Here is a 57,671-nt window from a genome sequence, read left to right as displayed (position 1 = left end):
TCCGCCGACAGCATTCAGGAGCCGCGCAGTGACCACCTTGGAAGGAACTATCCCCGAGCAGCCCAAGGACCAGGGCCCCAGCTCAGCCGAACCAGCCGACGACGGCAAGCGCTCCTCGCGGTCCCTGATCTGGCGGCGCTTTAAGCGCCACAAGCTGGCCGTGGTCTCACTGTGGATCATTATCGCCGTCTATCTCATTGCGATTTTCGCCGATGTTCTAGCACCGCGTCCGGCGGCCGATTACAACCCTGACTATCCCTATGCTCCGCCGCAGTCCATCACTGTCACCGATCCCGGAGACGGACGCGGGCTCGGCCTCTACGTCCACGGATACACCCAGGAGTTCGACGAGGTCTCTTGGAATCGGTACTACACCGAGAATCCTGATGAACTGCATAAACTCGGGTTCTTCGTCCCCTCCGGTCACGAATACCGGTTCTTGGGCCTTTTCGAGACTGACCGCAAAGTCTTTGCACCTCTTGAGCCCGATGCTCCGTTCTACCTCTTCGGGGCCGATGCCAATGGCCGGGATATCTTCTCCCGGGCCATCTACGGCACCCAGATCTCCATGTCCATCGGACTCATCGGTGTAGTCCTCTCCCTGATCATCGGCATCACTCTGGGTGCCCTGGCCGGATTCTTCAGGGGGCCCATTGATGCGGTGATCCAGCGGATCACCGAAGTCTTCATGTCCCTGCCCACTCTTCCGCTGTGGATGGCATTGGCGGCAGCCCTGCCCCGTGATTGGGGGCCGCTGACCATCTACTTCGCCATTACCGTGCTGCTGTCGCTGATCGGTTGGACCTCACTGTCCAGGGAGGTCCGAGGCAGAGTCCTCACCCTGCGCAGCGAGGACTATGTGGTGGCCGCCCGACTGGATGGAGCCAGCAGAGCCAGGGTCATCCGGCGGCATATCCTGCCCAGCCTGACCAGCCACATCATCGCCTCGGTCACCTTGGCTGTTCCTGCCATGATCCTTGCCGAGACCTCCCTGAGCTTCCTCGGGCTTGGGCTCCAACCGCCAATCGTCTCCTGGGGCGTGCTGCTCCAGGAAGCACAGAATATTCGCAGCGTCATCACGGCACCCTGGCTGCTGATCGTTCCCTCAGCAGCTGTGGTGATCTCCACCCTCGCCCTGAATTTCCTCGGCGATGGCCTTCGCGACGCTGCAGACCCGTATGAGGGAGCCAAGTGAGCACCCCGCACCATGAGAGCACCAGCCCAGGAGTCGATCCGATGACCGAACCGCTGCAGGGACACCCCGCAACGACGGCGACCACCGCCTTAGCCGAACCGGCACTGCTTCAGGTCAACGGACTCACCGTGGAGTTCCCTACTGATGAAGGACTGGTCACCGCGGTCCGCGGCGCCAACTTGAACATTGCCGCCGGGGAGATACACGCCCTTGTGGGCGAGTCGGGTTCTGGCAAATCGCAGACGGCACGGGCGGCGTTGGGACTGCTGGACCCGCCGGGGCGCATCACCTCCGGACAGGTGCTCTTCAGCCAGTCCGACGGGCAGATCCTGGATCTTGCCGACCTCAAGGCACGCGGGCGGCGCATGCGGCATATCCGCGGTGGTGAGATCGGGATGATCTTCCAGGAGCCCGCCCGCAGCCTTTCACCCATGCACACAGTTGGCGCCCAGATTGCCGAAGCCATGCGGCTTCACCGCGGGTTGGATAAGAAACCGGCCTGGGAAGCCGCGGTGGAGGCGCTGCGCGATGTGCGCATTCCGCGGCCTGAACTACGCGCCAAGGCCTACCCCTTTGAACTCTCCGGCGGCATGCGGCAGCGGGCGATGATCGCTATCGCCCTCGCCGGCGAGCCCCGACTGCTGATTGCTGATGAGCCGACCACGGCCCTGGACGTCACCACGCAGGCGCAGATCCTCGGGCTGCTCAGGGATATCCAAGCCGAGCGTGAAATGGCCATTCTGTTCATCACCCATGACCTCGGAGTCGTTGCGGAGATGGCGGATCAGGTCTCGGTGATGCGCCGCGGGGAAGTGGTGGAATCTCAGCCGGTCTTCGACCTCTTCGCACAGCCGCAGCACGCCTATACCCGGATGCTGCTCGAGGCCACGCCAGCGCTGCGCTCCACAACTGCCCGGACCCCCATCCCAGAGGTCGGCTCCACGCCGTCGTCGACCCTTGCCCACTCCTCCGGCGGAGACCAGGAAGGTCCCGCTGCGCCGGAGCCGCTGATCCAGGTCCGGGATCTGACGCGCAGCTTTACCCTGAAGTCCGGACTGTTGGGCATGAAGCGCAATCAGCTCCACGCCGTAGACGGCGTGAGCCTCGATATCTTCCCGGGCGAGACCTTGGGCCTGGTGGGCGAGTCTGGATGCGGGAAGTCCACGCTGGCGAAAAGTCTGTTGCGCGTGGAGAAGCCGAATTCAGGTCAGATCCTGGAGAATCTCACCGATGCGGGGGAGAAGGCTGATGTGGCCACGGCGCCGGAGCGGATGCTGGGGGACTACCGGCAGCAGATGCGCATGGTGTTCCAGGATCCCTTCGCCTCGCTGAATCCCCGGATGACCGTGCATGACATCCTCAGCGAACCGCTGCGGTATCAGCGCGGAGCGGTGTCACAGAAGGTTGATCGCCGTCAGCTGGTGGAACTGCTGGAGTTGGTGGGTCTGGAGCCTGAGCATCTGGAGCGCTACCCGCATGCCTTCTCCGGAGGTCAGCGCCAGCGCATCGGCATTGCCCGCGCCATCGCTACCGATCCGCAGGTCCTTGTTGCTGATGAAGCAGTCTCAGCGCTGGATGTCTCGGTCCGGGCCCAGATCCTCGACCTGCTTGCCAGGCTGCAGGAACAGCGGGGACTGAGCTACCTGTTCATCTCCCATGATCTCTCCACCGTTGAGCATCTGGCAGACCGGGTGGCGGTGATGTACTTGGGACGTCTGGTGGAAACCGCACCGACAGCAGCACTGTTCTCCCGCCCGCGGCACCCCTACACCGAAACTCTCCTCTCCGCGGTTCCGATCCCTGATCCGGTGCGGCAGCGGGCTCGCGCCAAGGTGGAGATCTCCGGGGAACTGCCCGATCCGGCCCAGCGGCCCAGCGGCTGTCCCTTCCGGAACCGCTGCCGATTCGCCCAGGACATCTGTGCCGAAAAGACACCTGAGCTTCGCTCCCTGGATGGTGGCCGGCAAGCGGCGTGTCACTTTGCCGAGGAGCTTGAACTTGCCGGCGTGGCGCGGTGAGCAACGTCGTCGTGCTTAGTGCTAATGTGTGGTGCGCGCCCGTTCTTTAGGGCCCATTTGCCGTGCACTTGCGCGTGCCCTCTTCTTTCCTATATCCTGTAACTTCGCGTCGTCTCCATTTGTCATGCCTTCATATAGCGGTGGGCATCTCTCTGTGACGCTAAGACACGGAATACGACAGGTCTGTGGAAGGATCCCTCTTGGTCGCCTCGAGCACCTCAAATCAAACCGCTGCCTCGGCCCGTACCGCTGGATACGCTGGCCGACTCTCATTCGCAAAGATCCACGAACCCCTCGATGTCCCGGAGCTCCTGGCTCTGCAGATCGAGTCCTTTGACCGGCTGGTCGGCAATGAGCGCTGGGCCGCTCGTGTCGAAGACGCCCGTCAGAAGGGCATCAAGGGAGTCTCCGACACCTCGGGTCTGGCTGACATCTTCGAGGAGATGTCCCCGATCGAAGACTTCCAGGGCACCATGTCCCTGAGCTTCTCCGATCCGGAGTTCGCTGACCCCAAGATGACGGTGGAGGAGTGCAAAGACCACGACACCACCTACTCGGCCCCGCTGTACGTCAAGGCCGAGTTCATGAACCACAACACCGGTGAGATCAAGCAGCAGACCGTGTTCATGGGCGACTTCCCGCTCATGACCGATCGCGGCACGTTCATCATCAACGGCACCGAGCGTGTGGTCGTCTCCCAGCTGGTCCGCTCCCCGGGCGCTTACTTTGAGCGCTCTCAGGACAAGACCAGCGACAAGGACATCTACACCGCCAAAGTCATCCCCTCCCGCGGCGCGTGGTTTGAGCTGGAGATCGACAAGCGCGATCAGGTCGGTGTGCGTCTGGACCGTAAGCGCAAGCAGCCGGTCACCGCACTGCTGAAGGCGCTGGGCTGGACTGAGTCCCGCATTGTGGAGGAGTTCGGTGATTACGACTCCATCCGCGCCACCCTGGAGAAGGACACCTTCGAAGGCCAGGAAGACGCCCTGCTGGACATCTACCGCAAGCTGCGTCCGGGCGAGCCGCCGACTGTCGAGGCTGGCCGCTCCCTGCTGGAGTCCCTCTACTTCACCCCCAAGCGCTACGACCTGGCAAAGGTGGGCCGTTACAAGCTCAACCGCAAGCTGGGCGTGGACAAGGACTTCAGCGACGCTGACGCCTCGGTGCTCACTGAAGATGACATCGTGGCGATGATCCACTACCTGTGCGCTCTGCACGCTGGTGCCCCCACTATCAAGGGCATCCGCGACAGCGAAGAGGTGGAGCTGCCGGTCACCGTTGATGACATCGACCACTTCGGCAACCGTCGCATCCGCGCCGTCGGCGAGCTCATCGAGAACCAGGTCCGCACCGGCCTGTCCCGCATGGAGCGCGTTGTCCGCGAGCGGATGACCACCCAGGACGTTGAAGCGATCACCCCGCAGACGCTGATCAACATCCGCCCCGTGGTGGCCTCCATCAAGGAGTTCTTCGGCACCTCCCAGCTGTCCCAGTTCATGGACCAGAACAACCCGCTGGCGGGCCTGACCCACAAGCGTCGTCTGTCCGCACTGGGCCCCGGCGGTCTCTCCCGTGACCGCGCCGGCATGGAGGTCCGTGACGTTCACCCGTCGCACTACGGCCGTATGTGCCCCATCGAAACTCCTGAAGGCCCGAACATCGGTCTGATCGGCTCGCTGGCGACTTACGGACGCATCAACAACTTCGGCTTCATCGAGACCCCCTACCGCAAGGTGGTCCACGGCAAGGTCACCGACCAGATCGAGTACCTGACCGCTGATGATGAGCTGGTGGCCCAGATCGCCCAGGCCAACGCGCCGCTGAATGAGGACGGCTCCTTCGCTGAAGAAGCTGTGCTCTGCCGTGGCCGCGCTGACGCCTCCGGCGGTGAGCAGGGTGAGCCGGTTCTGGTGGCTCCTGCTGACATCGACTACATGGACGTCTCCCCGCGCCAGATGGTGTCTGTGGCAACCGCCCTGATTCCGTTCCTGGAGCACGACGACGCCAACCGCGCGCTCATGGGCGCCAACATGCAGCGCCAGGCTGTGCCGCTGCTGGAGTCCGAGTCCCCGCTGGTCGGTACCGGTATGGAGAAGTTCGTGGCGGTTGACGCCGGCGACTCCGTCACCGCTCAGAAGGCCGGTGTGGTCACCAGCGTCGCTGCTGATCTGGTCACCGTCCTCAACGACGACGGCACCCAGACGCACTACCCGATCATGAAGTTCCAGCGCTCCAACCAGGGCAACGCCTACAACCAGCGTGTGCGCGTGACCGAAGGCGACCGGGTCGAGTACCAGTCCATCATCGCCGACGGTCCCTCCACCGAGGCCGGCGAGCTGGCACTGGGCAAGAACCTGCTGGTGGCCTTCATGTCCTGGGAGGGTCACAACTTCGAGGACGCCATCATCCTGTCCCAGCGCCTGGTGCAGGACGATGTCCTGACCTCGATCCACATCGAGGAGCACGAGGTCGATGCCCGCGACACCAAGCTGGGCGCCGAGGAGATCACCCGGGACATCCCGAACGTCTCCGAGGAGATGCTTGCTCAGCTTGATGAGCGCGGCATCATCCACGTCGGTGCTGAGGTCGAGGCAGGAGACATCCTGGTCGGCCGCGTCACCCCCAAGGGCGAGACCGAGCTGACCCCCGAGGAGCGCCTGCTGCGCGCCATCTTCGGCGAGAAGTCCCGCGAAGTCCGTGACACCTCCCTGAAGGTGCCCCACGGCGAGTCCGGCACTGTCATCGGCGTGCGCGTGCTCGACGCTGAGGAAGGCCACGACCTTCCCCCGGGCGTCAACCAGGTGGTGCGTGTCTACGTGGCACAGAAGCGCAAGATCACCGACGGCGATAAGCTCGCCGGCCGTCACGGCAACAAGGGCGTCATCTCCAAGATCCTTCCGGTCGAGGACATGCCCTTCCTGCCCGACGGTACCCCGGTCGACGTCGTGCTCAACCCGATGGGCGTTCCCGGCCGTATGAACATCGGTCAGGTCATGGAGATCCACCTGGGCTGGGCCGCGAAGCAGGGCTGGAAGATCGAGGGTGAGCCGGAGTGGGTCAAGAACCTGCCGAACCTCCCGCGTGAGACCGGCCCCACCAAGGTCGCCACCCCGGTGTTCGACGGTGCCGAGCCTCGTGAGCTCACCGGCATTCTGGAGTCCATCAACCCCAACCGCGACGGCGACAAGATGGTTCAGCCCTCCGGTAAGGCGCAGCTCTTCGACGGTCGCTCCGGCGAGCCGTTCCCAGAGCCGGTGTCAGTGGGCTACATGTACATCCTGAAGCTGCACCACCTGGTGGATGACAAGATCCACGCCCGCTCCACCGGCCCGTACTCCATGATCACCCAGCAGCCGCTGGGCGGTAAGGCGCAGTTCGGCGGCCAGCGCTTCGGTGAGATGGAAGTGTGGGCCCTGGAGGCCTACGGCTCCGCCTACACCCTGCAGGAGCTGTTGACCATCAAGTCCGATGACATTCACGGTCGTGTGAAGGTCTACGAGGCGATCGTCAAGGGCGAGGACATCCCCGAGCCGGGTGTGCCCGAGTCGTTCAAGGTTCTGATCAAGGAGATGCAGTCCCTCTGCCTGAACGTCGAGGTCCTCAACGATCAGGGTCACGCATTCGAGATGCGCGACGCTGACAGTGATGACTCCGGCTTCAGTGCGGCAGAGGAGCTCGGCATCGACCTTTCCCGCGCGGAGCCCAGCTCAGTCGAAGAGGTCTGATCCTCTCACCGTCCGGTCGTTTACGGGTCCGCGCTTGGAGCAGCAGCTCAAAGCGCGGACCCGGACCCGGACACTGACGCTCTAAAACGCTTACGAATCTTTGCAAGAGAAAAGAGAGATACGGACTATGTCCACTGAATCCTCATTCGACACGATGCGCATCGGGCTGGCCTCCACCGACGACATCCTGCGGTGGTCCCACGGCGAGGTGAAGAAGCCCGAGACCATCAACTACCGCACACTGAAGCCTGAGAAGGACGGCCTCTTCTGCGAGAAGATCTTCGGCCCCTCCCGGGACTGGGAATGCTACTGCGGTAAGTACAAGCGCGTGCGCTTCAAGGGCATCACCTGTGAGCGCTGCGGCGTTGAGGTGACCCGCTCCAAGGTGCGTCGCGAGCGTATGGGCCACATCGAGCTGGCCGCTCCTGTGACTCATATCTGGTACTTCAAGGGTGTGCCCTCCCGTCTGGGCTACCTGCTGGACCTGGCGCCGAAGGACCTGGAGAAGGTCATCTACTTCGCTGCCTACATGATCACCAATGTGGATGATGATCGCCGCCACCAGGACCTGCCGAACCTGCAGGCCGAGGTGGATCAGGAGATCCGTCACCTGCAGGATCAGCGCGACTCTGATATCGCTGCTGTGGCCAAGGAACTCGAGGACGGCCTGGCCGAGCTCGAGTCCGAGGGCGCCAAGGCTGCGGAGAAGAAGAAGTTCCGCGAAGGCAAAGAGAAGCAGATGGCGCAGCTGCGCAAGCGCTCCGATGCCGAGATCGAACAGATCCAGAAGGTCTGGGACCGGTTCAAGAACCTGAAGGTCGCAGACCTCGAAGGCGACGAGACCCTGTTCCGTGAGATGCGCGCCAAGTACGGCGAGTACTTCGAGGGCTACATGGGTGCTGAGGCTATCCGCCGCCGCCTGGAGACCTTCGATATGGAGGCTGAGGCTGAGCGCCTGCGCGAGACCATTGCCACCGGCAAGGGTCAGCGCAAGACTCGTGCCCTGAAGCGCCTGAAGGTGCTCAACGCGTTCCTGGTCAACGGCCAGTCGCCCACCGGCATGGTGCTCGAGGCTGTTCCGGTGATCCCGCCGGAGATCCGCCCCATGGTGCAGCTCGACGGCGGACGCTTTGCGACCTCGGATCTCAACGACCTCTACCGTCGTGTGATCAACCGCAACAATCGTCTCAAGCGCCTGCTGGATCTTGGTGCACCCGAGATCATCATCAACAACGAGAAGCGCATGCTGCAGGAGTCGGTTGACTCCCTGTTCGACAACGGTCGCCGCGGCCGTCCGGTCACCGGACCGGGCAACCGTCCGCTGAAGTCGCTGTCTGACATGCTCAAGGGCAAGCAGGGCCGCTTCCGTCAGAACCTGCTGGGTAAGCGCGTGGACTACTCGGGCCGTTCGGTCATCGTGGTGGGCCCGCAGCTGAAGCTGCACGAGTGCGGTCTGCCCAAGCAGATGGCGCTGGAGCTCTTCAAGCCCTTCGTGATGAAGCGCCTGGTGGACCTCAACCACGCCCAGAACATCAAGTCCGCCAAGCGGATGGTGGAGCGCCAGCGCTCCCAGGTGTGGGACGTGCTCGAAGAGGTCATCACCGAGCACCCGGTGCTGCTCAACCGTGCACCTACCCTGCACCGTCTGGGCATTCAGGCCTTCGAGCCGCAGCTGGTTGAGGGCAAGGCCCTGCAGCTGCACCCGCTGGTTTGTGCCGCGTTCAACGCTGACTTCGACGGCGACCAGATGGCAGTTCACCTGCCGCTGGGCCCCGAGGCTCAGGCTGAGGCACGCGTGCTGATGCTCTCCTCCAACAACATCCTCAAGCCCTCTGACGGTCGCCCTGTGGCACTGCCGACTCAGGACATGATCATCGGTCTGCACCACCTCACCACCGTTCGCGAGGACGCTGAGGGCGCCGGCCGCGTGTTCTCCACTGTCGGTGAGGCGCAGATGGCCTTCGATCTGAAGGCGCTGCACATCAACGCCCCGGTGAAGATCGCCGTCGAAGGCTTCGTGCCAGGTGATGAGGTTGCTGCACCGGAGGGCTGGGAGCCCGGTCAGACTGCACTGATCGAGACCACCCTGGGCAAGGTGCTCTTCAACGAGCTGCTTCCTGCTGACTACCCGTGGCAGGACAAGCAGGCGGATAAGAAGCAGCTGGGCCAGATGATCAATGATCTCTCCGAGCGCTACTCCACCGTGGTGGTTGCCCAGACCCTGGATAACCTCAAGGACGCCGGCTTCTACTGGTCCACCCGTTCGGGCGTGACCGTGGCCATCTCCGATATCACCTCTGACTTCGACAAGGCAGAGATGATGGAGGGCTACGAGGCCCAGGTGGCCAAGGTCGAAGCCGACTACGGTATGGGCCTGATGGATCGCGATGAGCGCACCACTGAGCTGCAGGAGATCTGGAACAAGGCAACTGCCGAGATCCAGGAAGCCATGATCAACGGTCTGGACTCCCTGAACACCATTAACCGCATGGTCTCCTCCGGAGCTCGTGGTAACTGGCACCAGGTACGTCAGATCGCTGGTATCCGTGGACTGGTGACGAACCCGAAGGGTGAGATCATCCCTCGCCCGATCAAGTCCTCCTACCGTGAGGGCCTGTCGGTTCTTGAGTACTTCATCGCGACCCACGGTGCCCGTAAGGGTCTGGCGGATACCGCGCTGAAGACTGCGAACTCCGGTTACCTGACCCGTCGTCTGGTGGATGTCTCCCAGGACGTGATCGTGCGCGACGAGGACTGCGGCACCACCCGCGGTCTCACTGTGCCGATCGCTCAGCCTGCGGGCCACAGCCACGACGCTGAGGGACAGCAGGACGTGCTGGTCAAGTCCGGCCGCAAGTACGTCACCGACCTGCTGGACGGCAGCACTGAGACTGAGCTGCACAAGATGGTGGAGACTTCCGCCTACTCGCGCACTCTGGCTGAAGACGTGGCCGACGCCGAGGGTAACGTGCTGGCTGAGGCCGGCTCCGAGGTGGGCGATGTGCTCATCCAGAAGCTGTACTCCGCCGGTGTGAAGACCATCAAGGTCCGTTCCGTGCTGACCTGTGAGTCCGCCGTCGGCACCTGTGCTGCCTGCTACGGCCGCTCGATGGCTGCTGGCCACCGGGTGGACGTGGGCGAGGCCGTGGGCATCATCGCTGCACAGTCCATCGGTGAGCCCGGTACTCAGCTGACCATGCGTACCTTCCACTCCGGTGGTGTGGCTTCGGCTGATGACATCACCCAGGGTCTGCCGCGTATCCAGGAGCTCTTCGAGGCTCGCACTCCTAAGGGTGTGGCTCCGATCGCTGAGTCCTCCGGACGGCTGCGCTACGAGGAGGATGACAAGCAGGCTCGCCTGGTGCTGACTCCCGATGACGGCTCGGAGGAGCAGGTCTACCCGATCCTGCGCCGCGCCAAGCTGCTGGTGGACCTGGGCCAGAACCAGGACCAGACCGCTCATGTGGAGGTCGGCACCCAGCTGATCCACGGTTCGGTTGATCCCAAGCAGGTGCTGCGTGTGCTCGGTCCCCGGGCTGCTCAGAAGTTCCTGGTGGCAGAGGTTCAGGAGGTGTACCAGTCGCAGGGCGTGGACATCCACGACAAGCACGTGGAGGTCATTGTCCGGCAGATGCTGCGTCGCATCACCGTCATCGAGTCCGGTGAGACCGACCTGCTGCCCGGTGAGCTGGCTGATCGCTTCCGATTCCAGCAGGCCAACAAGAAGGCCTTCGAGCAGGGTCATCGTCCGGCTTCCGGTCGTGATGAGCTCATGGGCATCACCAAGGCTTCGCTGGCCACCGACTCCTGGCTCTCGGCGGCCTCCTTCCAGGAGACCACCCGCGTGCTCACCCAGGCGGCAATGGAAGGTAAGTCCGATCCGCTGCTGGGCCTGAAGGAGAACGTGATCATCGGTAAGCTCATCCCGGCCGGTACCGGCCTGGATCGGTATACCCAGACCGACGTGGAGCCCACCGAAGAAGCTAAGGCCAATCTGTTCACCGGCCCGAGCCTCTACGGTTCCAGCTTCGACTACGCAGGCGCTGAAGGCGAGAGCGAGTTCCATGCGATTCCGCTCGAGGACTACAGCACTGATGTAGATTTCCGCTGACGCTGACGAGCTGATCGAAAACGCCGGGTTCCCTTCAGGGAGCCCGGCGTTTTCGCATGTGACGACACGACCTGGTATCGTTGACTTGATTGTTTCTGTGTGGCAAAGGACTCTGTCCGGGTTGCGGGGAAGTTGCGCAACGAATGCCACATTTTTGCACGCCTGGGGACTGAGTCATCTCGGCCGCTTCGGCGGCTGCGGCCTCGGACCTGAAGAGTTTCGCATCAGCAGAGACACACCGGCCGCAGGCGGCCCCAGACAACTATTGATGGAGAACGCATAGTGCCTACTATTCAGCAGCTGGTGCGCAAGGGTCGCACCCCCAAAGTTGCCAAGAACAAGACCCCTGCCCTGCAGGGATCCCCAATGCGTCGTGGCGTATGCACCCGTGTGTACACCACCACGCCCAAGAAGCCGAACTCCGCACTGCGCAAGGTGGCCCGTGTCCGCCTCGGCGGCGGCGTTGAGGTCACTGCCTACATCCCGGGTGAGGGCCACAACCTGCAGGAGCACTCCATCGTGCTCGTGCGTGGCGGTCGTGTGAAGGACCTCCCCGGCGTCCGCTACAAGATCGTCCGCGGCGCTCTTGACACCCAGGGTGTCAAGGGTCGCGGCCAGGCTCGCTCCCGCTATGGCGCGAAGAAGGAGAAGAAGTAATGCCTCGTAAGGGTCCCGCTCCTAAGCGCCCTCTCGTCCAGGACCCCGTCCACGGCTCCCCGCTGGTCACCCAGCTGATCAACAAGGTGCTGGTCGACGGCAAGAAGTCCACTGCTGAGCGCATCGTCTACGGTGCCCTCGAAGGTGTGGCCAAGAAGTCCGGCGAGGACTCCGTGGCTGTGCTAAAGAAGGCCATGGACAACATCCGCCCCGCTCTCGAGGTCCGCTCCCGCCGCGTCGGCGGTGCCACCTACCAGGTGCCCGTCGAAGTGAAGCCCGGTCGTGCTACCGCCCTGGCTCTGCGCTGGCTAGTGGGCTACGCCAAGGACCGTCGTGAGAAGACCATGATCGACCGTCTGATGAACGAGATCCTGGATGCATCCAACGGTCTCGGCGCCGCTGTGAAGCGCCGCGAGGACACCCACAAGATGGCCGAGGCCAACAAGGCCTTCGCCCACTACCGCTGGTAAGCCCAAGCAGAACCGAGTTAAAGGGGATTCACCGTGGCACAAGACGTGCTCACTGACCTGAAGAAGGTCCGCAACATCGGCATCATGGCTCACATCGATGCCGGTAAGACCACCACCACCGAACGCATCCTGTTCTACACGGGCATCAACCACAAGATCGGTGAGACCCACGACGGTGCGTCGACGACGGACTGGATGGAGCAGGAAAAGGAGCGCGGCATCACCATCACCTCCGCCGCGGTGACCTGCTTCTGGGACAATAACCAGATCAACATCATTGACACCCCCGGTCACGTGGACTTCACCGTTGAGGTAGAGCGCGCGCTTCGCGTGCTCGACGGCGCGGTGGCTGTCTTCGACGGCAAGGAAGGCGTGGAGCCCCAGTCCGAGACCGTGTGGCGCCAGGCTGATAAGTACAACGTGCCCCGCATCTGCTTCGTCAACAAGATGGACAAGCTGGGCGCAGACTTCTACTTCACCGTTGACACCATCAAGTCCCGTCTGGGCGCCAAGCCGCTGGTGATGCAGCTGCCTATCGGTGCTGAGAATGACTTCGTGGGCGTTGTTGACCTCCTGAAGATGAAGGCCCTGGTGTGGCCCGGCGATGCCAAGGGTGACGTGACCATGGGCGCTGAGTACGAGACCCGCGAGATCCCTGAGGATCTGGTGGAGCGTGCTGAGGAGTACCGCAACGAGCTCATCGAGCAGGTTGCCGAGGCCGACGAGGCTCTCATGGAGAAGTACCTCGAGGGCGAAGAGCTGACCATGGACGAGCTGAAGGATGGCATCCGCAAGCTCACCGTGGCTGGCGAGGCCTACCCGGTCTTCTGTGGTTCTGCCTTCAAGAACCGCGGTGTGCAGCCCATGCTTGACGCCGTGATCGACTACCTGCCCTCCCCGGCAGACGTCGAGTCCATGGTGGGTCACAAGCCCAATGATGAAGAGGTCGAGCTGACCCGTAAGCCGTCCAAGGACGAGCCTTTCTCCGCTCTGGCGTTCAAGATTGCTGCTCACCCGTTCTTCGGACAGCTGACCTTCATCCGCGTGTACTCCGGCAAGCTCAGCTCCGGTGCCCAGGTGATCAACTCCACTAAGGGCAAGAAGGAGCGCATCGGCAAGCTCTTCCAGATGCACGCCAACAAGGAGAACCCGGTGGAGGAGATCCAGGCCGGCCACATCTATGCGGTCATCGGTCTGAAGGACACCACTACCGGTGACACCCTGTGCGATCCGGACAACCAGATCGTTCTTGAGTCGATGACCTTCCCGGAGCCGGTGATCTCCGTGGCCATCGAGCCCAAGACCAAGGGCGACCAGGAGAAGCTCTCCACCGCTATTCAGAAGCTGGCCGCTGAGGATCCGACCTTCACGGTCAACCTCAACGAAGAAACCGGCCAGACCGAGATCGGCGGCATGGGCGAGCTCCACCTGGACATCCTGGTGGACCGCATGAAGCGCGAATTCAAGGTCGAAGCAAACGTGGGCAAGCCGCAGGTTGCCTACCGCGAGACCATCAAGAAGCGCGTGGAGAAGGTCGAATACACCCACAAGAAGCAGACTGGTGGATCCGGCCAGTTCGCGAAGGTGCAGATGAACTTCGAGCCCCTGGACACCACCGAGGGCGAGCTCTACGAGTTTGCCAACTTGGTGACCGGTGGTCGCATCCCGCGTGAGTACATCCCTTCGGTGGATGCTGGTATTCAGGACGCCATGCAGGTCGGCGTGCTGGCCGGCTACCCGATGGTGGGCGTGAAGGCCGAGCTGACCGACGGCGCTTACCACGACGTCGACTCCTCGGAGATGGCGTTCAAGCTCGCTGGCTCCCAGGTGTTCAAGGAGGGCGCACGCCGCGCCAACCCTGTGCTGCTGGAGCCCATGATGTCCGTTGAGGTCCGTACTCCTGAGGAGTACATGGGCGACGTCATCGGTGACCTGAACTCCCGTCGCGGTCAGATCCAGTCCATGGACGACGCTGCTGGTGTGAAGGTCGTCAAGGCACTGGTGCCGCTGAGCGAGATGTTCGGCTACATCGGTGAGCTGCGCTCCCGTACTCAGGGTCGCGCAGTGTTCACCATGACCTTCGACTCCTACGCTGAGGTGCCGAAGGCTGTGGCCGACGAGATCATCGAGAAGAGCCGCGGCGAGTAACTCGTCCTGGCATCGAGCAAAATTTCCCCAATAACCCTGTAATTAGTAGACTTGCGAGAGTTTCAGCCAACTACCCTGTGCGGCTGAAGTAAGTCTTACTGACCTGAACACGTTTCTATAGGAGGAACCTGTGGCCAAGGCAAAGTTCGAGCGGACTAAGCCGCACCTCAACATCGGCACCATCGGTCACGTCGACCACGGCAAGACCACGTTGACTGCCGCTATCTCCAAGGTGCTGGCTGACAAGTACCCGGACCTCAACGAGGGCCGTGACTTCGCATCCATCGATAACGCTCCTGAGGAGCGCGAGCGCGGTATCACTATCAACGTCTCTCACGTGGAGTACCAGACGGAGAAGCGTCACTACGCTCACGTCGATGCTCCCGGCCACGCCGACTACGTGAAGAACATGATCACCGGTGCTGCTCAGATGGACGGCGCGATCCTCGTGGTCGCAGCCACCGACGGTCCGATGGCTCAGACCCGCGAGCACGTGCTGCTGGCCCGCCAGGTTGGCGTGCCGAAGCTGCTGGTGGCTCTGAACAAGTCCGATATGGTTGATGACGAGGAGCTGCTGGACCTCGTCGAGATGGAGGTTCGCGAACTTCTGTCCGACCAGGGCTTCGACGGCGACGACGCTCCTGTGATCCGCACCTCCGGCCTGAAGGCTCTCGAGGGCGACGCAGAGTGGGTCAAGTCCGTTGAGGACCTGATGGACGCCGTGGATGAGTTCATCCCGGAGCCGGAGCGTGACCGTGACAAGCCGTTCCTGATGCCGATCGAGGACGTCTTCACCATCACCGGTCGCGGCACCGTGGTGACCGGTCGCGCCGAGCGTGGCACCCTGGCTATCAACTCTGAGGTTGAGATCCTGGGTATCCGCGAGAAGCAGAAGACCGTTGTGACCGGTATCGAGATGTTCCACAAGCAGCTCGACGAGGCATGGGCAGGCGAGAACTGTGGTCTGCTGCTTCGCGGTCTGAAGCGCGAGGACGTCGAGCGCGGCCAGGTTGTGGCTGCTCCCGGCTCCATCACCCCGCACACCAAGTTCGAGGCAAACGTCTACATCCTGTCCAAGGATGAGGGCGGTCGCCACAACCCCTTCTACACCAACTACCGTCCGCAGTTCTACTTCCGTACCACTGACGTGACCGGTGTGATCGATCTGCCTGAGGGCACCGAGATGGTGATGCCCGGTGACAACACCGAGATGACCGTCGAGCTCATCCAGCCGATCGCTATGGAAGAGGGCCTCGGCTTCGCTATCCGCGAGGGTGGCCGCACCGTTGGCTCCGGCAAGGTCACCAAGATCATCGAGTAATACTCTTACTCACTGATCAGCTGATCTGATTCACAGGACCCCCAGCATCTTCGGATGCTGGGGGTCCTGTGCGTTATACGCTGTCAGGGTTGCCGCGGTAGCCCGTGGTTCCCCGCGGTGGTCAACGAAGTAGATAAGGCGGTAACCAGTCATGGAGTGGCTGACGGTGATTCTGCTGGTGCTGGCCGTGCCCTTTGGCATTGGACTGGCTCTGGGCTACCACTGGGGGCGGTCAAAGACACCGCCGCACCCATCGCCCTACGATGTGACCACACCCACCAAGCCCGCAGGCCACGTTCCCCCGGCGGCTCCTCCCACTGACTGGGCAGTACCTTCGGGCTATCTGACGCCGACCGACCGGCGTCGTGCGACTGGTCAGCTGCCGGTGACTGGCCCGCTCCCTCCGGCTGGTTATGTCCCTCCCACTGTCCAGCTCAGTACAGTGCCTGGGCAGCCTGGCGACTCTGAGTATCCGCAGCAGGCAAGTGCAAGTGCGCTGCCAACGGTTTACCGCACGTCAGCGACTGAGCCGAGCACTCGCAGTGAGTTTCGAGCTATCAATATCGCGCTCTACATCGGGGGACTGCTGCTGTCCGCGGCTGCTTTGGCGTATGTCTCAGTGATGCAGTCACCTGTATTCACCGCGGTGTCCCTGTTGGTGGCCTATGTGGTCTTCGCCGTCGTGGGCTTTGTTCTGGCTGAACGTGTCAGTGTGCTCAAACCGGCGGGGATGGCCTTATTCGGCACGTCCTTGGCCATCCTCTCTGTGGCTGCAGTGCCGGTAAATGATGCCTTCATCGGTGACGGACGACTCACCTGGTTGCTGACCTCCCTGCTGGGCCTGGGTGTCTACAGTGCTGCAGCGCTGCGCCTGGATTCGCGGGTACTGGGATATCTGGCCGTACCGTTCTTCTACTCCGCACTGTTCTCTTCCACCGCAGTGCTGCAGCAGGGACTGCTGTGGTCGCTGGTGCTGATCATGTTGCTGGCCGCCGTGAGCCAGTTCGCGCTGAGTCTGCTGGGGGAGAGGCTCCCCACCATCCTGACGCGCCCCTTTGGGCGGCTGCATTGGCTCGTTGTCCCAGGGGCGGTGGCGGCCGGGCTGCTGACACCGGCGCATATGCGCAGCACGGACTATGTGTTCCTCTTCGCTGCCGCGGGCATCTACTATCTCGTCTGTGCGGTGTGGCCGCCCGTGAAGAGGTTCCGGCTGGGCTACTCTGTGGCCGCCCGGATACTGTTCACTGCTGCCTTTATCAGCTGGTTGCTCACCTTGGGTCTGGGGTATGCCATCACGCTGGCGCTGATCACCCTATGGGCGGCTGCGGTCTACTTCTCTATGGTCTACCTGCCGAGTCGGGTCACCGATCAACCAAGCCCCGAGCAACGCAGCCCCGAGCAACGCAGGCCCGCCCAGCGTGAAGCAGCCTCGGCAGCGCTAGTAGCCGCTCTGGCGACAGCCCTGCTGTCCCAGATGCTTATGGTGTCTGCAGCAGCTGACGAGACACCATGGCTGTGGCTGAGCGTCATCGTCGCAACAGCATCAGCCATGGGTGCCCACGAGATTCTGCTGCGTCGGCCTGGCAGAATCCGCCGGAACGTGCTGCGTGCCTTCCTCATCCTGGCTGTCATCACCTCACTGCCCGGACTACCAGTTCTGGGAATGGTGTGGTTGAGCATCTGGATCCTGGCCGAACGCCGACTCAGCGGCGAAGGGCTGCGCTCAGCAGTTCAGCGTGGTCTTCTCGCACTATGGTGCGCCGGCCTGGGCTGGACTGTGGGGGAGTTCGGAGCTGATATCTGGCTCGGTATCCGGCTCGGGCTGCTGGCGCTCTTCCTGGCAGCAGCCGGTGCGGTCCTGCACTGGGTGCGCCGACCCGATGCCAGGTACCTCGTGGGCGAACCCCTGGCATGGCTCATCCTGATTCCCGCCGTGACACTGCTTCACCGTGCTCAAACCTCGAGCTGGTGGTGGGCTGATCTTGCCACCGCGTTTGTTCTGCTGGGTCTGGCACTCTTGTTGGCTTTGCGCACGCTGAAGGAACCCGTCACCGCGGTGACGGTACCGGTATACGCAGCCCTGGGCGCGTATCTGACCGTAGTTGAGACACTGCAGAACCTCTTTGACGGTCGTATGGGGGCCACGAGTTCGGTCACCGGGTACCTGGGGTCCAGTGTGGCCTTCACAGTCGTGGTGACGCTGGCGCTTTGGATGCGCGACCGGTACCCCAGAGAAGCTAGCGCACTGCGTATGCAGCTGGCCCGAAGTGCCGCAGTGGTGGCGCTGGTCGCTTCTACCGCACCTATGGTGACAGCAGAGCCGGGCCGGGTTCCGGTGCTGGCCTGGGTGGTACCGCTGATGCAGGGCACACTACTGGTCTTGGCCGTTCGCTGGGTACCCCAGCGACTGCGTGTCCACGTGGGCCTAGCCGGCAGTCTCCTGCTTCCGCTGTCTGGACTTTTCGCGCTGTACCAGGCCGAGCTTGATACTGAAACGCTCGTGGCGGGAACTGGACTGCTGATGCTGCTGGCCATTCTGCTCAACGAAGCGTTGATCTTCGGTCGCACCGAAGGGCCTGGCCAGCCTGCACCACGCGGTCCTGACGTGGATCGTGACTGGGCGATGATCCACTACGTCGCTGCCGGCGTGCTGGCCACAGTTCTGGCGCTGGTAGGCCTCGGCGCAGATAGCCCGTTGGTACAGATCACACCCCTTGTGGCGGCGGCAGCACTGCTGACCGCTGGTCTACTGAGAGCGCGACGACTGGGCCTCTACTGGGGTGCCGGTCTCATCGTCCTCGCTGTTCTGTGGTCACTGCGTCAGGCGGTCTTTGGGCTGCTGATTGCCCTGGGTGTGCTCATCATTGCTGCGGCTGTGTGGAGGCTGCTGGCTGTACAGAAGAAGCAGCCGCCAGGGCACAGGCCAGCTGCAGCTGACCCCGGCCAGTATGCCTCTGAGAGCACCGACAGCCGTTGAGACCGGCTTCACCAGGCTTCCGAGCTTGCGAGTCCGGAGAGAACATGACACTATAGACAAGTTGTTCACGATCCGTGTGCCCTGGCGTGCCTGCGGTCCGGATTCGATGAACGGGCAAGCATAACTTTCAATCCGGCTCACTGCGGGTGTTCTGCTGTGCGCAGCAATCGCTGCTCATCTAAGCGACACGCCCGACCGCGGGGGCCGGGGTTCCGGTCAGTCGAGGAACCCATTGCAGCCGCTGATAGCAGCGGCGCACCGTCAACGGTGGTGATGGATTCGGCAGGCAGAGGGACCGCAGATCACGTGTCACACGTGATAGGCAGCCACAACATCAGACGGTTTTCCGGCACCGGATATGGCTCTTTTGAAGAGCTGATCCCCCACGCCGCGCAGAGCTTTTCGATGAGGTCACGTCGCTTCGACGACGTCGCCGCCACATGGCTGCCACGAAGAACGAACGAAGCAGGACTGACCAGAAAGAGGCTCAACGCCATGGCGGGACAGAAAATCCGCATCCGGCTGAAGTCGTATGACCATGAGGTCATCGACACCTCGGCTCGGAAGATCGTCGACACGGTCACACGTGCAGGTGCAACGGTTGTCGGCCCCGTGCCGCTGCCCACCGAGAAGAACGTGTACGCCGTTATTCGTTCTCCCCATAAGTACAAGGACTCTCGCGAGCACTTCGAGATGCGCACTCATAAGCGCCTGATCGACATCGTGGACCCGACGCCTAAGGCTGTCGATTCCCTGATGCGTCTCGACCTGCCTGCAGACGTCAACATCGAGATCAAGCTCTAGTCAGGGAGGTGCTGAGAGAACTATGACCAACATTTCCCGCGTCGAAACCAACGTCAAGGGACTGCTGGGCACGAAGCTCGGCATGACCCAGGTCTGGGACGAGAACAACAACCTCGTCCCCGTCACTGTCGTCCAGGCCGACTCCAACGTCGTCACCCAGATCCGCTCCGAGGAAGTCGACGGCTACAACGCCGTCCAGATCGGCTTCGGCCAGATCGATCCTCGCAAAGTGACCAAGCCGATGGCTGGCCACTTCGAGAAGGCAGGCGTGACCCCACGCCGCCACATCGTGGAAATCCGCACCGCAGAGGCCGGCTCCTATGAGCTGGGCCAGGAGCTCAAGGCTGAGACCTTTGAAGCCGGCCAGAAGGTCGACGTCATCGGCAAGACCAAGGGCAAGGGCTTCGCTGGCGTTATGAAGCGCCACGGCTTCTCCGGTGTCGGTGCTTCCCACGGTCAGCACAAGAACCACCGCAAGCCCGGCTCCATCGGTGGCGCAGCCACCCCCGGACGCGTCTTCAAGGGCCTGCGCATGGCTGGCCGGATGGGCAACGTCCGCCACACCACGCACAACCTCACCGTCCACGCAGTGGACGCCGAGAAGAACCTGCTGCTCATCAAGGGCGCCGTTCCTGGCCCCAAGGGTGCGGTCATCCTGGTCCGCACGGCAGTGAAGGGAGCATGATCAAAATGGCAACCAAGGTTTCCGTCGACTTCCCCGCAGAGGTTTTCGACGTCGCCACCAACAACGCGCTGATCCACCAGGTCGTCGTGGCGCAGCAGGCTGCTGCTCGTCAGGGCACCCACAAGGTGAAGACCCGCGCTGAGGTCTCCGGCACCGGCGCTAAGCCGTTCCGCCAGAAGGGAACCGGCCGGGCTCGTCAGGGCTCAATGCGCGGTCCCCACATGATCGGCGGCGGCATCGTTCACGGTCCGACCCCGCGTGACTACGCCCAGCGCACCCCCAAGAAGATGAAGGCTGCTGCACTGCGCGGCGCTCTGTCTGACCGGGCACGCAACGGCCGTATCCACGTGATTGACGCACTGGTGACCGAGAAGGCCTCCACCAAGGCAGCCAAGGAAGCTCTGGCTTCCCTCGGCGGCCAGGATCGCAACTGGCTGGTGGTCATTGACCGCAGCGACGACGTCGCCGCGCTGTCCACCCGCAACCTGCCCCATGTCCACACTCTCTATGCCGACCAGCTGAACACCTACGATGTGCTCGTCTCCGACGACATCGTGTTCACCCAGGCCGGATACGACGCCTTCCTGGCTCACGCACAGGGCGGCAACAAGGAGGAGGCCAAGTGAGCGTCCTGACCCAGAAAGACCCCCGCGACGTCATCATCGCGCCGGTCGTCTCCGAGAAGTCCTACGCACTGATCGACGAAGGCAAGTACACCTTCCTGGTCGATACTCGCTCCACCAAGAGCGAGATCAAGTACGCAGTGGAGAAGATCTTCGGCGTCAAGGTCGACAAGGTCAACACCATCAACCGTCCGGGCAAGCGCAAGCGGACCCGTTTCGGCTGGGGCTCCCGCAATGACACCAAGCGGGCGGTCATCACCCTCAAAGAGGGCTTTGCAATTGACATCTTCGGAGGATCCGCAGCATAAGGCTGCCGGAACCACTTGATCGAGGAAGAGAATCATGGCTATTCGTAACCTGAAGCCGACCACCCCGGGCCAGCGCGGCTCATCGGTGGCCGACTTCGCAGAGATCACCCGGTCTACGCCGGAAAAGTCCCTGCTGCGCCCGCTGAGCAAGACCGGCGGCCGTAACAGCTCGGGCAAGATCACCACCCGTCACAAGGGCGGCGGCCACAAGCGCCAGTACCGTCTGATCGACTTCCGCCGCGCGGATAAGGACGGCGTGCCCGCGAAGGTCGCTCATATTGAGTACGACCCCAACCGCACCGCACGTATCGCCCTGCTGCACTTCGCAGACGGCACCAAGCGCTACATCCTGGCTCCGGCCAAGCTTGAGCAGGGTGCTGCAGTGGAGTCCGGCCCCAACGCGGATATCAAGCCCGGCAACAACCTGCCGCTGCGTAACATCCCCGTCGGTACCGTGATCCACGCTGTGGAGCTGCGTCCCGGCGGCGGTGCCAAGCTCGGCCGCTCCGCTGGTGCCTCCATCCAGCTGGTTGCTCGTGAAGGCAAGTACGCCCAGCTGCGTCTGCCTTCCGGTGAAGTCCGCAACGTGGACGTGCGCTGCCGCGCAACTGTTGGGCAGGTCGGCAACGCCGAGCAGTCCAACATCAACTGGGGCAAGGCTGGCCGTATGCGCTGGAAGGGCGTCCGCCCGACCGTCCGCGGTGTTGTCATGAACCCTGTCGACCACCCGCACGGTGGTGGCGAGGGCAAGACCTCCGGTGGTCGCCACCCGGTCAACCCCAACGGCAAGCCCGAGGGCCGCACCCGCCGTCCCAACAAGGAAAGCGACAAGCTCATCGTGCGTCGCCGTCGTACCAAGAACAAGCGATAGGAGCCTGGAAACATGCCACGCAGCTTGAAGAAGGGCCCCTTCGTTGATCAGCACCTGTACCTGAAGGTCGCTGCTGAGAACGAAAAGGGCACCAAGAACGTCATCAAGACATGGTCCCGCCGTTCCATGATCATCCCGGACATGCTCGGCCACACCATCGCCGTGCACGACGGACGCAAGCACATCCCCGTGTTCATCACTGAGTCGATGGTCGGGCACAAGCTCGGCGAGTTCGCTCCGACGCGCACATTCCGCGGCCATGTGAAGGACGACAAGAAGGGCAAGCGCCGCTGACCCTCACGGGATCAGTACGTTTGCACTACTTCTGAGAAGACGAGAGAAGGAAAGCAATGGAAGCCAAGGCAATTGCGCGCTACGTGCGTGTGACGCCTATGAAGGCCCGGCGCGTCGTCGACCTTGTCCGCGGCAAGCAGGCCAACGAGGCACTGGCCATTCTGCAGTTCGCCCCCCAGGGCGCTTCGGAGCCGGTGTACAAGGTGGTGGCCTCTGCAATGGCCAACGCCCGGCAGCATGCTGACAAGGCCGGCGTCGCCTTCAACGAGGACGATTACGTCATCACTGAGGCCCGCGTCGACGAAGGACCCACCATGAAGCGGTTCCGCCCCCGTGCACAGGGACGCGCCTACCGCATCAACAAGCGCACCAGCCACGTGACCATCGTGGTCGGCACAGAAGAGAAAGGTGGAGATCAGTAGTGGGACAGAAGATCAACCCCAATGGTTTCCGTCTGGGCATCACCACTGACCACGTCTCCCACTGGTACGCCGACTCCACCAAGCCGGGTCAGCGCTACAAGGACTTCGTGAAAGAGGATGTCCAGATCCGCGAGCTGCTGGAGAAGAGCGTTGAGCGCGCCGGCATCTCCAAGGTCGAGATCGAGCGCACCCGTGACCGCGTTCGCGTCGATATTCACACTGCCCGCCCGGGTATTGTGATCGGCCGCCGCGGCGCCGAGGCAGACCGCATCCGCGGCGAGCTCGAGAAGCTCAGCGGCAAGCAGATCCAGCTGAACATCCTCGAGGTCAAGAACCCCGAGATCGACGCTCAGCTGGTTGCTCAGGGTGTGGCCGAGCAGCTCGCTGCTCGTGTGGCATTCCGGCGCGCAATGAAGAAGGCCATCTCCTCCGCAATGCGTGCAGGCGCCAAGGGTATTCGTATCCAGTGCGCCGGCCGTCTTGGCGGTGCCGAGATGTCCCGTTCCGAGTTCTACCGCGAAGGCCGTGTGCCGCTGCACACCCTGCGTGCGAACATCGACTTCGGCAAGCACGAGGCCAAGACCACCTTCGGCCGCATTGGCGTGAAGGTCTGGGTCTACAAGGGCGATCTGACCGCCAAGGAGCTTGCTGCACAGCAGGCTGCTGCTCCCTCCGGCCGCGGCGGACGCCGTGGACCCGGCGGCGGAGCTGGCGATCGTCGTCGCCGCGGTGCAGGCCGTGGGCGCGATGGCGCACCGGCAGCAGCCGAGGCCGCACCTGCCGCTGAAGGAGGGCAGAACTGATGTTGATGCCACGTCGCGTCAAGTACCGCAAGCCGCATAAGCCCAAGCGCAGCGGCATGGCTAAGGGCGGCACCGAGCTCGCATTCGGCGAGTACGGCATCCAGGCCCTCGGCCCGGCATATGTGACCAACCGTCAGATCGAGTCGGCACGTATCGCCATGACCCGTCACATCAAGCGTGGCGGCAAGGTTTGGATCAATATTTATCCTGACCAGCCGATCACCAAGAAGCCTGCCGAGGTCCGTATGGGCTCCGGTAAGGGTTCCCCCGAGTGGTGGGTCGCCAATGTGAAGCCCGGACGCGTGATGTTCGAGCTGTCCGGTGTCAGCGAGGAGGTCGCCAAGGAGGCGCTCCGTCTGGCAATCCACAAGCTGCCGATGAAGGCACGCGTGATCAGCCGAGAGAGTGGTGAGTGACCATGGCAGTCGGATCCAAGGACCTGACCGTTGAGAAGCTCGCAGAGCTGGACGAGGCGCAGCTGGCTGAGGCCCTGCGCACCGCCAAGGAAGAGCTCTTCAACCTCCGTTTCCAGTCCGCCACCGGTCAGCTGGAGAACTCCGCCCGGCTGAAGGCCGTCAAGCGCGATATCGCTCGCATCTACACGATCCTGAACGAGCGCAAGCTCGGCATTCGTGAAAACGTGGGCGCTTCCGCTGAAGAGAAGACTGAGGACTGAGCATGAGCGAAGCAAGCACTGAAACCCAGGGCACTGAGCGTAACTACCGCAAGAACCTGCGCGGCGTCGTCGTCTCCGACAAGATGGACAAGACCATCGTCGTCGAGGTCGAGGACCGCAAGAAGCATTCCCTGTACGGGAAGGTCATGAAGCGGCACAGCAAGTTCAAGGCCCACGACGAGAACGGCGAGGCCGGCGTCGGAGACATCGTTCTGATCTCCGAGACCCGTCCGCTCTCCGCTAGCAAGCGGTGGCGCCTGGTCCGCGTGGTCGAGAAGGCTAAGTAAGCCTTTTCGCTGCCGCGACTATCAACAGCAAGACCCCGACTCGCCCGACGAGTTGGGGTCTTGCTGTTTATTCGGTATGATATTGAGGCTGTGCGCCCATGCGTGTAGATATCCGTCTGCATGGACAGCGCACATCCCCCAAGATCGCCTCGGCCATCTGCCCATTCCAACGTCTCCCGCCACGGGAGCTGGGGTATGTGGGAAAGCGATGGGGGAGGTCCATATTGAAGTTCCACAAGGCTCGTGAAGCGGTTGCATGACGAGAACCAGTGAGACGACAGGAGAAACCAAGTGATTCAGCAGGAATCGCGGCTGAAGATCGCCGACAACACCGGTGCTAAGGAAATCCTTACCATCCGTGTTCTCGGTGGATCCGGACGCCGCTATGCAGGTATCGGCGACACCATTGTCGCCACCGTCAAGGATGCAATCCCCGGCGGTAACGTCAAGAAGGGCGATGTGGTCAAGGCCGTCATCGTCCGTACTAAGAAGAAGACCCGTCGCACAGACGGCTCCTACATCAGCTTCGATGAGAACGCTGCCGTCATCCTCAAGGGTGACACCCCGGAGCCCCGCGGCACCCGTATCTTCGGCCCCGTGGGCCGCGAACTTCGCGACAAGAAGTTCATGAAGATCGTCTCGCTTGCTCCGGAGGTGCTGTAACTCATGGCCAAGATCAAGAAGGACGACCTCGTCCAGATCCTCACCGGCAAGGACAAGGGCAAGCAGGGCAAAGTTCTGCAGGTGCTCCCCAAGAAGGACCGTGTGGTCGTCGAGGGCGTCAACCGAGTGAAGCGTCACCTGCGTGCCGGCCAGTTCGGCAACACCGAGGGTGGCATCGTCGAGTCCGAGGCCCCCATCCATGTCTCCAACGTCGCAGTCGTCGACCCGGAGACCGGCAAGCCGACCCGTGTGGGCTACCGCTTTGAGACTGTAGAGCGCGACGGCGAGACCGTGACCAAGAAGGTCCGCTTCGCCAAGGCCTCCGGGAAGGAGCTGTCATGACAGAGACCGCCGTGAAGATCACCCCCCGCCTGAAGACCAAGTACCGTGAGGAGATCCGCACCTCCCTGCAGGAGGAGTTCGGATACTCCAACGTGATGCAAGTTCCCGGTCTGGTGAAGGTTGTCGTCAACATGGGCGTCGGCGAGGCTGCTCGCGACTCCAAGCTCATCCAGGGCGCTATCGAGGACCTGACCGCAATCACCGGCCAGAAGCCCAAGGTGACCCGCGCAAAGAAGTCCATCGCACAGTTCAAGCTGCGCGAAGGCCAGCCCATTGGTACTCACGCAACCCTGCGTGGCGACCGCATGTGGGAGTTCATCGATCGCCTGGTGACCCTGGCCCTGCCCCGTATCCGGGACTTCCGCGGCCTGAGCCCCAAGCAGTTCGACGGCAACGGCAACTACACCTTCGGGCTCACCGAGCAGTCGGTGTTCCACGAGATCGATCAGGACAACATTGATCGCCCCCGCGGTATGGACATCACTGTGGTGACCACCGCTACCACCGACGAGGAAGGCCGCGCGCTGCTGCGTGCACTGGGCTTCCCCTTCAAGACCGAACAGTAAGCACTACGTCGAAGGTCCTTTCACCAGAGGTTCCAAGCAGCTAGCTTGAGTTCCTTCGGAGATCGGAAACCGCGACGAGGAAGGGCATAAGCCCCACCATGACAATGACTGATCCCGTCGCAGACATGCTGACGCGTCTGCGCAACGCCAACTCGGCCTACCACGACCAGGTCTCCATGCCCAGCTCTAAGCTGAAGGTGCGCGTGGCCGACATCCTCAAGGCCGAGGGCTACATCACCGACTGGCGCGAGGAAGAGGCAGAGGTCGGCAAGACTCTGATCATCGACCTGAAGTTCGGCCCGAACCGTGAACGTTCGATCGCCGGCCTGCGCCGCATCTCCAAGCCCGGTCTCCGGGTCTACGCGAAGTCCAACAACCTCCCGCACGTGCTGGGCGGCCTGGGCATCGCCATCCTGTCCACCTCCTCCGGTCTCTTGACTGACCGGCAGGCAGCTAAGAAGGGTGTGGGTGGGGAAGTCCTCGCCTACGTCTGGTAACCGGAAGGAGTCGAAGCACTATGTCACGCATCGGTCGTCTTCCGATCACCGTTCCTGCCGGCGTTGATGTCACCATCAACGGCCGTGAGATCCGCGTTAAGGGCGCCAAAGGCGAACTTACCCGCACCATTGCCGAGGGCATCGGCGTCGAGCTTGAGGATGGCACCCTGACGGTGACCCGTCCCAGCGATGAGCGCGAATACCGCTCACTGCACGGCCTGACCCGCAGCCTGATCAACAACATGATCATCGGCGTCACCGAGGGCTACACCAAGAAGCTCGAAATCGTCGGCACCGGTTACCGCGTGCAGGCCAAGGGCTCGGACCTCGAGTTCGCACTCGGTTACTCCCACCCTGTCGCAGTGAAGGCCCCCGAGGGCATCAGCTTCCAGGTTGAGGGCAACACCAAGCTGGCAGTGTCCGGCATTGACAAGCAGCAGGTCGGCGAGGTTGCTGCAAACATCCGCAAACTGCGCAAGCCTGACCCGTACAAGGGTAAGGGCGTGCGCTACGAGGGTGAGCAGATCCGCCGCAAGGCCGGAAAGGCAGGTAAGTAAACCATGGCTATCGGTATCAAGGGCAAGTCCAAGTCCGCTGCCCGCGGCCGGCGCCACCTGCGCCTGCGCAAGCGGATCAGCGGTAGCGCCGAGCGTCCCCGCCTGGTGGTTAACCGTTCCGCTCGCCACATGGTCGCTCAGGTCGTCAACGACCTCGAGGGCAAGACCGTGGTCTCCGCCACCACTATGGAGGCAGACCTGCGGAACTTCGATGGCGATAAGACCGCCAAGGCGAAGAAGATCGGCGAGCTGATCGCCGAGCGCGCCAAGGCAGCCGGCATCGAGGCCGTGGTCTTCGACCGCGGCGGCAACAAGTACCACGGTCGCGTGGCCGCCGTCGCCGACGGCGCCCGGGAAGGTGGGCTGAAGCTGTGAGTGAGAACGCCAACAACACTGAGAAGGACTCATCTGTGACTGAGGCCAACGAAAACGTTGCTGAGGCAGCTGAGAAGCAGTCCCAGCCCGAGAACACTGAGGCCCGTGACAACCGAGGCGAGGGTCGCGGACGCGGCCGTGGCCGCGGTGAGGGTCGCGGTCGCGGCGAGGGCCGTGGACGTGGCGGTCGCGATGAGGACAAGGACAAGTTCCTTGAGCGCGTCGTCACCATCAACCGCGTCTCCAAGGTCGTCAAGGGCGGTCGTCGTTTCAGCTTCACCGCACTTGTCGTCGTCGGCGACGGCGACGGCACCGTGGGTGTCGGCTACGGCAAGGCCAAGGAAGTTCCTGCAGCTATCGCCAAGGGCGTGGAAGAGGCCAAGAAGTCCTTCTTCCGCGTTCCCCGCGTCGGCTCCACCATTCCGCACCTGGTCAAGGGTGAGGCCGCTGCCGGCGTCGTGCTGCTGCGTCCCGCTTCTGCAGGTACCGGTGTGATCGCCGGCGGTCCGGTCCGCGCCGTGCTTGAGTGCGCAGGCATCCACGATGTGCTGACCAAGTCCATGGGCTCGGCCAACGCCATCAACATCGTGCACGGCACCATCGATGCGCTCAAGCGCCTCGAAGAGCCCGAGTCCGTGGCAGCACGCCGCGGCAAGGCTCTTGACGAGGTCGCTCCGGCACCGATGCTGCGCACTATGGCTGCTGACCGCGAAGCCAAGAAGAACGCACAGAAAGCAGGTGCATGACATTGGCAAACACTGTTCAGTACAGCACCGCCAAGGATCTGAAGGCTTCCGACGCGAAGCTTGAGATCACCCAGATCAAGTCCACCATCGGCGCCAAGCCCAAGCACCGCGAAACCGTTCGCTCGCTGGGCCTGAAGCGTATCGGCCACACCGTGGTTCGCGACGCTGACGCAGTGACCGTGGGCATGCTCAACACTGTCAAGCATCTCGTGAAAGTTGAGGAGGCCAACTGATGGCAGAGAACACTCCTGCCGAGTCCGGAGTCCTGAAGCTTCACGACCTGCGTCCGGCCCCCGGTTCCAAGAAGGCACGCACCCGCGTTGGTCGTGGTGAGGCATCTAAGGGCAAGACCGCAGGCCGTGGCACCAAGGGCACCAAGGCTCGTTACCAGGTCCGTCCTGGCTTCGAAGGTGGACAGCTTCCGCTGTACATGCGCCTTCCGAAGCTGCGCGGCTTCAAGAACCCCTTCCGTGTGGAGTACTCGCCGGTCAACCTGACCAAGCTGGGCGAGCTCTTCCCCGAGGGCGGCGAGGTAACCGCTGAGGCGCTGATCTCCAAGGGTGTTGCCCGCAAGGGTCGCCCGGTGAAGATCCTCGGCTCCGGTGACATCTCCGTGGCGCTGACGGTGAAGGCTCACGCTTTCTCCGCTTCCGCTGAGGAGAAGATCACCGCTGCTGGCGGTTCCGTCGAAAAGCTCCCGGTGAAGGCCGCTCCCACCGCGGAGTGACCCACCAGGAATAAGTGATCAGCCCCCGTAGGCCTTCAGAGTTCCCCGATCAGGGGTTTCTGGCCAGGCCTGCGGGGGCTGTCACATATGTGGGGGATTGGTTGAATTCTTCGCCAGCGCGCTGAGCGCGTTAGGATGACTGACTGTGTGGTCGGCAGACCCATAGAGGAGGACGCTTGTTCAGCGCAATAGCTAGGGTTTTCGCATCACCCGACCTGCGCATGAAGATCCTGTTTACGCTCGGGATCATCACGATCTACAGGATCGGCGCATTTATCCCTGCACCCGGGGTGGACTACAACGGTGTGCAGCAGTGTCTTGCCCTCGGGCAGGCAGAGGGTGGTCTGTACAACTTCGTCAATATGTTCTCCGGCGGCGCCATGCTGCAGGTCTCGGTCTTCGCCCTGGGTGTGATGCCGTACATCACCGCAGCGATCATCGTGCAGCTGCTGCGTGTGGTCATTCCGCGTTTTGAGGCTCTCCAGCGTGAAGGTGCACAGGGCCAGGCCAAACTGACCCAGTACACCCGGTATCTCACGCTGGCGCTGGCGACTCTGAACGCCACTGTGCTGGTCACGATGGCGCGTTCGGGTGCCCTGCTGGGCTGCAACCCCGGCGACATCATCCCTGATGACAGCATCTTCCTGGTCATGCTCATGATCCTCACGCTGGTCACCGGCGTGGCCATGATCATGTGGCTCGGCGAACAGATCACCGAGCGCGGCGTCGGTAACGGCATGTCCATCCTGATCTTTGTTGCTATCGCCGCCGGCTTCCCTGGCTCCATGCGCGATATCTGGACCGTTCAGGGCTGGCGCGTCTTCACCATCGTGTGCATCGTGGGCCTGATCGTTGTGGCTGCGGTGGTCTTCGTGGAGCAGTCCCAGCGCCGTGTTCCCGTCCAGTACGCCAAGAAGCAGGTCGGTCGCCGCACCGTTGGCGGAACGTCCACCTACATCCCCATCAAGGTCAACATGGCCGGCGTGATCCCCGTGATCTTCGCTTCCTCGATCCTGATGCTGCCCTCGGTTCTGGGCCAGTTCAATCAGCCGGCACCCGGTGAAGAGGCGCCGCAGTGGATGATCTGGATCAACACCTATTTCGACGGCGCCCACCCGGTCTATATGGCTGTGTTCTTCCTGATGACCATCGGCTTCACCTACTTCTACGTCACCATCACGTTCAACCCGAACGAAGTGGCCGAGAACATGCGGAAGTTCGGCGGCTTCATCCCTGGTATTCGCGCCGGCAAACCCACCGAGAGCTACCTCTCCTACGTGATCTCCCGCATTACCTTCCCGGGCTCGCTGTACCTGGGTCTGATCGCGCTCATCCCACTCATCGCCTTCGTCCTCATCGGAGCTGACCAGAACTTCCCATTCGGTGGAACGTCTATTCTGATCATGGTTGGTGTGGGCTTGACCACAGTCAAACAGATCAACGCTCAGATGGAACAACACAACTACGAAGGGCTGCTGCGATGACTCGAATGCTGATCGTGGGACCGGCTGGATCCGGCAAGGGAACCCAGTCCAAGCGGATTTCCGAGGAGCTTGGCATTGTGGCCATCTCCACCGGAGATATCTTCCGTGCCAATATCAAGGGTGAGACTGAGCTTGGCAAAGAGGCCAAGACCTATGTCGACGCCGGCAACCTCGTCCCGGATTCGGTGACCAACCGCATGGTGGAGGACCGGCTGGGCTGGGAGGATGCCAAAGACGGCTTCCTGCTGGATGGCTACCCGCGCAACCGCACCCAGGTTGCCGCCCTCGATGAGATGCTCTCGCGTCTGGGCGTGGAGCTCGACGTCGTACTGGAGCTCACCGCTGACCGCGAAGAGCTCATCCAGCGCCTGAAGAAGCGTGCTGAGATCGAAGGCCGCAAGGATGACGCTGACGAGTCAGCGATCCGTCGTCGCCTGGAGCTTTTTGATACAGAGACCGCACCGATGATCGCTGAGTACGAAGAGCGCGGTCTGCTGCGCCGCGTCGACGGACTGGGCCCGATCGATGAGGTCAACGCCCGCATCATGGAAGCGCTGAAGTCCTAAGTGTTAACACGTGCGCGGATCGAACTGAAGTCCAATGAGCAGCTGCGTCATATGGACGCAGCCGGCTCTATCCTCAGTGAGGGATTGGACCGTGCAGTGGCTGCTGCCCGCCCGGGAGTGACTACTGGCGAGCTCAATGATGTGTTCGCCGAGTACATCACCTCCCGGGGGGCCAAGCCGAACTTCTTGAACTACCACGGCTTCCCCGGCTACATCTGCGCCTCGGTCAATGAGGAAGTCGTTCACGGCATCCCGGGGGACCGGGTGCTGCAGACCGGTGATGTGCTCAAGATCGACGGCGGCTGCATCATTGAAGGCTGGCATTCCGACTCTGCACGGACTGTCATCCTGGGATCCTCTTCTGAGGGCACTGCTGATCCCGAGGACGAGCGGCTCAGCGAGATCACCCGTGCTGCGCTGTGGCAGGGCATTGCCGCTTTCGCCACTGCTAAGCACATCGGGGAGATCGGCGACGCCGTCGAGGACTTCGTAAAGTCCCAGCCCGGTAAGCAGCTGGGGATCCTGGAGGATTATGTGGGTCACGGCATCGGTTCTGCGATGCATATGGCTCCCGATGTCTTCAATTACTCCACAGGGATGAAGGGCGCGAAGATCAAGCCCGGCATGGCCTTGGCGATTGAGCCGATGCTCACCCGCGGCGGTATTGAGACCAAGGTCCTTGAGGATGACTGGACCATCATCACCACTGACGGCACCCGCGCCAGCCAGTGGGAGCACTCGGTGTGCCGCCACGAAGCCGGTATCTGGGTGCTGACCGCCCCCGATGGCGGGGCTTCTGAGCTGGAGCCGCTCGGTGTGACTCCAGTGCCGATTCCTTGATCAGCTTCCAGGGCTGGTAAGCGCAGGGCACTGTCATGCATATCCGGGGCCCAGCGAGTTGATCGGCAACGCCCACGCTTCAATCTCTTGCTCACACTTATCGCGTAAGTGTGAGTAAGAGGGACCCACTGCTCACACTTAGGCCGCCATCCGCGGAAGCAGCGTTTAGATGTGATGGCGCGCATCGCTTTGCGCGCCGAGAGGCGGGCGGGACCTGTGCCCGCCGCCGGAACTAACACCGACTGGCGCGGCGGGCTTGACTCAGGTACGATTGTCTGTTGGTTGTCTCTGCCCAACTATGCCTGTTGGCAGATGTGCAGGCAGGGACTCTAAAGCAGAAATCCAGATCCTCCGCTCAGCCCTACTTTATGCCGATGTTTCGGTGTGAACGGGGAGGTTCAGAGGATCGTGAACGGTGTGTGGAGCATATGGGTAAAAAAGAAGGCGTCATCGAGGTCGAGGGCTCAGTTGTTGAAGCCCTGCCGAATGCAATGTTCCGTGTGAAGCTGGAGAACGATCACGTTGTCCTGGCAACCATCTCGGGCAAGATGCGCCAGCACTACATCCGCATCCTCCCCGAGGACCGGGTCGTGGTGGAGATGAGCCCCTATGACCTCAACCGCGGCCGTATCGTCTACCGCTACAAGTAATCGAGGAGAACCCATGAAGGTTCAGCCGAGCGTGAAGCCGATCTGCTCCGACTGCAAGACCATCCGTCGCGGTGGTGTTGTGCGAGTGATCTGCAAGAACCCGCGCCACAAGCAGCGCCAGGGCTGAGCTCTTCACTTAAGTCTTTTTAAGTGAGGGCGCTTAAGTACCGCGCAGGGAGTTGTGCCACCGGCCGCCTAGTTGGCGAACGGGAGCATTCCCACCACAGCTCAATACAGCAAAGCAGTGCAGCTCGCGAATGAGCTGGCGAGCATACCTCCGGTTACCGAAGGCCGGGGACCCGCTGATGACGCCACCTCCGGCGTCGGACATAAAAGTCCCAGAGGGGATCGCGCTGCTTCAGACCTTCGGATAAGACAAAGGAGGACTGCCACGTGGCACGTCTGGCAGGTGTGGACATCCCGCGCGAAAAGCGCACGGTGATCGCACTCACTTATATCTACGGCGTGGGACGCACCCGCGCTGAACAGGTCCTTGAGGCCACTGGGGTTGACCCCAACACCCGCGTGAAGGACCTGACTGACGAACAGCTGGTCGCTCTGCGTGACTACATCGAAGGCAACTTCACCGTTGAGGGCGACCTCCGCCGTGAGGTCTCCGCTGATATCCGCCGCAAGGTCGAGATCGGCTCTTACGAGGGCCTGCGCCACCGCCGTGGCCTGCCCGTCCGCGGTCAGCGCACCAAGACCAATGCGCGCACCCGTAAGGGCCCCAAGAAGACCGTCGCAGGCAAGAAGAAGTAGTTCACAGGAGAGACAATGCCCCCCAAGACTCGTGCAGCGGCCCGCAAGCCGCGCCGCAAGGCAAGCAAAAACATCACTCAGGGTCAGGCTCACATCAAGTCGACCTTCAACAACACCATCGTGTCCATCACGGACTCCACTGGCGCTGTGATCTCCTGGGCCTCCTCCGGCGAGGTTGGCTTCAAGGGATCCCGCAAGTCCACTCCCTACGCCGCACAGATGGCAGCCGAGCAGGCTGCTAAGCGCGCACAGGAGCACGGCATGAAGAAGGTTGACGTCTTCGTCAAGGGCCCCGGCTCCGGCCGCGAGACCGCGATCCGCTCCCTGCAGGCCGCTGGCCTGGAGGTCGGATCCATCGCTGACGTTACCCCCAGCGCTCACAACGGCTGCCGCCCGCCCAAGCGCCGTCGCGTCTGAGCGACACTTCTTTACCCTGATCGTCTAGGGCCCGACGACGGCAGCCGCCTGTGCCGCCGTCGTCGGGCTGAGCATCAATCACTGAACTGAGAATGCGTCATATAGCGGATGCACTCTGAAAGGAACCACCAGTGCTCATTGCACAGCGCCCCACGCTGACTGAAGAAGTCGTCGCTGATAACCGCTCCCGCTTCACCATCGAACCCCTTGAGCCGGGCTTCGGCTACACCCTGGGTAACTCCCTGCGCCGTACCCTGCTCTCCTCGATTCCCGGTGCCGCTGTGACCAGCGTCCGCATCGACGGCGTCCTCCACGAGTTCAGCACTATCGCTGGCGCCAAGGAAGACGTCACCGAGCTGATCCTGAACATCAAGCGTCTCTCGGTGTCTTCCGAGCACGATGAGCCCGTTGTGGCTTACCTGCGCAAGGAAGGCCCCGGCGCCGTCACAGCTGCTGACATCACCCCGCCGGCCGGTGTGGAGTTCCACAACCCCGACCTGCACCTGCTGACCCTCAACGAGGACGGCAAGCTGGACCTGGAGCTGACTGTGGAGCGTGGCCGCGGCTACGTCTCAGCAGCTCTGAACAAGCTCGAGGACGCAGAGATCGGCCGTATCCCGGTCGACTCCATCTACTCCCCGGTGCTGAAGGTCAGCTTCAAGGTGGAGGCCACCCGTGTGGAGCAGCGCACCGACTTCGACAAGCTCACCATCGATGTGGAGACCAAGCCTTCTATGGCTCCGCGCGATGCGCTGGCCTCGGCAGGCACCACTCTGGTGGAGCTGTTCACCCTGGCCCGCGAGCTGAACTTCTCGGCTGAGGGCATCGAGATCGGCCCGTCCCCGTCGGATGCCGCACTGGCAGCCGATATGGCACTGCCGATCGAGGACCTCGAGCTGACGGTGCGGTCCTACAACTGCCTCAAGCGCGAGGGCATCCACACCATCGGTGAGCTCACCGCTCGCTCCGAGGCCGACCTGATGGACATCCGCAACTTCGGTGCCAAGTCCATCGACGAGGTCAAGGAGAAGCTGGCCGAGTACAACCTCCAGCTGAAGGACTCCCCGGAGGGCTTCGACCCCACGGCAGCTCGCTTCGCCGCTGAGCAGGACGAGTACGACGACGACGCAGACGCTCAGTTCTCCAACTGAGTCCGGCCCGTCATTTAAGACATTCGTGCTCGCCGCAGGTGAGCGCTTCACTCAAGGAGTAAGACACAATGCCTACCCCCACTAAGGGACCGCGTCTGGGCGGAGGCCCGGCGCACGAGAAGATCATGCTGGCGAACCTCTCCGCTCAGCTGTTCGAGCACCGCTCGATCACCACTACTCTGACCAAGGCCAAGCGCCTTCGTCCCTACGCTGAGCGTCTCATCACGCTGGCGAAGAAGGGCGATCTCGCAGCACGCCGCAAGGTTGTGGGCCTGATCAGCGCCAAGAACGCCACCAACCAGAGCATCGTTCACGAGCTCTTCACCGTGATCGCACCGGCTATGGCCGAGCGCGAGGGTGGCTACACCCGCATCACCAAGATCGGCAACCGTAAGGGCGACAACGCTCCTATGGCCGTCATCGAACTGGTGATGGAGCCTGTTTCCCCGAAGCAGAAGGTTGTGGCTGACGCTGAGCGTGCCACCGCTGCCGCTGCTCCTGTGGAGGAGCCGGAGGTCGAGGAGACTGAGGTGGAGACCGCTGAGGTGTCCGACGAGGCTGCTGCTGAAGCACCTGCCGACACTGAGGTGGATGCAACCGCCGCTGAGGCTGCTGCTGAGGAGTCCGAGGACAAGTAAGTCCTTGACTCTCTGACACACCACTGACTGAGCCCCCGTTCTCTGCAGAGCGGGGGCTCAGTCGTGTCTTCACCGAAGTAGGCTAGTTTCATGCCCAGAATCCGACTCGACCTCGCCTATGACGGTAACGCGTATAAGGGCTGGGCTGCTCAGCCAGGGCTGCAGACTGTAGAAGGCGCCCTGCACGAGGCGCTGGCAACAATTCTGCGCCGCGAAGTCCGGGTGACTGTCGCCGGACGCACCGATGCCGGTGTGCACGCCCGAGGTCAAGTCGCGCACCTGGACCTCGGTGACGATGAATGGCAAGGATTAGCCCGCGGCAGAGACCTGCTGCCCCACGAGGCCATGCTGCGGCGGCTCAGCGGAGTGCTGAACCGCCAGCAGGGCGCCATCGTGCTGAAGAGCGTCTCAGTTGTCCCTGAGACCTTCGACGCTCGATTCTCCGCGCTGAGCCGCAGCTACAGCTACCGGATAGCGGACCGTCGCGAGCTATGGGACCCGTTGCGGCGTCATGACACCGCCTGGATCCGCGGTGCGGTTGACGAGCACCTCATGGACGCTGAAGCCACCGCTGTGCTGGGGCTGCATGACTTTGGAAGTTTCTGCCGTCCACGCGAGCACTCCACCACTATTCGTGAGCTTCAGGCATTCACCATCCGACGCGGTGCTGACGGCATCATCACCGCAACGCTGACTGCCGACGCCTTCTGCCACCATATGGTTCGCGCCCTCATCGGAGGCTGCCTGGATGTGGGAGAAGGACGCCGCGCACCAGGCTGGCTGTTCAGCCGCCTGCAGGAACCCAGTTGGGACCAGCGAGTACGACTCGCGCCACCCCAAGGGTTAGTTCTTGAGTCAGTGGCCTACCCGCGGGAGGATCAGCTGGCTCAGCGTGCCGAACAGACGCGTGCCCTGCGCCCGGTGCACACGGGCACCGCGGAAAGTGCAGTCAACGGCGACGCAGAATGAGGCATATCGACCGTATCGCGCTCTGTGAAGTGATTTAGATCTCATCGTCAAACTAAAGTTGCGCAGTGCACACTGACAGCGCATACTCTCTGGGGATCGGCCGGGCTTGACCGGCCAGTCGCATTTTTGCGGCACGTACTGTACGTCGTTGAGAAGGAACTCAAAGATGAGCACTGAATCACGCAGCCAAGACTCCTCTGTGGGAGCGGTTGCCTGGGTAGTATTGGTAGCCGCCTTCGGCGGTTTCCTCTTCGGCTTCGATACCGCTGTGATCAACGGCGCCGTCGGCCCCATCCGTGAGGCCTTTGACCTCTCCGCGCTGATGAGCGGTTTCACTGTCTCCACTGCCCTGCTGGGCTGTGTGGTCGGTGCCTTCACCGGCGGTAACTTAGCTGACCGGGTGGGACGCCAGAAGGCGATGCTGATCGCGGCGGGGCTCTTCCTGGCCTCTGCGATCGGCTCCGGGCTGGTCTTCGGAGTGTATGACCTCATCTTCTGGCGAATCATCGGTGGTATCGGCGTGGGTATGGCCTCGGTCATCGCCCCGGCCTACATTGCCGAGGTCTCGCCGGCCAACTGGCGCGGCCGTCTAGGCTCGCTGTTCCAGCTGGCCATTGTGATCGGTATTTTCATGGCCGCGGTCTCCAATGCGCTCTTCGCCAACCTGGCCGGTGGTGCGGAACTTCCGCTGTGGCTGGGCCTGGACGCTTGGCGCTGGATGTTCATCTCCGAAGCTGTACCGGCTTTGATCTACGGCCTGCTAGCGCTGTCGATCCCGGAGTCTCCGCGGTACCTGGTCTCGCGTGGGCGCGACGCCGCAGCCCGCGAGGTGCTCACCGACATCGTCGGTATCAAGGGCGAGTCAAACCTCACCGCCAAGATTGATGACATCCGCCGCACCATCAACCTCGAGGCTCGTCAGAAGCTGCGCGATCTCTTCGTGGGCGGCAAGGTCATGCCCATCGTCTGGGTGGGCATCGGACTAGCCGTATTCCAGCAGTTCGTGGGCATCAACGTCATCTTCTACTACTCCACCACCCTGTGGCAGGCCGTGGGCATTCAGGAAGACCAGGCCATGCTGGTTCAGGTCATCACCACGAGCCTGAACATCCTGGCCACCATCGTAGGCATCCTGATCGTGGATAAGGTCGGGCGCCGGATCCCGCTGGCAGTCGGCTCCGCAGGTATGGCGCTGGGCCTGGGGATGATGGCAGTGGCCTTCTCCCAGGCGGTATCGGAAGAGGTCGCCAACGAGTTCGGCGAGCTGGAGACCGTGGTTTCCCTGCCGGAGCCCTGGGGCATCATCGCCCTTGTCTCCGCCAATGTCTTCGTGATCTTCTTCGGCGCCACCTGGGGTCCGTTCATGTGGCTGATGCTGGGTGAGATGTTCCCCAACCGGATTCGCGCCGTCGCACTGGGCGTGGCCTCGGCCTTCAACTGGGGTTCGAACTTCCTGATCTCCAGCCTCTTCCCGCAGATGGCAGAGCTGTCCCTGGTCTTCGCCTACGGCTTCTACGCCGGCTCCGCTCTGCTGAGCCTGTTCTTCGTGCTCAAGTGGGTTCCGGAGACTAAGGGCCGGGAGATCGAGGATATGAAGGAGAGCGCCTACATCCGCGCCTGATTCTTCGGTGATCCCAGTTTTACCCGCCCTTCGGGGTTTTACCGCCCCGTATACCCCACGGTAAAACCCCGAAGCCCGGGTAAAGCGAACTGTGTGTCACAGATCCTTACTGCAGGAGCCATGACAAGAGCCTGCTCGAAACCTTTCTTCGGCAGATCCTCAGGAGTAGGTTTGCCAGTGGACATCCCATACGGAGAAAGGGTGCATCATGGCTCGATTTACGGACCGCGTAATCCTTATCACTGGCGCTGGCTCTGGACTGGGACGCCAGACAGCAATCCAGGTGGCCAAGGAAGGTGCTCGACTGGCACTTGTGGACCTTTCAGAAGAAGGTCTGGAAGCGACCAAGGCGGAAGTTCTGGAGCACGCTCCTGAGGCGCAGATCCTTCTGGCAACAGCAGATGTCGCGCAGCAAAGCGATACTCAGGCATACGTCAAAGCCACCATGGATGCCTATGGACGCATTGACGGCTTCTTCAACAACGCCGGCATCGAGGGACGCCAGAACCTGACCGAGAATTTCACGGCTGAAGAGTTCGACCGCGTGGTGAGCATTAATCTGCGCGGCGTATTCCTCGGGATGGAAGCGGTGCTGGCCATCATGCGCGAACAGGGCTCGGGCTACATTGTGAATACCGCCTCGGTGGGCGGCATCCGTGGCGTGGGCAACCAGTCGGGCTACGCAGCCAGCAAGCATGGCGTCGTCGGGCTGACCCGGAACTCTGCAGTGGAGTACGGCCAGTACGGCATCAGAATCAATGCCATTGCCCCCGGGGCCATCTGGACCGCCATGGTGGAAGGCTCAATGAAGCAGATTGACCCGGAGGACCCGCGAGGCGCCGCTGAAGAGTTCATCCAGGCCAACCCCACTAAGCGCTACGGTGAAGCCTACGAAGTCGCTTCAGCAGTGGCCTTCCTGCTCTCCGACGATGCAAGTTACATCAACGCTGCCGTGATCCCCATCGACGGCGGCCAGTCGGCCAAGTACTAGGGGTCTAGGCTACTAGGGGTCTAGGCACGCTGAGCAGCGGCACTTAGCTCTTGAGCCGTGTCGACCCCCAAGCCGGCCCCCCAAAAAAAACCGGCCCACGGCCCCGCCGTTGCCTGACACCGCATAGGTAGGGCGACGGCGGGCCGGGCCGGTCAGCCGTCGATGACGGCGGCCAGCTCATCGAGGAACCCGGCGAAATCGGTGCCGCGACGCAGAATCCGCTGGACGCTCTCATGCTCACTGAAGACCTCTACGAGCTGCTCGAAGATCGTCTGGAAGGCCTCCCGGTCCTCCTCGCTGAAGGCCACCAGCGCCACAATCTGGACCCTTCCGCCACCCCAGCGCACCGACCCATCAGCAATTCCAATGGACAGCGCAGTGCGGCCCGCCGTCATCTTCAGCGCATGCGGTACTGCCAGCGTTTCGGTAAAAGCAGTGGAGGAGAGCCGCTCGCGCTCCAACGCCCGCTGCACGTAGTCCTGGTCAATCACGCCCTGAGCCACAAGCGGTTCGCCCAGCCGACGGATGGCCTCCTCCTCATCGGCGGCCACCAGGGGACGCACAAAGGCTTCGGGGCTCAGATAATGTTCCAGCTCGGCGCGCAGCCGTGCCAGCCGCAGGCTGCGTCGTCGTCGCGAGACTGCTGCGGAGATCCGTTCGGTGTCCGCCTCGGTGAGAAAGGGTGGCAGCAGCACGGTGCGCTCGTCGGGCACCTGAGGCTCAATAGTGGTCAGCACCAGATCCGTGGTGATTGATGACCAGTCCGGGTCCATATTGGTCTCTACCGCCACCACCTCCACTGAGGCTCCCAGTGAACGGTCAATGCGCGAACGCAGCAGTTCATGCAGCTCGTAGTAGCCGGGGCAGACAATAGTGGCCGTGAGGACGGCCTCGGCCCGTCGGCTGCGTTCTAGTCGGCCGCCCACATGCATGGCGATATAGGCGATTTCATCATCGCCTAAAGACATATCCAGCTCTTGGCTGATGTCATTAGCAATGGAGACCGCCACCTGAAACACCATGGGGTAGGTGGATTTCAGCGACCGGGTCAGCGGGTTCCTTGACCAGGCCTGTTCCCGGGCTCGAAGCACAAGATTCTGCACGTGCAGGCTCAGCCGCTGGATGAAGTCACCGTGCAGGATGTCCACCAGGTACTCCTGGGCGGCATGGGCGACGGCGCGGCTGACCACCTGCTCGATCTGCGGGTCCAGAGCAACCGGGGTGCGGTCACTGCTCTTCGGTGCCACGGCACGGGTCAGCACCAGAGAGACCAGGTGGTGCAAGTCGCCGCGCCCCATCGTCACCCCCAGGTACTGACGGCTCAATGAGTCCAAGAGATCAGCGACCTGCTGCTGGTGGGGTTCCAGATCCACAGCCGAAATCTCCAGGGCGCGGCCGTGGGCCACCCTGTCGGCGGCAATGGCGACATGCAGCAGCACATCGGCAGCAGCGAGCTCGTTGACGTAATAGCCCTGTTCCACCAGCCCAGCGGTCAGCTCGCGGCGGAACGGCGCAAAGGCTGCCCTATCGGCAGCAATGCCCGCGGAGCGTCGCAATTGGTCGACGTCGAAGGAACCCTGGGTCATCTCCTCATGGGCGAGCTTGGAGACCAGACGGCGCTGAGCGAGCTCGGTGCCCATCAGCATCACGCGGGGGCCGGAGCGTTCAAGGGACAACCCGGTGCCTTCCAGCAGTTCGCGCACCCGGGCCAGATCGGCGTCGACTGTAGCTTCACTGACGTGCAGACGTTCTGCTGTGCGGTGCACATCCACCCCGGAATCAGCTTCCAGCAGCTCTCTCACTAAGGTATGGACCCGGTCCCGGGGACCGGCGTTATTCGGTGTCGGCTTGCTGCCAGTACGACGCAGCGCGCCCAGTACAGCGCGGTTCGCGCGATACCCCGCGGGCCCGGACTCAACAGCGGGGGATTCAGCGCTGCGCGCATTCAGCGCAGAGATATAGGACCTCACGCTGCGAGGCGTGACGCCCAGCAGGTCTGCCAGTGAGGCTGCCGTGATCCAACGGTCATCGCGCAGCAGCAGATCGACCAGCTGATCCTGGCGTCTGCTCAGCCCCATTGGGCCTCCTTCCACGTGACCAGCCGGAACTCTCTTGGGCCCAACAATAGTGGAGGCTTCAGCAACTTTCCGCAGGGGAGGAAAGAAATATCCCCCACAGACCGTAGCGGTGTGGGGCGAGTCACTGGAGAATCTATGGGAAAGGAGAAGGCAGATCAATGAAGATCCTCGTGATGTGCGGTGCTGGTGCCTCCAGCACTTTTGTCGCCCAGCGGCTCAACCGAGCGCTGGCCGATGCCGGTATGCCGCACACGGCCTGGGCCGGAAGTCAGTCCTCGCTGCTGCACGATATCGACACCGCGGACATGGTCCTGCTGGGACCCCACCTGGCTGACACCATCGAGGAGATCCGTGGCCTCACCGCGCCCCAAGGAGCGCCGGTGCAGCTTCTGCCTGAAGACATCAATTCAGACCTCGACGGAACACGTGCCCTGGCGCTGGTCCGTCAGGCTCTTACGACGAAAGCGAACCCCTCATGAGCGCAACCCGCACTGTCACTGTCGGCTCCTCCAACGGCCTGCACGCCCGCCCCGCGAAGCTCTTTGTGGAAGCCGCCCAGAACGCCGGCGTTCCGGTGACCATCACCAAGGGCGAGAAGAGTGTCAATGCAGCTTCCATCCTGGGCGTGATGTCCCTGGGCGTTGAGCATGGTGATGAGGTTGTTCTCACCGTGGAGGCCGAGAACGCCGAGCAGACTCTGGACACCCTGGCTGAGCTGCTGACCACCAACCACGACGAGGCCAACTGATGCCTGAGAGCCTCACCGGCACCGGCATCGGCCAGGGTGTTGCCTATGGCCCGGTGGCGCGGATGGCGCCGCCGCCAGCGCCCCCGGCTGATACTGACAGCCAGCTGAAGCCCGAGCAGGAGTCCGCCCGGGTCAAGGAAGCCATCCAGGCGGTCTCTGCTGAGCTTGCCAGCCGCGGGGAGACCGCCGGCGGACAGGCGCAGGAGGTTCTCGAGGCTCAGGTCATGATGGCCCAGGACCCCACGTTGCTGGAGGCAGTTGAACAGCGTGTCCAGGCCGGCAAGACCGGCGAATTCGCCGTCCACGCCGCCTTCACCGAGTTCCAGGAGACCCTGCAGACCCTCGGCGGATACCTCGGCGAACGCGCCGCGGACCTCGCCGACGTCGCCCTGCGGGTCATTGCGCATCTGCGCGGTGAGCCGGCACCGGGTGTACCTGACCCCGGGCACCCCTTCGTACTGGTGGCTCAGGACCTGGCTCCGGCTGATACCGCGCTGCTGGATCTGGACAAAGTGCAGGCGCTGGTCACTATCGAAGGTGGACCGACCTCTCATACCGCCATCTTGGCCCGTGGTAAGGGAATCACTGCCGTCGTCGGTGTTAAGGACGCCGCCCAGCTCAGTGATGATCAGCAGGTGATCGTCGACGCCGCAGCCTCAGCGATTATCACTGAGCCCTCCCAGGAGCAGATCGATGACGTGACTCGGCGCATCGAGGAGCGTGCCGCCGCAGCGGCCGCCCCGCTGACCCCCGGGGCCCTGGCCGATGGCACCGAGGTGCCGCTGCTGGCTAATCTGGGCAGTCCAGAGGCTGCCCAGGAAGCAGTGGACCTAGGTGCTGAGGGTGTGGGGCTGTTCCGCACCGAGTTCCTCTTCCTCTCTTCAGATAAGGCCCCCAGCGTTGCTGAGCAGCGCGAGTCCTACATCAAGCTGCTCCAGGCCTTCCCCGGCAAGAAGGTCGTGGTCCGGGCACTTGACGCCGGTGCTGATAAGCCCCTGCCCTTCCTCAACGACGCCGAGGAGGAGAACCCCGCTCTCGGGCTGCGCGGACTTCGCGCCCTGCTGGCCAATGAGGAGATCCTGCGCGATCAGTTGACTGCCCTAGCTGAGGCTGAGGCTGCCACCGAGGCCGATCTCTGGGTGATGGCCCCCATGGTCTCCACTGTGGAAGAGGCAGAGACCTTCACCAAATTCGCCACCCAGCACGGGCTGAAAACCGCTGGTGTGATGATCGAGGTGCCCTCCTCCGCGCTGCTGGCTGACAAGATCCTGCCGGTGACCGGATTCGCCTCCATCGGTACCAATGACCTGACGCAGTACACCATGGCAGCTGACCGCCTGCTGGGTTCGGTCGCAGGGCTGCAGGATCCTTGGCACCCGGCCGTGCTGCGACTGATCCGCGAGGTCGGCGCAGCCGGGGAGCACACCGGCAAACCGGTGGGTGTCTGCGGCGAAGCCGCCGCGGACCCGCTGCTGGCAGTGGTCCTGGTAGGACTCGGCGTCAACACGCTTTCCATGGCACCGGCTGCCCTGGCTGATGTGCGCTTGGAGCTCTCCAAGCACACCAAGGACCAGGCCGAGGCCATCGCCCAGGCGGCACTCGCCGCCTCCACCGCAGCAGATGCGCGCCAAGCGGCCCTCGACGTCGCCGCTCGCTGAAACAGCGGTATGCAACACCCCATCACCCACCTCAAAGATGAGAAAGGCGCACGCTATGACAGCGTCTGCTGAAAAAACACAACCCGGCAGTGTCCGGGTAGCCGTACAGAAGTTCGGCTCATTCCTCTCGGGAATGATCATGCCGGTCATTCCGGCCCTGATCGCTTGGGGAATCATCACCGCGATCGTGGTCAACATCGAGCAGTTCTCCGATGGCTGGGCACCTGCTGATGCGCTCTCCACCATCGTCGGTCCGATGATCCACTACCTGCTGCCGGTGCTGATCGCGGTGCAGGGCGGCAAAATGATCTACGAGATGCGCGGCGCCGTCGTTGGTGCTGTGGCAACTTTCGGTGTCATCGCCGGTTCGGACTTCCTGATCGCGGAGTTCAACGCCGCGCTTCCGGAGGGTCAGGATCCGCTGGCCGAGGTTCACATGTTCATCGGCGCGATGATCATGGGCCCGCTGGCGGCATGGCTGATGAAGAAGGCTGACGGCCTCTGGGAAGGCAAGATCAAGGCCGGCTTCGAGATGCTGGTCAACATGTTCTCCGCCGGCATCCTCGGCTTCCTGATGGCAGTCGTCGGCTTCTTCGGCCTGGCTCCGGTCATCAACTGGTTCATGGACGTTCTCGGTTCTGCTGTGAGCTTCCTGGTGGAGAACCAGCTGCTGCCGCTGACCTCGCTGATCATCGAGCCGGCTAAGGTCTTCTTCCTCAACAACGCCATCAACCACGGCGTGCTGACTCCGCTGGGCGTCACCGAATCAGCAGGCGAGGCCGGTAAGTCCATCCTCTTCCTGCTCGAGGCTAACCCCGGCCCGGGTGCCGGTGTCCTGCTGGCCTTCACCATCTTCGGTGTGGGCGCTGCACGTGCCACGGCCCCCGGTGCGTTGCTGATCCACTTCGTCGGCGGTATTCACGAGGTCTACTTCCCCTACGTGCTGATGAAGCCGACTCTGCTGCTGGCAGTGGTCGCAGGCGGTGCCACCGGTGTAACCACCAATATGCTCTTCGACTCGGGTCTTGTGTACCCTGCCGCCCCGGGCTCCATCATCGCGGTCATGTTCGCCACTGCCGCAGACAGCTACCTCGGCGTGATCCTCTCGGTGATCCTCTCCACTGCTGTCAGCTTCGCAGTAGCTGCAGTCATCCTGCTGGCCGACCGGCGCCGTAATGTCGACGGCGACGACGAGTTCTCCTCCGCTGTGGCAAAGACTGCCGCCGCTAAGGGCAAGTCCTCCTCGCACCTGGACAACCTCGCCGGTGCCGCTGCAGTCCCGGCATCGTCGACTGAACAGATCCGCACCGTGTACTTCGCCTGCGACGCAGGCATGGGATCCTCCGCGATGGGCGCCTCGGTGCTGCGCAAGAAGTTCCAGGGCGCGGGCATCGAGAATGTCAGTGTCACCAATAAGGCCATCGCTGGGCTGCCCGGCGACGCTGACCTGGTCATCACCCAGCAGAACCTCACCGACCGTGCCCGGGTGAAGGAGCCGAATGCGATCCACGTGTCCGTGGACAACTTCATGAACGCTCCCGAGTACGACGACGTCGTGGAACTGGTCAAGAACAGCGGCGCCTCCGGTGAGACCGCCGCGGCTGACCCGATCTCCGCACCTGCTGGCCCCGGTGGGACCGCCACTGCGGTCAAAAGCGGAATCCTGACCCTGGAGCAGATTCGCATCCACTCCGGTGCAGCGACCCAGGACCAGGCATTGCAGGAAGCAGCAGACATCCTGGAATCCGCCGGCGCGGTGACCAGCGACTACCTGCAGGCGATGCGTGACCGTGAGGCCACCGTCTCCACCTTCATGGGCAGCGAACTGGCCATCCCACACGGCACCAATGCGGCCAAGGCAGCGATCAAGGCCTCGGCGCTGTCGGTGGTCCGCTACGACGGCGGCGTGGACTGGTCAGGAGATCACACCACATTCGTCATCGGTATCGCCGGTGTAGGCGATGAACACCTGGAGATCCTGTCTCGAATCGCCACGCTCTTCGCTGACGAAACAGAGGTCGCCAAGCTGAAGGCAGCCTCCACCGAGCAGGAGATCCTGGATCTGCTCTCGGCCGTGAACGAAGGCTGAAGCTGGAACAGGCCGGCCCACCGGCGCTGGCCTAGCCACTGAACCGAATCATCTGAAAGCGTGAGGGTGCGCGGACTGAGACCATCAGTCGGCGCACCCTCACGCCGTTATTAGACATCCATGCATGACCGGGCAGCCGGATCCTGACAACGGATCCGCCCGGACACACTCCTGGGGAGGAGATCAGATATGAAGGCTGTTCATTTCGGAGCAGGCAATATCGGCCGCGGTTTCGTGGGGCTGCTGCTGCATGAGGGCGGCTACGAGGTGGTGTTCTCCGATGTGGCCGCGCCCTTGGTAGAGGCTCTCACCGCGGCTGACTCCTATCTGGTGCACGAGGTCGGCACCGGCGGAGAAGACAAGACCGTGACCGGCTTCCGCGCAGTCAACAGCGCCGAGAACGCCTCGGCAGTGGCCGAAGAAGTCGCAACCGCTGACGTGGTGACCACCGCAGTGGGGCCGACCATCTTGAAGTTCATTGCCCCGCATATTGTGGCCGGCCTGCGCCAGCGCCCAGCCGATTCGCAGAAACTGCAGGTCATGGCCTGCGAGAACGCTATCGGCGCCACGGACACTCTGCGTCAGGCTATGCAGGAGCTGGCCGGCGAGGGCTGGGACGAACTGGCCGCCAAAGCAGTGTTTGCCAATACCGCAGTGGACCGAATCGTCCCGGGCCAGCCAGCAGATGGCGGCATCGATGTCACCGTGGAGCCATTCTACGAATGGGCTATCGAGAAGGGACCTTTCGGGGAGAATCTGCCTAATATCCCCGGTGCCCACTTCGTCGATGAGCTGGGGCCCTATATTGAACGCAAGCTCTTCACCGTCAACACCGGCCACGCCACGGCCGCGTACCTGGGGACAGCGGCAGGTCTGGAGAAGATCGCCGATGCCCTGGCTGATGAGCACGTGGCCGCAGGAGTCACCGCCGCTCTGGAGGAGACCTCTGCGCTTCTGGTGGCCAAGCATGGCTTTACCCCTGATCAGATGCAGTCCTACCGGGACACCATCCTTGACCGCTTCCGCAATCCGGCGCTGCCTGACACCGTGGACCGGGTGGGCCGCCAGCCGCTGCGTAAGCTCTCCCGTCATGAACGGCTGATCGGCCCTGCGGCCGAGGCCGCCGAACGGGGACTGCCGGTTCAGGGACTGCTCGCCGCTATCGAAGCCGCGCTGGCCTTCGACGTTGCCGCAGACGAACAAGCTGTGGAGATGAAGAAGCTCCTGGGCCAACTCAACGCTGAGGCCTTTACCGAGAAGGTGACGGGCCTGACCTCTGCCCACCCGCTCTTTACGGCAGTGGTGGAACGGGTGGCAGCAGCCCAGCGCTGAGCTGTCCGCACTTGCAGACGACGACGGCGGCGGCGCCCGCACCACGTTCGGTCACGCAGTTTGACCTTACTTTCGGTGCTCGTGGGGGTAAAACCGGTGAAACCGACGTCATATTGCGTGAGCGAATAAGAGTATAGAACGACGGCGGCCCCTCGGTCCTAGATTCTGCAGAATCCTGGGAGACCGGGGAGCCGCCGTCGTTGTTATTGGTGTTTAGGCCGCGGCAGGTGCCTTGCGGGTCCAGCGCTTCAGTGCGATCACGCTGAGCGCAGTCAGTGCGGCACCTGCCAGCACAGCCAGCAGGAACAGCAGGAAGCTGTCGATGGCGAAGGCCACAAACACACCACCATGCGGTGCATAAGAGGTCACACCGAAGACCATGGTCAGGGCGCCAGTGACAGCGCCGCCCAGCATCGAGGCCGGCAGCACGCGCAGCGGATCTGACGCCGCAAAAGGAATGGCACCTTCAGAGATGAAGGCCGCACCCAGCAGGACTGCAGTCTTGCCGTTCTCCCGCTCAGCGACGGTGAAGAGCTTGCGGTCCAGGAAGGTTGCCAGGGCGAGACCCAGCGGAGGCACCATGCCTGCGGCCATCACGGTGGCCATGATCATCAGCGGGGCGTCGCTGCCGGCAGCCACTGCTCCGGAGACACCGGCTACGGCAAAGGAGTAGGCCACCTTATTGACCGGTCCGCCGAGGTCGAAGCACATCATCAGGCCGAGGATGACGCCCAGCAGGGCCGCAGCGGAACCCGTCATGGACTCCAACCAGCCCTCCAGCGAAGCCGTCAGTGCGGCGATGGGGCCGCCCAGCACCAGCAACATCAGCCCAGCGGCAACGATGGTGGCCACCAACGGAATGATCACCACCGGCATCAGTCCGGCCAACCAGCGCGGCACATCCAAGCGCCGGAACCAGTAGGCGACTGCACCGGCCAGCACGCCACCGACGATGCCGCCGATGAATCCGGCGTCCATGGACAGAGCCACAGCACCGGCAGTGAAGCCCGGTGCGATACCAGGGCGGTCGGCCATTCCGTAGGCGATATAGCCCGCCAGCGCCGGCACGAGGAAGCCCATGGCGGCACTGCCCATGGTGAAGAACACCGAACCCAGATAGCCGCCTAGCGCGCCCCAGCCATGGAAGTCGGCCGGAAGCTCTGCTGCAGTGGGCAGATTCCACAGGGAGTGATTAAAAGCGATATCCGAGGCCACATCGGTGATGTTGTAGCCGCCGAGCAGGAACCCCAGTGCGATGAGCAGACCACCGGCTGCAACGAAGGGAATCATGTAGCTCACACCGGTCATCAGCACACGCTGGACGCTGCGACCGAAGCTCTCCCGGCCCTGCTCGCCCGTGGCAGCCTCGTCCTCGCTCTCGGAGCTGACAACTGCCGCATTGGGGTCCTGGGCCGCGCGCAGTGCATCATCGAGCAGGGCACCGGGATCATCGATGCCGCGCTTGACTCGGGCCGCCACCACCGGCTTGCCTGCGAAACGGCTCTTATCCCGTACGTCGACATCCACGGCGAAGATCACCGCCTCCGCGTCCGCAATAGCCGAGGCGGGAAGCGGCGTCGAACCCGCTGATCCCTGCGTTTCCACATGCAGGTCGATGCCGCGTGCCTGTGCGGCCTGCTTGAGTGCATCGGCAGCCATATAAGTGTGGGCAATACCCGTGGGGCAGGCGGTCACCGCCACCAAACGGCGCACCGGCTCACCGGCCTCAGCGGTGGGCTCCTGGGCGGTGGGCTCTTCGGCGGACGGCTGTTCTTCGGTGGGTGCCACCGCAGAGTCGATCAGCGCCACCACCTCGGAGGCGCTGCCGGCACTGCGCAGTGCGGTGACGAATTCATCCTGCATCAGGCCAGTGGCCAGGGCCGAGAGGATCTTCAGGTGATCCTGGCTGGCGGTCTCCGGAACGGCGATGAGGAACACCAGATCAGCCGGGCCGTCGAAGGAGCCGAAGTCCACGGCGGTGCCCAGGCGGGCGAAGGCCAGGGTCGGCTCGGAGACCGCGGAGGTTCGGCAGTGCGGGATGGCGAAGCCCCCGGGCATGCCCGTGGCTGACTGCTCCTCACGCGCCCAGGCGCTGGCGATCAGCGGTTCGGCGTCGGAGGCTCTGCCTGCAGTCACGATCTGGCCGGCCAGCTGCTCGATCACCTCGCGCGGCTGCGCGGCGGTGATCCTCTCTAAGCTGACCAGCTCTTCGGTGATGATGGCCATGATCTGTAGTCCTTTTCCTTATCGGGTGAGCTCGTCGACGACGACGTCGTCGAGCACGAGTTGTTCGGGGACCGGCATGGTGGAGCCGGGAAGTGAAGCCGCCGCCCGGCCCTGGGCCATGGCCCGGCGTAGGCAGCTGCGGGGATCTTCGCCCTTCACGTCTGCGGCGATGAATCCGGCCAGTGCGGCATCGCCGGCACCGACGGTGCTGCGCACTGTCAGCGGCGGACCCCAGGCGCTCAGCACCGGATGGTGCTGATCCGCTGAGACGTAGACGGCGCCGTGGCCGCCCAGGGTCACCAGGGCCGCCTGGACGCCGTGGGGCTTCAGGGCGCGGATCAGCTGCACCACCGCGTCCTTGGAAGCCTCCAGCTCAGCGGCTGAGAGTTCGGGGATTTGCTCCGGCTCCAGCAGCGCGTGGGCCAGCTCCAGCAGCTCCTCAGCATTGGGTTTGATCAGATCCGGTGCCGCTGCCACCGCTTCGGCCAGCGCCGGCCCGGAGGCATCGACTGCCACCAGGTGCCCGCCGGCGCTGCGCAGCCTGGTGATGGTCTCGCGGTAGAACTGCGTGCTCAGTCCCGGCGGCAGGGATCCGGCCAACACGGTCCAGGCCGCCTCGGTCGCGCTGCCGATGATCAGCTCGATAAAGTCGGCTTCAGCCTCAGCGCTGAACTGGGGGCCGGGCTCGTTGACCTTGGTGGTGGTGCCCAGCGGATCGGTGATGGCGATATTCATCCGCAGCGACTGCCCGATGGGTATGCTGCGACAGCTGACGCTGATCTCAGCCAGGCCGGTGAGCACCGGGTCAGCGGGATCACCGGGTAGCACGGCCAGGTTCTCCACCCCCGCAGCGGTCAGGGCGCGGGAGATGTTGACGCCTTTGCCGCCGGGCTCGGCATGGGTCTGGGCAGCTCGCTGCACATGCCCCACCGCCAGCGGAGCCGTTAGCTCGACTGTCTTGTCCAGGCTGGGGTTGGGGGTCACGGTCACGATCATGGAGCCACCACCACATCAACTTCGGCCTCCTGCAGGGCCTGGGCCAGGGCGGCCTGCGGCTCAGCATCGGTGATCAGCACATCAATGTCCTCCAGCCGGGCGAACTGCACCAGTGAGGTGCGGCCAAGCTTGGAGGAATCCGCCAACAGCACCCGTTGCTGTCCTGCTTCTAGTAGGGCTGTCTTCACAGCGGCCTCGGCAGTATCCGGTGTGCTCAGCCCGAACCCGGCGTCGACTCCATTGGTGCCCAGGAAGACCACATCGGCGCGGCGGCGCTGCAGTGCGGTGGTGGTCTGCGCACCTACGGCAGCTCCGGTGATGCCGCGGATGCTGCCCCCGAGGATCTCGACGTCGAAGGAGCTGGCATTGCTGAGCCGCTGAGCGATGGGGAGTGCGTTGGTGAGCAGGAACCGTCGGGCACTCGAGTCAGTCGCTGGGCGATCTGCCAGCAGCCCAGCCAATGCTTCGGTGGTGGTGCCGGCGTCGATGATCATCGAGCCTCCGGTCTCTGGCGGCAGATAAGCCAGCGCCGCCTGGGCGATGCGCAGTTTCTGCTCCGACTGCCGGGCGAGCCGCTCCTGCAGAGAACTTTCAGCCCGAGACGGGGTGGAGGCTGCCACTGCGCCGCCATGTATGCGGCGTAGCGCGCCCTCGGCTTCCAGCTGGTCGAGGTCGCGGCGCACTGTTTCGCGGGTGACGGCGAAGCTGTCGGCCAGCTGCTGGACGCTGACGGTGCCGTCTCGAGCCAGCAGCGCGAGAATACGGTCATGCCGTTCGGGGGCCAGAAGGGCCATAGAGAGTGTCTCCCTTGCGGGTAAGTGGTCTGGCACACATCGTGTGGGTTTAGTCGGACTTTATCTGTGTTTATCTGCGTTTTGCAACATTGCGCTGGTGGAGGGGGTGCGGGGGTCTGTGATTCCAGCCTTTTGGGGCCGGGCGGGCTCTGCTGTATAGTTGGAGGTTGTTGTGCGTGTCCAGCCCTGCCTGGAATCGTGTTGAGGCGGCTCAGTTGCATGGCCGTGAAGCCTCCGCGAGACGGGATGGGGAGCTACGGAACCGGATTCTTTCCAGCCCTCACCTGGAATACCGAGTGCACTGACACAATGGGCTTCCCTCGGGGAGTCCAGACCAAAAGAGCAATTGAACAGATGGCGACGCAGCGTGACTCTCACACACTGCTGCAGCCGGCATCTGAACCGTAGAAGACCGACCGTAAGGCATACCAACGTGCGTACGTACACTCCCAAGAATGGCGACGCCGACGCTCAGTGGCACATCATCGACGCCACCGACGTCGTCCTGGGCCGTCTCGCCAGCCAGGCTGCGACCCTGCTGCGCGGCAAACACAAGCCGACCTTTGCACCTCACCAGGACATGGGCGACTTCGTCATCATCATCAACGCTGAAAAGGTCGCCGTCACTGGCGACAAGGTTTCCAAGAAGCGCTACTGGCGCCACTCCGGGTTCCCGGGCGGCATCAAGTCCATCACCTTCGGTGACATGATCCAGCGCTACCCCACCCGTGCTGTGGAGCAGGCCGTCAAGGGCATGCTGCCTCACAACAAGCTGGGTGCTGCACAGCTGAAGAAGCTGCGCGTCTATGCAGGTGCTGAGCACCCGCACGCTGCCCAGCAGCCTAAGCCGTTCGAAATCTCCCAGGTCGCTCAGTAGTCCTGGCCACCCGACACTAGATACTTTCAAGGAGAAACGTGGCTCAGAACACTGAAGAGCTCACCGAGACCGAGGAGCTGACCAGCTACACCTCGGAATCTGCCCCCGCCGCTGCCGAAGAGGCCGCCCCAGAGCGCGCCCCGCTGACTGTTCCCGGTGCAGCGATCGGCCGCCGCAAGCGCGCCCGTGCCCGCGTCCGCATCGTGCCGGGCACCGGCAAGTGGACCATCAACGGCCGCAGCCTGGAGGATTACTTCCCCAACAAGCTGCACCAGCAGGAGGTCAATGACCCCTTCACCCTGCTGGGCCTCGAAGGCGCCTACGACGTCATCGCCCGCATCGACGGCGGCGGCCCCTCCGGTCAGTCCGGTGCCCTGCGCCTGGGAATCTCCCGTGCGCTCAACGGCATCGACCGTGACCACAACCGTGCTGCACTGAAGAAGGCCGGCTTCCTGACCCGCGACGCTCGCGCCGTGGAGCGGAAGAAGGCAGGTCTGAAGAAGGCCCGCAAGGCCCCTCAGTACTCCAAGCGCTGATTCACGCCTTCCCGGTGTGCTGCTGCGCAGTCACACCGGGGCCCGGGCGATAATCTGGTCGGCTTATCCCCGATCAGGCAGCCGTGCTGGCAAGCGCTTGGCTCCACAAGCGCTGATCACAGCTTTGCTACGAAAATCCCCGTCGGGTTCTCCCGGCGGGGATTTTCGTGTTCGCCCTCTAGACTGTTCCCCAATATGACCAGATTATTCGGAACCGATGGTGTTCGTGGTGTGGCCAATGGGCTGCTGACTGCGGACCTTGCTCTTCGTCTCTCCCAGTCTGCTGCGGTGGTGCTGGGACATCGTCGTGCGGCTGCAGGCCGCAGACCTGTTGCTGTTGTGGCTCGTGATCCGCGGGTCTCCGGTGAGTTCATCTCCTCCGCGGTAGAGGCCGGGTTGGCTTCCTCAGGTGTGGATGTCTATGACGCCGGTGTGCTGCCCACCCCTGCTGCGGCGTTCCTAGTGGCGGATATCGACGCTGATTTTGGTGTGATGATCTCTGCCTCGCATAACCCGGCCCCTGATAACGGGATCAAGTTCCTCGGCCGTGGCGGGCATAAGCTCGATGACTCGGTCGAAGATGAGATCGAAGCCCAGATGGGACAGGCCCCTGTCCTGCCCACCGGGGATCAGGTCGGGCGTATCAAACGGTTCTCAGACGCCGAAGACCGGTATGTGGTGCATCTGCTGCAGTCCCTGGGAGAAGTCTCTCTGAAGGGGCTGAAAATCGTGCTGGACTGCGCCCATGGTGCGGCTTCGGGCTGTTCCCCAGAAGCTTTCGCTGCTGCCGGTGCTGAAGTGATCGTCATTGGTGCTGATCCTGATGGACTGAACATCAATGATGACTACGGATCCACGCACCTGCAGAACCTGCAGGAAGCAGTGATCTCTCATGCTGCTGATCTGGGGATCGCCCATGATGGTGATGCTGACCGGTGTCTGGCGGTTGATCACACCGGGGAGATCATCGATGGTGATCAGATCATGGGCGTTCTGGCCCTGGCGCTGAAAGAAGCCGGTGGGTTGAACGATGACACCCTGGTGGTCACGGTGATGAGCAATCTGGGGTTGAAGCTGGGGATGGCTAAGGCTGGAATCAACCTGGTGGAGACCGCGGTGGGGGACCGGTATGTGCTGGAAGGTATGCGTGCTGGTGGGTTCAACCTTGGTGGTGAGCAGTCTGGGCATGTGATCTTCAGCGATTATGCGACCACTGGTGATGGTGTGCTCACGGGTCTGCAGTTGGCGGCTCGGGTGGCTGCTACGGGTAGGTCATTGCGTGAGTTGGCTGATGAGTCGATGACGAGGTTGCCGCAGGTGCTGATCAATGTGGCTGGTGTGGATAAGGCCCGGGTGAAGTCGCATGAGGTGGTGCAGGCCGCTGTTGCTGCGGTGGAGGCTCGTTTAGGGGAGTCTGGGCGCGTGTTGCTGCGGCCATCGGGTACTGAGCCTGTGGTGCGGGTGATGATTGAGGCAGAAACTGCTGATCTTGCTCGGGCTGAGGCTGAGGCTCTGGCAGATGTTGTCAAAGCCGAACTCGCCCTCTAAACCATGAGAGAACCGGCGCGTCTAGCAATCCTGGGCATGGGCGCTATGGGGCAGTCCTGCCTTGAAGGGCTGCGCGAGCGGCTGCCGCAGACACAGTTCGCATTTCTGGAGCGAGAGCATCGAATCCATCGACTCAGCGAGGAGGCCTCGGCACGAGGGTTCTCTGATGTCACCGAACTGCTGGACTGGCAGCCTGACCTGTTGGTGGAATGCGCCGGGCACAGCGCCGTCCGTGATGCCGTCCCTGAGGCACTGCGCCGCGGCGTCGACGTCGTTATCGCGTCCCTCGGTGTGCTCGGCGATGACCAGCTGAAGATGACACTGGATGAAGCCGCTGAGTCCAGCGGAGCCAGGCTCACTGTGGTCTCAGGTGCCATTGGGGGACTGGACGCCCTACGTGCTGGGATGCTGGCCGGAGTTGACTCCGTGGTCTATGAAGGCCGCAAACCTCCGTCCGCCTGGCGGGGGTCTGCAGCTGAGGAGCTCTGTGCGCTAGCGCAGCTGGAGCACGCGGAAGTGTTCTTTGAAGGAAGCGCCAGAGCGGCAGCGGCACAGTTTCCCAAGAATGCCAATGTCACCGCTGCAGTGGCCCTGGCAGGTGTGGGCTTTGACAGTACCGTTGTGCGTCTCATAGCTGATCCTCATGCCAAGGAGAACTCGCATACCGTCGACGTCGAGGGAGCATTCGGCAGGCTCAGGATCGTGCTGACCAACCATCCACTGCCGCAGAATCCCAAAACCTCCTGGTTGGCTGCTCTGAGCGTGCAGGAGGCCGTCCTGCGCCGCGTGGAGGCTATCGGGTTCTGACCCGACCGGGCCCAGTACGCGGCGCGCGCCTAGATCAGTCCTTACCCCAGACCATGTTCTTGGCCTTGCCCAGCAGCCCCGGATTCTGCTCGGCCTCGGCTTTAGCAGCCGCCTCGGCCTCAGCCTGGCGCTCAGCTTCGACCAGTGAGGCGATAAACGCGGGATTGGTCACCTCGGTCTGCGCCTTGAGCTGATCACGGATCTCACGAAGCAGCATGATGTTCTCCTCGGGCGCCTCCTCTACAGCGCCCAGCTTCCTATTGCGTGCCTCGATCATCTTGTTCATCGGCAGAATGATCACAAAGTAGATAGCGGCGGCAATCAGCAGGAAATTCACCAGCGCCGTCAGCAGCACGCCGAACTGCAGGGCATTGCCGTTGAACCAGACGACGCCGAAACTGTCGAAGTCAGGAGCGCCCACCAGGCCGGAGATGAACGGCATCAGCACGTTCTCCACCATGGCGTTGACCACTGCACCGAATGCCGCACCAATGACCACAGCAGTGGCAAGGTCGATGACATTGCCCTGCATGATGAAATCTCTGAATCCCTTGAGCATGGTGACAGTGTAAGCCGCGCCGCTCGCCTATGGCCGAGCTTCTTTAGGGGTAGGTGGGTTCGGCGTCGTCGTAGTCAGGTGCAGCTGGCTGCTCCCAGTACTCCTCCAGGGTGAGGCCCAGCTCAAAGACCTCGGTGGCGGTTTCGACTCCCACATAACGCAGGTGCCACGGCTCATAGGGATAGCCGGTGATGTGCTCCATATCTTCCAGATACCGGATGATGAAGCCGAAACGGTGCGCGTTCTCCGCCACCCACTGCCCCTCGGGGGTGTCAGCGAAGCACTCCCCGAGCATGCAGTCAGGATTTTCGATACTGATCACATCCGCGGCCAACCCGGTCTGGTGCTCGGAGTACCCCGGCCGGGACATATAGAGGTCCGTGGCCTCGGTACCTACCTCAGCATGGCGGGCCCAGTAGATCTGGAACTGATAGTCGAAGGAGCGGTACCCGCTGACCAGTCCCAGGGCCATGCCCTCCTGGCGCCCGGTGGCAATGAGCTCCTCCAGGGCGGCTGCGGGCTCCTGCCGCAGGGACATGGCGGCTTCTGGGCCGTAATGCGGAACATCAGGTACCACCAGATCAGTGGGCGCGTAGTCCACCGGGTCAAAGGGGTTCTGTCGATTCACCAGCACGTGGATGGAATCGGGGTCCCAGGAGGGGTCACTGGCACGCTCGGGTTCAGGCTCCGGCTCAGGCTCAGGCTCAGGCTCCGGCTCGGGCGTTGGTTCCGGCTCCGGTTCGGCGGCCGCTGCTGAGGACCCCGCCGGGGAGGCAAGGTCGTCGTCGGAATTATTACCCGACAGCTCAGCGGACTCAGACCCCTCGGCGTCCTGGCCGCTGGGCAGCAGCCCCCAGGTTTTCAAGCCCGCATAGAGCCCAAAACCCAGCAGGGCCAGCAGGACCACGGCAATCACCGCAGCCCAAGCCCGACGCCGCCGGTAAACAGCTCGACGGCGCTGCAGCGCCTGCCCACGGGACTCAACCATCACAGTGTCAGACCTTTCGCAGCAGCACCCGGGAGACACTGTGATCAGCGTCCTTGGACATCACCAGCTTCGCCCGTGAGCGTGTGGGCTGAATGTTCTCCCGCAGGTTCGGGCCGTTGATGCGCCCCCAGATATCGGTAGCGCGCTCCATCGCTTCCTGGTCACTGAAGGTGCTGTAGCGGTGAAAGTAGCTCTGCGGATTGGCGAAGGCACCGGAGCGAAGCTTCATGAACCGGTCCACATACCACTGCTCAATATGCTTGGGCTTGGCATCCACATAGATGGAGAAGTCGAAGAAATCGCTGAGTGCCGGACCCACAGTGCCGTCCTCGCGGTGCCGGGCAGGCTGCAGCACATTGAGCCCTTCCAGGATCAGCACGTCCGGACGACGCACCACTACCTGATCGTCGGGGATGATGTCATATCGAAGATGCGAGTACTTTGGTGCCCGGACTTCAGGGCGGCCGGACTTGATCTCCGCCACAAAGCGCAGCAGCCCACGGCGGTCATAAGCCTCCGGGAAGCCTTTTCGCTCCATCAGCCCACGGCGCTCCAGCTCAGCATTGGGGTAGAGGAATCCATCGGTGGTCACCAGCTCCACTCGCGGAGTGGAGGGCCAACGCCGCAGCATCTCCTGCAGTACGCGCGCAGTAGTGGACTTGCCCACAGCCACAGAACCAGCCACGCCGATCACAAAAGGCGTACGCCGCGTGGTCTCACGCAGGAACTCATTGGTCTTGGTCCGCAGATGCGCTGCGGCCTCCACATAGATGTTCAGCAGCCGGGACAGCGGCAGATAGACCTGCGCCACCTCCTCCAGGGAGAGGTGCTCTCCGATGCCGCGTAACCGGTCGACGTCGTCCTGGTTCAGCGGCTGCTCAATAGTGTCCGCCAGCCGCGCCCAGGCCGGTCTGTCCAGCTCCACAAACGGGGAGTAGGACGTGGTGCCGTCTTCAAACGGTGGGGACCCCGCCCACGGCGCAGTCCCCAGCACCTCCTGAGGGATAGGCCCCGTAGAGACGGCAGGAAACGGCCCGTGCGAGGGCTCTTCAGACAGGTGCGAAGACACACAGACACGATACCCTGGTGTACATGTGTGGAATTGTTGGCTATATCGGCCTGCCTGAGAAGACCAGTGAGCATGCTGCTCTGGATGTGCTGCTGGAGGGTTTGCGGCGTCTGGAATACCGCGGGTATGACTCCGCCGGTGTGGCCACCGTTGCTGATGGTGTGATCGAGGGCCGGAAGAAGTCCGGGAAGCTTGTGAATCTGGTGGCAGAGATTGATGCTGCTCCGATGCGTCCAGCTTCTATCGGTATTGGTCATACCCGGTGGGCGACTCATGGTGGGCCTACTGATCAGAATGCGCACCCGCATTTCGGTGATGAGGGCCAGCTGGCGGTGATCCATAACGGGATCATTGAGAACTTCGCTGAGCTGAAGGAAAAGCTGCTGGCTGCCGGGGAGGTCTTTGAGTC

57 protein-coding genes and 2 pseudogenes (1 of these 59 running past the window's edge) are annotated in these 57,671 nt (G+C 62.8%); 52 read left to right on the top strand and 7 right to left on the bottom strand.

The genetic code is table 11. The features are described from left to right. The 42 genes from ABEA23_RS01790 to ABEA23_RS01585 form a co-directional block, all read left to right on the top strand. A protein-coding gene (locus ABEA23_RS01790; protein WP_044493853.1) for an ABC transporter permease crosses the window boundary here: on the top strand, positions 1-32 show its end. Its footprint begins 973 nt before the window's first position; the window shows 32 of its 1,005 coding nt (coding positions 974-1,005); its start codon lies beyond the left edge, outside the window; the stop codon is at positions 30-32. Further along, on the top strand, positions 29-1,195 hold the full coding sequence (locus ABEA23_RS01785; RefSeq protein ID WP_345476389.1) for an ABC transporter permease: 1,167 nt from the start codon (positions 29-31) through the stop codon (positions 1,193-1,195). The genes ABEA23_RS01790 and ABEA23_RS01785 overlap by 4 nt, the downstream gene beginning before the upstream one ends. Next, positions 1,192-3,213 (top strand): ABC transporter ATP-binding protein, encoded by a 2,022-nt coding sequence (locus ABEA23_RS01780; protein WP_345476388.1) that lies wholly within the window; start codon positions 1,192-1,194, stop codon positions 3,211-3,213. Before ABEA23_RS01785 ends, ABEA23_RS01780 begins: the two co-directional genes overlap by 4 nt. 200 nt (positions 3,214-3,413) lie before the next feature. Beyond that, a complete protein-coding gene (gene rpoB, locus ABEA23_RS01775; protein WP_345476387.1) occupies positions 3,414-6,938 on the top strand; it encodes a DNA-directed RNA polymerase subunit beta in 3,525 nt (1,174 codons plus the stop codon). Between the two features lie 127 nt (positions 6,939-7,065). Continuing rightward, positions 7,066-11,049 carry a DNA-directed RNA polymerase subunit beta' gene (gene rpoC, locus ABEA23_RS01770; RefSeq protein ID WP_345476386.1) on the top strand — a complete coding sequence of 1,328 codons (3,984 nt, stop codon included), beginning with the start codon at positions 7,066-7,068 and terminating at the stop codon, positions 11,047-11,049. 282 nt (positions 11,050-11,331) lie between these two features. After that, the gene (gene rpsL / locus ABEA23_RS01765) at positions 11,332-11,706 is read left to right on the top strand and encodes a 30S ribosomal protein S12 (protein ID WP_044493858.1); all 375 of its coding nucleotides are present in this window, start codon (positions 11,332-11,334) and stop codon (positions 11,704-11,706) included. Further along, entirely contained in the window at positions 11,706-12,176 is a 471-nt protein-coding gene (gene rpsG / locus ABEA23_RS01760; RefSeq protein WP_044493859.1) for a 30S ribosomal protein S7, read from the top strand. The genes rpsL and rpsG overlap by 1 nt, the downstream gene beginning before the upstream one ends. A 33-nt stretch (positions 12,177-12,209) precedes the next feature. Beyond that, the gene (gene fusA, locus ABEA23_RS01755) at positions 12,210-14,324 is read left to right on the top strand and encodes an elongation factor G (protein ID WP_345476385.1); all 2,115 of its coding nucleotides are present in this window, start codon (positions 12,210-12,212) and stop codon (positions 14,322-14,324) included. Positions 14,325-14,454: 130 nt separating this feature from the next. After that, on the top strand, positions 14,455-15,645 hold the full coding sequence (gene tuf / locus ABEA23_RS01750) for an elongation factor Tu (RefSeq protein WP_345476384.1): 1,191 nt from the start codon (positions 14,455-14,457) through the stop codon (positions 15,643-15,645). Positions 15,646-15,796: 151 nt separating this feature from the next. Beyond that, complete coding sequence (locus tag ABEA23_RS01745; protein WP_345476383.1) at positions 15,797-18,622, top strand: hypothetical protein; 2,826 nt, start codon at positions 15,797-15,799, stop codon at positions 18,620-18,622. Between the two features lie 495 nt (positions 18,623-19,117). After that, positions 19,118-19,426 carry a 30S ribosomal protein S10 gene (gene rpsJ / locus ABEA23_RS01740; RefSeq protein ID WP_022871716.1) on the top strand — a complete coding sequence of 103 codons (309 nt, stop codon included), beginning with the start codon at positions 19,118-19,120 and terminating at the stop codon, positions 19,424-19,426. Positions 19,427-19,448: 22 nt separating this feature from the next. Further along, on the top strand, positions 19,449-20,111 hold the full coding sequence (gene rplC, locus ABEA23_RS01735) for a 50S ribosomal protein L3 (protein ID WP_044493868.1): 663 nt from the start codon (positions 19,449-19,451) through the stop codon (positions 20,109-20,111). Between the two features lie 5 nt (positions 20,112-20,116). Then, entirely contained in the window at positions 20,117-20,737 is a 621-nt protein-coding gene (gene rplD, locus ABEA23_RS01730) for a 50S ribosomal protein L4 (protein WP_044494367.1), read from the top strand. Beyond that, positions 20,734-21,042: a 50S ribosomal protein L23 gene (rplW, locus tag ABEA23_RS01725; RefSeq protein WP_044493871.1), complete on the top strand. Its 309-nt coding sequence runs from the start codon at positions 20,734-20,736 to the stop codon at positions 21,040-21,042. The genes rplD and rplW overlap by 4 nt, the downstream gene beginning before the upstream one ends. Before the next feature lie 34 nt (positions 21,043-21,076). Beyond that, complete coding sequence (rplB, locus tag ABEA23_RS01720) at positions 21,077-21,913, top strand: 50S ribosomal protein L2 (RefSeq protein ID WP_044493873.1); 837 nt, start codon at positions 21,077-21,079, stop codon at positions 21,911-21,913. A gap of 12 nt (positions 21,914-21,925) precedes the next feature. Then, complete coding sequence (rpsS, locus tag ABEA23_RS01715; RefSeq protein WP_044493876.1) at positions 21,926-22,207, top strand: 30S ribosomal protein S19; 282 nt, start codon at positions 21,926-21,928, stop codon at positions 22,205-22,207. Between the two features lie 56 nt (positions 22,208-22,263). Further along, complete coding sequence (gene rplV / locus ABEA23_RS01710) at positions 22,264-22,629, top strand: 50S ribosomal protein L22 (protein WP_044493879.1); 366 nt, start codon at positions 22,264-22,266, stop codon at positions 22,627-22,629. Further along, entirely contained in the window at positions 22,629-23,432 is an 804-nt protein-coding gene (rpsC, locus tag ABEA23_RS01705) for a 30S ribosomal protein S3 (protein ID WP_260072583.1), read from the top strand. The genes rplV and rpsC overlap by 1 nt, the downstream gene beginning before the upstream one ends. Beyond that, a complete protein-coding gene (rplP, locus tag ABEA23_RS01700; protein WP_260072584.1) occupies positions 23,432-23,848 on the top strand; it encodes a 50S ribosomal protein L16 in 417 nt (138 codons plus the stop codon). The genes rpsC and rplP overlap by 1 nt, the downstream gene beginning before the upstream one ends. A gap of 2 nt (positions 23,849-23,850) precedes the next feature. Further along, positions 23,851-24,108 (top strand): 50S ribosomal protein L29, encoded by a 258-nt coding sequence (gene rpmC, locus ABEA23_RS01695; RefSeq protein ID WP_044494369.1) that lies wholly within the window; start codon positions 23,851-23,853, stop codon positions 24,106-24,108. A gap of 2 nt (positions 24,109-24,110) precedes the next feature. After that, entirely contained in the window at positions 24,111-24,395 is a 285-nt protein-coding gene (gene rpsQ, locus ABEA23_RS01690) for a 30S ribosomal protein S17 (protein ID WP_044493886.1), read from the top strand. A 291-nt stretch (positions 24,396-24,686) separates the two neighbouring features. Next, a complete protein-coding gene (rplN, locus tag ABEA23_RS01685; protein ID WP_044493888.1) occupies positions 24,687-25,058 on the top strand; it encodes a 50S ribosomal protein L14 in 372 nt (123 codons plus the stop codon). Between the two features lie 3 nt (positions 25,059-25,061). Further along, complete coding sequence (gene rplX, locus ABEA23_RS01680) at positions 25,062-25,400, top strand: 50S ribosomal protein L24 (RefSeq protein ID WP_260072585.1); 339 nt, start codon at positions 25,062-25,064, stop codon at positions 25,398-25,400. Next, a complete protein-coding gene (gene rplE / locus ABEA23_RS01675) occupies positions 25,397-25,966 on the top strand; it encodes a 50S ribosomal protein L5 (protein WP_044493892.1) in 570 nt (189 codons plus the stop codon). Before rplX ends, rplE begins: the two co-directional genes overlap by 4 nt. Before the next feature lie 98 nt (positions 25,967-26,064). Beyond that, positions 26,065-26,463 (top strand): 30S ribosomal protein S8, encoded by a 399-nt coding sequence (gene rpsH / locus ABEA23_RS01670; protein WP_044493893.1) that lies wholly within the window; start codon positions 26,065-26,067, stop codon positions 26,461-26,463. A 20-nt stretch (positions 26,464-26,483) separates the two neighbouring features. Next, positions 26,484-27,020, top strand: a complete 537-nt coding sequence (gene rplF, locus ABEA23_RS01665) for a 50S ribosomal protein L6 (RefSeq protein WP_044493895.1) — start codon at positions 26,484-26,486, stop codon at positions 27,018-27,020. Between the two features lie 3 nt (positions 27,021-27,023). Beyond that, the gene (gene rplR, locus ABEA23_RS01660; RefSeq protein WP_044493897.1) at positions 27,024-27,395 is read left to right on the top strand and encodes a 50S ribosomal protein L18; all 372 of its coding nucleotides are present in this window, start codon (positions 27,024-27,026) and stop codon (positions 27,393-27,395) included. Then, the gene (gene rpsE, locus ABEA23_RS01655; protein WP_260072586.1) at positions 27,392-28,141 is read left to right on the top strand and encodes a 30S ribosomal protein S5; all 750 of its coding nucleotides are present in this window, start codon (positions 27,392-27,394) and stop codon (positions 28,139-28,141) included. Before rplR ends, rpsE begins: the two co-directional genes overlap by 4 nt. Next, on the top strand, positions 28,138-28,374 hold the full coding sequence (gene rpmD, locus ABEA23_RS01650; RefSeq protein ID WP_044493900.1) for a 50S ribosomal protein L30: 237 nt from the start codon (positions 28,138-28,140) through the stop codon (positions 28,372-28,374). The genes rpsE and rpmD overlap by 4 nt, the downstream gene beginning before the upstream one ends. Then, positions 28,374-28,868 carry a 50S ribosomal protein L15 gene (rplO, locus tag ABEA23_RS01645; protein WP_044493902.1) on the top strand — a complete coding sequence of 165 codons (495 nt, stop codon included), beginning with the start codon at positions 28,374-28,376 and terminating at the stop codon, positions 28,866-28,868. Before rpmD ends, rplO begins: the two co-directional genes overlap by 1 nt. A 176-nt stretch (positions 28,869-29,044) precedes the next feature. Then, positions 29,045-30,352 (top strand): preprotein translocase subunit SecY, encoded by a 1,308-nt coding sequence (gene secY / locus ABEA23_RS01640; RefSeq protein WP_345476381.1) that lies wholly within the window; start codon positions 29,045-29,047, stop codon positions 30,350-30,352. After that, complete coding sequence (locus tag ABEA23_RS01635; protein ID WP_260072589.1) at positions 30,349-30,918, top strand: adenylate kinase; 570 nt, start codon at positions 30,349-30,351, stop codon at positions 30,916-30,918. Before secY ends, ABEA23_RS01635 begins: the two co-directional genes overlap by 4 nt. Then, a complete protein-coding gene (map, locus tag ABEA23_RS01630) occupies positions 30,919-31,758 on the top strand; it encodes a type I methionyl aminopeptidase (RefSeq protein ID WP_345476380.1) in 840 nt (279 codons plus the stop codon). A 428-nt stretch (positions 31,759-32,186) separates the two neighbouring features. Next, a complete protein-coding gene (infA, locus tag ABEA23_RS01625) occupies positions 32,187-32,408 on the top strand; it encodes a translation initiation factor IF-1 (RefSeq protein WP_044493914.1) in 222 nt (73 codons plus the stop codon). A gap of 13 nt (positions 32,409-32,421) precedes the next feature. Next, the gene (gene rpmJ / locus ABEA23_RS01620) at positions 32,422-32,535 is read left to right on the top strand and encodes a 50S ribosomal protein L36 (RefSeq protein ID WP_044493916.1); all 114 of its coding nucleotides are present in this window, start codon (positions 32,422-32,424) and stop codon (positions 32,533-32,535) included. 266 nt (positions 32,536-32,801) lie between these two features. Next, entirely contained in the window at positions 32,802-33,170 is a 369-nt protein-coding gene (gene rpsM / locus ABEA23_RS01615; RefSeq protein ID WP_044493918.1) for a 30S ribosomal protein S13, read from the top strand. A 15-nt stretch (positions 33,171-33,185) separates the two neighbouring features. After that, entirely contained in the window at positions 33,186-33,587 is a 402-nt protein-coding gene (gene rpsK / locus ABEA23_RS01610; protein WP_260072595.1) for a 30S ribosomal protein S11, read from the top strand. A 131-nt stretch (positions 33,588-33,718) separates the two neighbouring features. Continuing rightward, entirely contained in the window at positions 33,719-34,738 is a 1,020-nt protein-coding gene (locus tag ABEA23_RS01605) for a DNA-directed RNA polymerase subunit alpha (protein ID WP_345476379.1), read from the top strand. A 68-nt stretch (positions 34,739-34,806) separates the two neighbouring features. Next, positions 34,807-35,376 (top strand): 50S ribosomal protein L17, encoded by a 570-nt coding sequence (gene rplQ / locus ABEA23_RS01600; RefSeq protein WP_044493924.1) that lies wholly within the window; start codon positions 34,807-34,809, stop codon positions 35,374-35,376. Between the two features lie 90 nt (positions 35,377-35,466). Next, complete coding sequence (truA, locus tag ABEA23_RS01595; RefSeq protein WP_345476378.1) at positions 35,467-36,345, top strand: tRNA pseudouridine(38-40) synthase TruA; 879 nt, start codon at positions 35,467-35,469, stop codon at positions 36,343-36,345. A gap of 166 nt (positions 36,346-36,511) precedes the next feature. Beyond that, complete coding sequence (locus tag ABEA23_RS01590) at positions 36,512-37,966, top strand: sugar porter family MFS transporter (RefSeq protein ID WP_345476377.1); 1,455 nt, start codon at positions 36,512-36,514, stop codon at positions 37,964-37,966. 208 nt (positions 37,967-38,174) lie between these two features. Then, positions 38,175-38,957, top strand: a complete 783-nt coding sequence (locus ABEA23_RS01585; RefSeq protein ID WP_345476376.1) for a glucose 1-dehydrogenase — start codon at positions 38,175-38,177, stop codon at positions 38,955-38,957. A 152-nt stretch (positions 38,958-39,109) separates the two neighbouring features. Here the strand turns inward: ABEA23_RS01585 and ABEA23_RS01580 are convergent, their stop codons facing one another. Continuing rightward, a complete protein-coding gene (locus ABEA23_RS01580) occupies positions 39,110-41,035 on the bottom strand; it encodes a BglG family transcription antiterminator (protein WP_345476375.1) in 1,926 nt (641 codons plus the stop codon). 158 nt (positions 41,036-41,193) lie between these two features. Between ABEA23_RS01580 and ABEA23_RS01575 the strand changes: the two genes are divergently transcribed. From ABEA23_RS01575 to ABEA23_RS01555, 5 genes are all read left to right on the top strand, one after another. Further along, a complete protein-coding gene (locus ABEA23_RS01575) occupies positions 41,194-41,514 on the top strand; it encodes a PTS sugar transporter subunit IIB (RefSeq protein WP_345476374.1) in 321 nt (106 codons plus the stop codon). Further along, positions 41,511-41,783, top strand: coding sequence for an HPr family phosphocarrier protein (locus tag ABEA23_RS01570; protein WP_044493930.1), 273 nt, complete (start codon positions 41,511-41,513; stop codon positions 41,781-41,783). Before ABEA23_RS01575 ends, ABEA23_RS01570 begins: the two co-directional genes overlap by 4 nt. Next, positions 41,783-43,441, top strand: a complete 1,659-nt coding sequence (ptsP, locus tag ABEA23_RS01565) for a phosphoenolpyruvate--protein phosphotransferase (RefSeq protein ID WP_345476373.1) — start codon at positions 41,783-41,785, stop codon at positions 43,439-43,441. The genes ABEA23_RS01570 and ptsP overlap by 1 nt, the downstream gene beginning before the upstream one ends. Positions 43,442-43,496: 55 nt before the next feature. After that, positions 43,497-45,530, top strand: a complete 2,034-nt coding sequence (locus ABEA23_RS01560; RefSeq protein ID WP_345476372.1) for a PTS mannitol transporter subunit IICBA — start codon at positions 43,497-43,499, stop codon at positions 45,528-45,530. 189 nt (positions 45,531-45,719) lie between these two features. Then, complete coding sequence (locus ABEA23_RS01555) at positions 45,720-46,862, top strand: mannitol-1-phosphate 5-dehydrogenase (protein WP_345476371.1); 1,143 nt, start codon at positions 45,720-45,722, stop codon at positions 46,860-46,862. Positions 46,863-47,075: 213 nt separating this feature from the next. Here the strand turns inward: ABEA23_RS01555 and ABEA23_RS01550 are convergent, their stop codons facing one another. From ABEA23_RS01550 to ABEA23_RS01540, 3 genes are read right to left on the bottom strand one after another with little or no spacing between them, the layout of a single operon-like run. After that, positions 47,076-49,091 (bottom strand): PTS fructose transporter subunit IIABC, encoded by a 2,016-nt coding sequence (locus ABEA23_RS01550; protein ID WP_345476672.1) that lies wholly within the window; start codon positions 49,089-49,091, stop codon positions 47,076-47,078. A 15-nt stretch (positions 49,092-49,106) separates the two neighbouring features. After that, entirely contained in the window at positions 49,107-50,084 is a 978-nt protein-coding gene (locus tag ABEA23_RS01545) for a 1-phosphofructokinase family hexose kinase (protein ID WP_345476370.1), read from the bottom strand. Continuing rightward, the gene (locus ABEA23_RS01540; protein ID WP_345476369.1) at positions 50,081-50,878 is read right to left on the bottom strand and encodes a DeoR/GlpR family DNA-binding transcription regulator; all 798 of its coding nucleotides are present in this window, start codon (positions 50,876-50,878) and stop codon (positions 50,081-50,083) included. The genes ABEA23_RS01545 and ABEA23_RS01540 overlap by 4 nt, the downstream gene beginning before the upstream one ends. Positions 50,879-51,311: 433 nt before the next feature. On the opposite strand from ABEA23_RS01540, the gene rplM reads away from it, so the two are divergent. From rplM to ABEA23_RS01520, 4 genes are all read left to right on the top strand, one after another. After that, positions 51,312-51,755, top strand: coding sequence for a 50S ribosomal protein L13 (rplM, locus tag ABEA23_RS01535; RefSeq protein ID WP_044493939.1), 444 nt, complete (start codon positions 51,312-51,314; stop codon positions 51,753-51,755). A gap of 38 nt (positions 51,756-51,793) precedes the next feature. Continuing rightward, a complete protein-coding gene (gene rpsI, locus ABEA23_RS01530; protein WP_044493941.1) occupies positions 51,794-52,291 on the top strand; it encodes a 30S ribosomal protein S9 in 498 nt (165 codons plus the stop codon). 195 nt (positions 52,292-52,486) lie between these two features. After that, positions 52,487-53,839, top strand: a complete 1,353-nt coding sequence (glmM, locus tag ABEA23_RS01525) for a phosphoglucosamine mutase (protein WP_345476368.1) — start codon at positions 52,487-52,489, stop codon at positions 53,837-53,839. A gap of 3 nt (positions 53,840-53,842) precedes the next feature. Beyond that, positions 53,843-54,646, top strand: coding sequence for an aspartate dehydrogenase (locus tag ABEA23_RS01520; RefSeq protein WP_345476367.1), 804 nt, complete (start codon positions 53,843-53,845; stop codon positions 54,644-54,646). A 178-nt stretch (positions 54,647-54,824) separates the two neighbouring features. Here the strand turns inward: ABEA23_RS01520 and mscL are convergent. The 3 genes and pseudogenes from mscL to coaA all read right to left on the bottom strand — a co-directional run. Next, positions 54,825-55,205: pseudogene (mscL, locus tag ABEA23_RS01515) on the bottom strand (large conductance mechanosensitive channel protein MscL); the annotation flags it as partial. A 43-nt stretch (positions 55,206-55,248) separates the two neighbouring features. Next, positions 55,249-56,193 (bottom strand): M15 family metallopeptidase, encoded by a 945-nt coding sequence (locus ABEA23_RS01510; RefSeq protein WP_345476366.1) that lies wholly within the window; start codon positions 56,191-56,193, stop codon positions 55,249-55,251. Between the two features lie 7 nt (positions 56,194-56,200). Beyond that, a complete protein-coding gene (gene coaA, locus ABEA23_RS01505; RefSeq protein WP_425577098.1) occupies positions 56,201-57,184 on the bottom strand; it encodes a type I pantothenate kinase in 984 nt (327 codons plus the stop codon). 101 nt (positions 57,185-57,285) lie between these two features. Between coaA and ABEA23_RS01500 the strand changes: the two are divergent. Continuing rightward, a pseudogene (locus ABEA23_RS01500) lies at positions 57,286-57,671 on the top strand (glutamine--fructose-6-phosphate transaminase (isomerizing)); the annotation flags it as partial.

The sequence above is a fragment of the Nesterenkonia rhizosphaerae genome (assembly GCF_039544555.1).
Taxonomy (GTDB): Bacteria; Actinomycetota; Actinomycetes; order Actinomycetales; family Micrococcaceae; genus Nesterenkonia; species Nesterenkonia rhizosphaerae.
Note: the sequence above shows the minus strand (reverse complement) of the source record. Positions and strands in the feature narration are given on the sequence as shown.

Bases quoted from the DNA above. Each gene is read 5' to 3' on its own strand.
- rplD (WP_044494367.1), top strand. From the start codon at position 20,117: ATGGCAACCAAGGTTTCCGTCGACTTCCCCGCAGAGGTTTTCGACGTC.
- rplC (WP_044493868.1), top strand. From the start codon at position 19,449: ATGACCAACATTTCCCGCGTCGAAACCAACGTCAAGGGACTGCTGGGC.
- ABEA23_RS01545 (WP_345476370.1), bottom strand. From the start codon at position 50,084: ATGATCGTGACCGTGACCCCCAACCCCAGCCTGGACAAGACAGTCGAG.
- rplR (WP_044493897.1), top strand. From the start codon at position 27,024: ATGGCTATCGGTATCAAGGGCAAGTCCAAGTCCGCTGCCCGCGGCCGG.
- rplE (WP_044493892.1), top strand. From the start codon at position 25,397: ATGACAGAGACCGCCGTGAAGATCACCCCCCGCCTGAAGACCAAGTAC.
- rplF (WP_044493895.1), top strand. From the start codon at position 26,484: ATGTCACGCATCGGTCGTCTTCCGATCACCGTTCCTGCCGGCGTTGAT.
- ABEA23_RS01745 (WP_345476383.1), top strand. From the start codon at position 15,797: ATGGAGTGGCTGACGGTGATTCTGCTGGTGCTGGCCGTGCCCTTTGGC.
- ABEA23_RS01560 (WP_345476372.1), top strand. From the start codon at position 43,497: ATGACAGCGTCTGCTGAAAAAACACAACCCGGCAGTGTCCGGGTAGCC.
- rplB (WP_044493873.1), top strand. From the start codon at position 21,077: ATGGCTATTCGTAACCTGAAGCCGACCACCCCGGGCCAGCGCGGCTCA.
- rpsS (WP_044493876.1), top strand. From the start codon at position 21,926: ATGCCACGCAGCTTGAAGAAGGGCCCCTTCGTTGATCAGCACCTGTAC.
- rpmD (WP_044493900.1), top strand. From the start codon at position 28,138: ATGACATTGGCAAACACTGTTCAGTACAGCACCGCCAAGGATCTGAAG.
- rpsJ (WP_022871716.1), top strand. From the start codon at position 19,118: ATGGCGGGACAGAAAATCCGCATCCGGCTGAAGTCGTATGACCATGAG.
- ptsP (WP_345476373.1), top strand. From the start codon at position 41,783: ATGCCTGAGAGCCTCACCGGCACCGGCATCGGCCAGGGTGTTGCCTAT.
- rpsQ (WP_044493886.1), top strand. From the start codon at position 24,111: ATGAGCGAAGCAAGCACTGAAACCCAGGGCACTGAGCGTAACTACCGC.
- ABEA23_RS01590 (WP_345476377.1), top strand. From the start codon at position 36,512: ATGAGCACTGAATCACGCAGCCAAGACTCCTCTGTGGGAGCGGTTGCC.
- rplO (WP_044493902.1), top strand. From the start codon at position 28,374: ATGGCAGAGAACACTCCTGCCGAGTCCGGAGTCCTGAAGCTTCACGAC.
- ABEA23_RS01520 (WP_345476367.1), top strand. From the start codon at position 53,843: ATGAGAGAACCGGCGCGTCTAGCAATCCTGGGCATGGGCGCTATGGGG.
- ABEA23_RS01580 (WP_345476375.1), bottom strand. From the start codon at position 41,035: ATGGGGCTGAGCAGACGCCAGGATCAGCTGGTCGATCTGCTGCTGCGC.
- rplQ (WP_044493924.1), top strand. From the start codon at position 34,807: ATGCCTACCCCCACTAAGGGACCGCGTCTGGGCGGAGGCCCGGCGCAC.
- ABEA23_RS01510 (WP_345476366.1), bottom strand. From the start codon at position 56,193: ATGGTTGAGTCCCGTGGGCAGGCGCTGCAGCGCCGTCGAGCTGTTTAC.
- ABEA23_RS01555 (WP_345476371.1), top strand. From the start codon at position 45,720: ATGAAGGCTGTTCATTTCGGAGCAGGCAATATCGGCCGCGGTTTCGTG.
- ABEA23_RS01585 (WP_345476376.1), top strand. From the start codon at position 38,175: ATGGCTCGATTTACGGACCGCGTAATCCTTATCACTGGCGCTGGCTCT.
- rpmJ (WP_044493916.1), top strand. From the start codon at position 32,422: ATGAAGGTTCAGCCGAGCGTGAAGCCGATCTGCTCCGACTGCAAGACC.
- rpmC (WP_044494369.1), top strand. From the start codon at position 23,851: ATGGCAGTCGGATCCAAGGACCTGACCGTTGAGAAGCTCGCAGAGCTG.
- infA (WP_044493914.1), top strand. From the start codon at position 32,187: ATGGGTAAAAAAGAAGGCGTCATCGAGGTCGAGGGCTCAGTTGTTGAA.
- rplV (WP_044493879.1), top strand. From the start codon at position 22,264: ATGGAAGCCAAGGCAATTGCGCGCTACGTGCGTGTGACGCCTATGAAG.
- rpoC (WP_345476386.1), top strand. From the start codon at position 7,066: ATGTCCACTGAATCCTCATTCGACACGATGCGCATCGGGCTGGCCTCC.
- glmM (WP_345476368.1), top strand. From the start codon at position 52,487: ATGACCAGATTATTCGGAACCGATGGTGTTCGTGGTGTGGCCAATGGG.
- rpsK (WP_260072595.1), top strand. From the start codon at position 33,186: ATGCCCCCCAAGACTCGTGCAGCGGCCCGCAAGCCGCGCCGCAAGGCA.
- ABEA23_RS01635 (WP_260072589.1), top strand. From the start codon at position 30,349: ATGACTCGAATGCTGATCGTGGGACCGGCTGGATCCGGCAAGGGAACC.
- rplX (WP_260072585.1), top strand. From the start codon at position 25,062: ATGGCCAAGATCAAGAAGGACGACCTCGTCCAGATCCTCACCGGCAAG.
- rpsG (WP_044493859.1), top strand. From the start codon at position 11,706: ATGCCTCGTAAGGGTCCCGCTCCTAAGCGCCCTCTCGTCCAGGACCCC.
- ABEA23_RS01570 (WP_044493930.1), top strand. From the start codon at position 41,511: ATGAGCGCAACCCGCACTGTCACTGTCGGCTCCTCCAACGGCCTGCAC.
- ABEA23_RS01540 (WP_345476369.1), bottom strand. From the start codon at position 50,878: ATGGCCCTTCTGGCCCCCGAACGGCATGACCGTATTCTCGCGCTGCTG.
- rpsH (WP_044493893.1), top strand. From the start codon at position 26,065: ATGACAATGACTGATCCCGTCGCAGACATGCTGACGCGTCTGCGCAAC.
- ABEA23_RS01575 (WP_345476374.1), top strand. From the start codon at position 41,194: ATGAAGATCCTCGTGATGTGCGGTGCTGGTGCCTCCAGCACTTTTGTC.
- rplP (WP_260072584.1), top strand. From the start codon at position 23,432: ATGTTGATGCCACGTCGCGTCAAGTACCGCAAGCCGCATAAGCCCAAG.
- truA (WP_345476378.1), top strand. From the start codon at position 35,467: ATGCCCAGAATCCGACTCGACCTCGCCTATGACGGTAACGCGTATAAG.